This is a genomic window from Streptomyces sp. WAC03905 (assembly GCF_057371075.1).
The window spans coordinates 4,761,190-4,817,225 of the sequence record NZ_JBXYDZ010000003.1 but is presented as its reverse complement, the minus strand read 5'-3'; the positions used below and the strand labels follow the sequence as shown (position 1 = coordinate 4,817,225).

50 protein-coding genes, 1 tRNA gene and 1 riboswitch (2 of these 52 only partly in view) are annotated in these 56,036 nt (G+C 72.1%); of the genes, 17 read left to right on the top strand and 34 right to left on the bottom strand.

Annotation, left to right across the window (positions count from 1 at the left end; translation table 11 throughout):
* Positions 1-393, top strand: partial view of an LCP family protein gene (locus AC2RP6_RS24275; protein WP_486448111.1) — the 3' portion only. It extends 1,317 nt beyond the left edge of the window; 393 of the gene's 1,710 nt are visible here — the last part of the coding sequence; its start codon lies off the left edge, out of view; its stop codon occupies positions 391-393.
* 75 nt (positions 394-468) lie between these two features.
* Here AC2RP6_RS24275 and AC2RP6_RS24270 read toward each other — a convergent pair whose 3' ends face one another.
* A complete protein-coding gene (locus AC2RP6_RS24270) occupies positions 469-1,494 on the bottom strand; it encodes a glycosyltransferase family 2 protein (RefSeq protein WP_486448110.1) in 1,026 nt (341 codons plus the stop codon).
* A gap of 187 nt (positions 1,495-1,681) precedes the next feature.
* Here AC2RP6_RS24270 and AC2RP6_RS24265 point away from each other — a divergent pair, with 187 nt between their 5' ends.
* A complete protein-coding gene (locus AC2RP6_RS24265) occupies positions 1,682-3,175 on the top strand; it encodes an LCP family protein (RefSeq protein WP_486448109.1) in 1,494 nt (497 codons plus the stop codon).
* 62 nt (positions 3,176-3,237) lie between these two features.
* Here the strand turns inward: AC2RP6_RS24265 and AC2RP6_RS24260 are convergent, their stop codons facing one another.
* Positions 3,238-3,774, bottom strand: a complete 537-nt coding sequence (locus AC2RP6_RS24260; protein WP_030659854.1) for an acyl-CoA thioesterase — start codon at positions 3,772-3,774, stop codon at positions 3,238-3,240.
* A gap of 106 nt (positions 3,775-3,880) precedes the next feature.
* Between AC2RP6_RS24260 and AC2RP6_RS24255 the strand changes: the two genes are divergently transcribed.
* Entirely contained in the window at positions 3,881-5,203 is a 1,323-nt protein-coding gene (locus AC2RP6_RS24255; RefSeq protein ID WP_486448108.1) for an LCP family protein, read from the top strand.
* 79 nt (positions 5,204-5,282) lie between these two features.
* On the opposite strand, the gene manB is transcribed toward AC2RP6_RS24255, so the two are convergent.
* The 3 genes from manB to AC2RP6_RS24240 all read right to left on the bottom strand — a co-directional run bounded on the left by manB (position 5,283) and on the right by AC2RP6_RS24240 (position 8,478).
* Positions 5,283-6,365, bottom strand: coding sequence for a mannose-1-phosphate guanylyltransferase (gene manB, locus AC2RP6_RS24250; protein WP_486448107.1), 1,083 nt, complete (start codon positions 6,363-6,365; stop codon positions 5,283-5,285).
* Positions 6,366-6,515: 150 nt separating this feature from the next.
* Positions 6,516-7,157, bottom strand: a complete 642-nt coding sequence (locus AC2RP6_RS24245) for a hypothetical protein (protein ID WP_486448106.1) — start codon at positions 7,155-7,157, stop codon at positions 6,516-6,518.
* Between the two features lie 163 nt (positions 7,158-7,320).
* Complete coding sequence (locus AC2RP6_RS24240) at positions 7,321-8,478, bottom strand: acyl-CoA dehydrogenase family protein (protein ID WP_030659849.1); 1,158 nt, start codon at positions 8,476-8,478, stop codon at positions 7,321-7,323.
* Between the two features lie 214 nt (positions 8,479-8,692).
* Here AC2RP6_RS24240 and AC2RP6_RS24235 point away from each other — a divergent pair, with 214 nt between their 5' ends.
* Positions 8,693-10,036 carry a UDP-glucose dehydrogenase family protein gene (locus tag AC2RP6_RS24235; protein ID WP_486448105.1) on the top strand — a complete coding sequence of 448 codons (1,344 nt, stop codon included), beginning with the start codon at positions 8,693-8,695 and terminating at the stop codon, positions 10,034-10,036.
* 60 nt (positions 10,037-10,096) lie between these two features.
* Here AC2RP6_RS24235 and AC2RP6_RS24230 read toward each other — a convergent pair whose 3' ends face one another.
* From AC2RP6_RS24230 to AC2RP6_RS24215, 4 genes are all read right to left on the bottom strand, one after another.
* Positions 10,097-11,176 carry a membrane dipeptidase gene (locus AC2RP6_RS24230; RefSeq protein ID WP_486448104.1) on the bottom strand — a complete coding sequence of 360 codons (1,080 nt, stop codon included), beginning with the start codon at positions 11,174-11,176 and terminating at the stop codon, positions 10,097-10,099.
* Between the two features lie 139 nt (positions 11,177-11,315).
* Entirely contained in the window at positions 11,316-12,494 is a 1,179-nt protein-coding gene (locus AC2RP6_RS24225) for a dipeptidase (protein WP_486448103.1), read from the bottom strand.
* Positions 12,491-13,027, bottom strand: a complete 537-nt coding sequence (purE, locus tag AC2RP6_RS24220; RefSeq protein WP_486448102.1) for a 5-(carboxyamino)imidazole ribonucleotide mutase — start codon at positions 13,025-13,027, stop codon at positions 12,491-12,493. Before purE ends, AC2RP6_RS24225 begins: the two co-directional genes overlap by 4 nt.
* Positions 13,024-14,286 (bottom strand): 5-(carboxyamino)imidazole ribonucleotide synthase, encoded by a 1,263-nt coding sequence (locus AC2RP6_RS24215; RefSeq protein WP_486448101.1) that lies wholly within the window; start codon positions 14,284-14,286, stop codon positions 13,024-13,026. Before AC2RP6_RS24215 ends, purE begins: the two co-directional genes overlap by 4 nt.
* 66 nt (positions 14,287-14,352) lie before the next feature.
* Between AC2RP6_RS24215 and AC2RP6_RS24210 the strand changes: the two genes are divergently transcribed.
* Positions 14,353-14,904 (top strand): GtrA family protein, encoded by a 552-nt coding sequence (locus AC2RP6_RS24210; protein WP_486448100.1) that lies wholly within the window; start codon positions 14,353-14,355, stop codon positions 14,902-14,904.
* Here the strand turns inward: AC2RP6_RS24210 and AC2RP6_RS24205 are convergent.
* Together AC2RP6_RS24205 and AC2RP6_RS24200 are read right to left on the bottom strand one after the other, a co-directional pair.
* A complete protein-coding gene (locus AC2RP6_RS24205) occupies positions 14,901-16,166 on the bottom strand; it encodes an ATP-binding protein (RefSeq protein WP_486448099.1) in 1,266 nt (421 codons plus the stop codon). The genes AC2RP6_RS24210 and AC2RP6_RS24205 overlap by 4 nt on opposite strands.
* A gap of 9 nt (positions 16,167-16,175) precedes the next feature.
* Positions 16,176-16,853, bottom strand: coding sequence for a response regulator transcription factor (locus AC2RP6_RS24200; protein ID WP_030659823.1), 678 nt, complete (start codon positions 16,851-16,853; stop codon positions 16,176-16,178).
* Positions 16,854-17,353: 500 nt separating this feature from the next.
* Between AC2RP6_RS24200 and AC2RP6_RS24195 the strand changes: the two genes are divergently transcribed.
* Complete coding sequence (locus AC2RP6_RS24195) at positions 17,354-18,874, top strand: peptide MFS transporter (protein WP_486448098.1); 1,521 nt, start codon at positions 17,354-17,356, stop codon at positions 18,872-18,874.
* Positions 18,875-18,938: 64 nt separating this feature from the next.
* Here the strand turns inward: AC2RP6_RS24195 and AC2RP6_RS24190 are convergent, their stop codons facing one another.
* From AC2RP6_RS24190 to hutU, 8 genes are all read right to left on the bottom strand, one after another.
* The gene (locus AC2RP6_RS24190) at positions 18,939-20,222 is read right to left on the bottom strand and encodes a hypothetical protein (protein WP_486448097.1); all 1,284 of its coding nucleotides are present in this window, start codon (positions 20,220-20,222) and stop codon (positions 18,939-18,941) included.
* Positions 20,219-21,445, bottom strand: coding sequence for a hypothetical protein (locus AC2RP6_RS24185; RefSeq protein ID WP_486448096.1), 1,227 nt, complete (start codon positions 21,443-21,445; stop codon positions 20,219-20,221). Before AC2RP6_RS24185 ends, AC2RP6_RS24190 begins: the two co-directional genes overlap by 4 nt.
* Complete coding sequence (locus AC2RP6_RS24180; protein ID WP_486448095.1) at positions 21,442-22,482, bottom strand: COG1470 family protein; 1,041 nt, start codon at positions 22,480-22,482, stop codon at positions 21,442-21,444. The genes AC2RP6_RS24185 and AC2RP6_RS24180 overlap by 4 nt, the downstream gene beginning before the upstream one ends.
* 17 nt (positions 22,483-22,499) lie before the next feature.
* The gene (locus tag AC2RP6_RS24175) at positions 22,500-23,186 is read right to left on the bottom strand and encodes an LPXTG cell wall anchor domain-containing protein (RefSeq protein ID WP_486448094.1); all 687 of its coding nucleotides are present in this window, start codon (positions 23,184-23,186) and stop codon (positions 22,500-22,502) included.
* A 113-nt stretch (positions 23,187-23,299) separates the two neighbouring features.
* Positions 23,300-24,478, bottom strand: coding sequence for an imidazolonepropionase (gene hutI / locus AC2RP6_RS24170; protein WP_486448093.1), 1,179 nt, complete (start codon positions 24,476-24,478; stop codon positions 23,300-23,302).
* A 191-nt stretch (positions 24,479-24,669) separates the two neighbouring features.
* Positions 24,670-26,010 carry a formimidoylglutamate deiminase gene (locus AC2RP6_RS24165; RefSeq protein WP_486448092.1) on the bottom strand — a complete coding sequence of 447 codons (1,341 nt, stop codon included), beginning with the start codon at positions 26,008-26,010 and terminating at the stop codon, positions 24,670-24,672.
* Complete coding sequence (locus AC2RP6_RS24160) at positions 26,001-27,191, bottom strand: allantoate amidohydrolase (RefSeq protein ID WP_486450430.1); 1,191 nt, start codon at positions 27,189-27,191, stop codon at positions 26,001-26,003. The genes AC2RP6_RS24165 and AC2RP6_RS24160 overlap by 10 nt, the downstream gene beginning before the upstream one ends.
* 68 nt (positions 27,192-27,259) lie before the next feature.
* Positions 27,260-28,924: a urocanate hydratase gene (hutU, locus tag AC2RP6_RS24155; protein WP_486448091.1), complete on the bottom strand. Its 1,665-nt coding sequence runs from the start codon at positions 28,922-28,924 to the stop codon at positions 27,260-27,262.
* 105 nt (positions 28,925-29,029) lie between these two features.
* Here hutU and AC2RP6_RS24150 point away from each other — a divergent pair, with 105 nt between their 5' ends.
* A complete protein-coding gene (locus AC2RP6_RS24150) occupies positions 29,030-30,382 on the top strand; it encodes a type III PLP-dependent enzyme domain-containing protein (RefSeq protein WP_486448090.1) in 1,353 nt (450 codons plus the stop codon).
* Positions 30,383-30,409: 27 nt separating this feature from the next.
* Here AC2RP6_RS24150 and AC2RP6_RS24145 read toward each other — a convergent pair whose 3' ends face one another.
* A complete protein-coding gene (locus AC2RP6_RS24145) occupies positions 30,410-31,252 on the bottom strand; it encodes a MurR/RpiR family transcriptional regulator (RefSeq protein WP_486448089.1) in 843 nt (280 codons plus the stop codon).
* 143 nt (positions 31,253-31,395) lie between these two features.
* Here AC2RP6_RS24145 and AC2RP6_RS24140 point away from each other — a divergent pair, with 143 nt between their 5' ends.
* On the top strand, positions 31,396-31,779 hold the full coding sequence (locus AC2RP6_RS24140; protein ID WP_486448088.1) for a hypothetical protein: 384 nt from the start codon (positions 31,396-31,398) through the stop codon (positions 31,777-31,779).
* A 357-nt stretch (positions 31,780-32,136) separates the two neighbouring features.
* Here AC2RP6_RS24140 and AC2RP6_RS24135 read toward each other — a convergent pair whose 3' ends face one another.
* Positions 32,137-33,519, bottom strand: a complete 1,383-nt coding sequence (locus AC2RP6_RS24135) for a cystathionine beta-synthase (protein WP_486450429.1) — start codon at positions 33,517-33,519, stop codon at positions 32,137-32,139.
* Between the two features lie 128 nt (positions 33,520-33,647).
* On the opposite strand from AC2RP6_RS24135, the gene AC2RP6_RS24130 reads away from it, so the two are divergent.
* The 3 genes from AC2RP6_RS24130 (at position 33,648) to AC2RP6_RS24120 (ending at position 37,373) form a co-directional block, all read left to right on the top strand.
* Positions 33,648-34,664 (top strand): SGNH/GDSL hydrolase family protein, encoded by a 1,017-nt coding sequence (locus AC2RP6_RS24130; RefSeq protein WP_486448087.1) that lies wholly within the window; start codon positions 33,648-33,650, stop codon positions 34,662-34,664.
* A gap of 169 nt (positions 34,665-34,833) precedes the next feature.
* Positions 34,834-36,054 carry an acetyl-CoA C-acetyltransferase gene (locus AC2RP6_RS24125; protein ID WP_486448086.1) on the top strand — a complete coding sequence of 407 codons (1,221 nt, stop codon included), beginning with the start codon at positions 34,834-34,836 and terminating at the stop codon, positions 36,052-36,054.
* Between the two features lie 503 nt (positions 36,055-36,557).
* Positions 36,558-37,373: a hypothetical protein gene (locus tag AC2RP6_RS24120; protein ID WP_486450428.1), complete on the top strand. Its 816-nt coding sequence runs from the start codon at positions 36,558-36,560 to the stop codon at positions 37,371-37,373.
* Here AC2RP6_RS24120 and AC2RP6_RS24115 read toward each other — a convergent pair.
* Positions 37,357-37,701, bottom strand: a complete 345-nt coding sequence (locus tag AC2RP6_RS24115; protein WP_486448085.1) for a hypothetical protein — start codon at positions 37,699-37,701, stop codon at positions 37,357-37,359. The genes AC2RP6_RS24120 and AC2RP6_RS24115 overlap by 17 nt on opposite strands.
* A gap of 101 nt (positions 37,702-37,802) precedes the next feature.
* Between AC2RP6_RS24115 and AC2RP6_RS24110 the strand changes: the two genes are divergently transcribed.
* Positions 37,803-38,033 (top strand): DUF4287 domain-containing protein, encoded by a 231-nt coding sequence (locus tag AC2RP6_RS24110; RefSeq protein WP_030036969.1) that lies wholly within the window; start codon positions 37,803-37,805, stop codon positions 38,031-38,033.
* A 121-nt stretch (positions 38,034-38,154) separates the two neighbouring features.
* Here the strand turns inward: AC2RP6_RS24110 and AC2RP6_RS24105 are convergent, their stop codons facing one another.
* Both AC2RP6_RS24105 and AC2RP6_RS24100 read right to left on the bottom strand, forming a co-directional pair.
* Positions 38,155-39,003: a Bax inhibitor-1/YccA family protein gene (locus AC2RP6_RS24105; protein WP_486448084.1), complete on the bottom strand. Its 849-nt coding sequence runs from the start codon at positions 39,001-39,003 to the stop codon at positions 38,155-38,157.
* Between the two features lie 169 nt (positions 39,004-39,172).
* Positions 39,173-39,254 (bottom strand) — tRNA-Leu (locus AC2RP6_RS24100).
* Positions 39,255-39,718: 464 nt separating this feature from the next.
* On the opposite strand from AC2RP6_RS24100, the gene AC2RP6_RS24095 reads away from it, so the two are divergent.
* Both AC2RP6_RS24095 and AC2RP6_RS24090 read left to right on the top strand, forming a co-directional pair.
* Positions 39,719-40,483, top strand: a complete 765-nt coding sequence (locus AC2RP6_RS24095; RefSeq protein WP_486450427.1) for an ABC transporter ATP-binding protein — start codon at positions 39,719-39,721, stop codon at positions 40,481-40,483.
* A gap of 58 nt (positions 40,484-40,541) precedes the next feature.
* Positions 40,542-43,094, top strand: a complete 2,553-nt coding sequence (locus AC2RP6_RS24090; protein WP_486448083.1) for an ABC transporter permease — start codon at positions 40,542-40,544, stop codon at positions 43,092-43,094.
* Positions 43,095-43,179: 85 nt separating this feature from the next.
* Here the strand turns inward: AC2RP6_RS24090 and AC2RP6_RS24085 are convergent, their stop codons facing one another.
* Together AC2RP6_RS24085 and AC2RP6_RS24080 are read right to left on the bottom strand one after the other, a co-directional pair.
* Positions 43,180-44,583 carry a class I SAM-dependent methyltransferase gene (locus AC2RP6_RS24085; RefSeq protein WP_486448082.1) on the bottom strand — a complete coding sequence of 468 codons (1,404 nt, stop codon included), beginning with the start codon at positions 44,581-44,583 and terminating at the stop codon, positions 43,180-43,182.
* 147 nt (positions 44,584-44,730) lie between these two features.
* Positions 44,731-46,116 (bottom strand): NAD(P)/FAD-dependent oxidoreductase, encoded by a 1,386-nt coding sequence (locus AC2RP6_RS24080; RefSeq protein WP_486448081.1) that lies wholly within the window; start codon positions 46,114-46,116, stop codon positions 44,731-44,733.
* A 608-nt stretch (positions 46,117-46,724) separates the two neighbouring features.
* Between AC2RP6_RS24080 and AC2RP6_RS24075 the strand changes: the two genes are divergently transcribed.
* Both AC2RP6_RS24075 and AC2RP6_RS24070 read left to right on the top strand, forming a co-directional pair.
* The gene (locus tag AC2RP6_RS24075; protein ID WP_486448080.1) at positions 46,725-46,997 is read left to right on the top strand and encodes a type II toxin-antitoxin system Phd/YefM family antitoxin; all 273 of its coding nucleotides are present in this window, start codon (positions 46,725-46,727) and stop codon (positions 46,995-46,997) included.
* Complete coding sequence (locus AC2RP6_RS24070; protein WP_486448079.1) at positions 46,994-47,263, top strand: type II toxin-antitoxin system RelE family toxin; 270 nt, start codon at positions 46,994-46,996, stop codon at positions 47,261-47,263. The genes AC2RP6_RS24075 and AC2RP6_RS24070 overlap by 4 nt, the downstream gene beginning before the upstream one ends.
* Before the next feature lie 66 nt (positions 47,264-47,329).
* On the opposite strand, the gene AC2RP6_RS24065 is transcribed toward AC2RP6_RS24070, so the two are convergent.
* The 7 genes from AC2RP6_RS24065 to AC2RP6_RS24035 form a co-directional block, all read right to left on the bottom strand.
* The gene (locus AC2RP6_RS24065; protein WP_486448078.1) at positions 47,330-48,301 is read right to left on the bottom strand and encodes a Ppx/GppA phosphatase family protein; all 972 of its coding nucleotides are present in this window, start codon (positions 48,299-48,301) and stop codon (positions 47,330-47,332) included.
* Positions 48,298-48,840 (bottom strand): DUF501 domain-containing protein, encoded by a 543-nt coding sequence (locus tag AC2RP6_RS24060; protein WP_486448077.1) that lies wholly within the window; start codon positions 48,838-48,840, stop codon positions 48,298-48,300. The genes AC2RP6_RS24065 and AC2RP6_RS24060 overlap by 4 nt, the downstream gene beginning before the upstream one ends.
* 83 nt (positions 48,841-48,923) lie before the next feature.
* Positions 48,924-49,412 (bottom strand): FtsB family cell division protein, encoded by a 489-nt coding sequence (locus AC2RP6_RS24055; protein ID WP_486448076.1) that lies wholly within the window; start codon positions 49,410-49,412, stop codon positions 48,924-48,926.
* 89 nt (positions 49,413-49,501) lie between these two features.
* Positions 49,502-50,782 carry a phosphopyruvate hydratase gene (gene eno, locus AC2RP6_RS24050; RefSeq protein ID WP_150257719.1) on the bottom strand — a complete coding sequence of 427 codons (1,281 nt, stop codon included), beginning with the start codon at positions 50,780-50,782 and terminating at the stop codon, positions 49,502-49,504.
* A 278-nt stretch (positions 50,783-51,060) separates the two neighbouring features.
* Positions 51,061-51,765 (bottom strand): transglycosylase family protein, encoded by a 705-nt coding sequence (locus tag AC2RP6_RS24045; protein WP_486448075.1) that lies wholly within the window; start codon positions 51,763-51,765, stop codon positions 51,061-51,063.
* Positions 51,766-51,768: 3 nt separating this feature from the next.
* A riboswitch (cyclic di-AMP (ydaO/yuaA leader) is annotated at positions 51,769-51,939 on the bottom strand.
* A gap of 280 nt (positions 51,940-52,219) precedes the next feature.
* The gene (locus tag AC2RP6_RS24040) at positions 52,220-53,287 is read right to left on the bottom strand and encodes a transglycosylase family protein (protein ID WP_486448074.1); all 1,068 of its coding nucleotides are present in this window, start codon (positions 53,285-53,287) and stop codon (positions 52,220-52,222) included.
* Between the two features lie 70 nt (positions 53,288-53,357).
* A complete protein-coding gene (locus tag AC2RP6_RS24035) occupies positions 53,358-54,653 on the bottom strand; it encodes a cytochrome P450 family protein (protein ID WP_486448073.1) in 1,296 nt (431 codons plus the stop codon).
* A gap of 180 nt (positions 54,654-54,833) precedes the next feature.
* Here AC2RP6_RS24035 and AC2RP6_RS24030 point away from each other — a divergent pair, with 180 nt between their 5' ends.
* Positions 54,834-56,018 carry a globin domain-containing protein gene (locus tag AC2RP6_RS24030; protein ID WP_486448072.1) on the top strand — a complete coding sequence of 395 codons (1,185 nt, stop codon included), beginning with the start codon at positions 54,834-54,836 and terminating at the stop codon, positions 56,016-56,018.
* Positions 56,019-56,021: 3 nt separating this feature from the next.
* Here AC2RP6_RS24030 and AC2RP6_RS24025 read toward each other — a convergent pair whose 3' ends face one another.
* Positions 56,022-56,036 carry the 3' end of a nucleoside triphosphate pyrophosphohydrolase gene (locus AC2RP6_RS24025; protein WP_486448071.1) on the bottom strand. Its footprint extends 1,053 nt past the window's final position, so only the last 15 of its 1,068 coding nucleotides appear in the window; its start codon lies off the right edge, out of view — the gene reads right to left on this strand; it ends in the stop codon at positions 56,022-56,024.

Below are 56,036 nucleotides of genomic sequence, written 5' to 3'. Positions count from 1 at the left end.
GTCCGCAACTCGACCGGCGGCAAGGACGGCACCGAGGTCAAGGTCAAGGGCCGGGCGAGCGAGGTCGCCGCCCTGCTGACCGGCAAGGGCTTCACCAAGGTCGTCGCCGACACCCAGACGGGCGCGGAGGACACCTCGGTGATCCGCTACGCCACCGACGCCCAGGCGGCCGACGCCGCCGCGGTGGCCACCGCCCTCGGCCTGCCCGCCGCCTCGGTGCAGAAGTCCGACCAGGTCGCCGGGATCGTCGTGTTCGTCGGCAAGGACTGGAGGTCCGGCGGCACGCCGGCCGCACCGGCGCCCGCCCCGACCAAGGCACCGGACTCCGCCCACGCGCTCAACGGCGACAACGACCAGGCCTGCATGCCGATCCAGCCCGGCTTCACCTGGTAGTCCGCGCACGGAAGGGGCCCGGCGCGGGCGCCGCGGACGACCGCAGCTCCCGCGCCGGGCCCCTTCGCCTGCGTCTCAGGCCTGCGGGACGCCGGGCAGCACGGCCGGGCGGCGGCTCGCGATGAGCTTGTCCGCCAGGGCGCGCGGGCTGGTCAGGAAGCCGAAGCCCCAGGACAGGTGCATGGTCGCCAGGGCGACGGGGATCTGCGCCCGGGCCTTGAGCGGCAGCCCCTTGCCCGCGGGCACGGAGCCCACGGCGATCGCGGCGAGGTAGCCCGCCGGGACGGCGAAGCCCAGCGGGCTGACGGTCACGCCCACGACCACGCCCGCGGCGAGCGCGCAGACGAGGGTCGGCGGCGCCAGGTAGCGCATGTTGATGGAGCCCGAGTGGTAGCGGGCCACCACGTGCCGCCACCGGCCGTAGTCCTTGTACTGCTTGGCGAGGGCCTTGGCGGAGCGTCGCGGGCGGTACTGGACGCGCAGCTCGGGCGAGAACCAGATCAGGCCGCCGGCTTCGCGGATGCGGAAGTTCAGCTCCCAGTCCTGGGCGCGGATGAACTCCTCGTTGTAGCCGCCCTGCTGCTCCAGCGCCTCGCGGCGGAAGACGCCGAGGTAGACGGTCTCGGCCGGCCCTGCCTGGCCGCCGGTGTGGAACGGGGCGTTGCCGACGCCGATCTTCGAGGTCATCGCGGCGGCGACGGCCTCTTCCCAGGCGTTCTCGCCTTCGGCGTGCATGATCCCGCCGACGTTCTGCGCACCGGTCTCCTCCAGGAGGCGGACGGCGGTGGCGATGTAGTCCGGGGAGAGCATGCCGTGGCCGTCGACGCGTACCACGATCGGGTGACGCGAGGCCTTGATGGCGGCGTTGAGCGCCGCCGGGGTCCGGCCGGTGGGATTCGGGACGGTGTGGACTCGGGGATCCTCGGCGACGAGTTCGGCGGCGATCTCGTCGGTGCGGTCCGTGGACGGCCCGAGTGCGATCACCACCTCCATCTCGCCCGCATACTCCTGTTCCAGGATGTGGCGGACGGACTCGCGGAGGTAGTGCTCCTCATTGAGCACCGGCATGATCACCGAGACTGCGGGCTGCTGGGCGGGCATGTGGTCCTTCAAGGTCGGGTATCGGTGTCACGTTACCGCGTACGGGGGAACCGGGTGCGCGCCGAGTGATCGGTACGGACAGCTGCTGATCGTATGGGCCTACTGTTCTGTCGAATCAGCGGGCTGAGTGCTCCCGACCCGGCCCGGCCGTGACCGGTATCCCTGCTGCCCCGCGGAGGTGTCAGCCGTGCCCCAGCCGCACCGACCCATCCGTCCCGCCCGGCCGCCCGAGCCGCCGCGCGCACGGCGCGGTGGTGGGGGCGGGCGGGCCCGGCGCCGCGAGGGCCGGCCCCGGTGGGGGGTGCGGCTGGCGGCCGGGCTGTCGGTGGCGGTACTGGGCTCCGGGGCCGTCGGGCACGCCGTGATGACCGGTCTGGACACCGGGATCGAGCGGGTGGACCCCTTCAAGGACATGAAGAACCGCCCCCAGGCGGGCCACGGCCTCAACTTCCTGCTCGTGGGCACCGACGGCCGGGACAGGATCAGCCCCGACGAGAAGCGCGAGTACCGCCTGGGCGGGGCGCCCTGCCACTGCACGGACACGATCATGCTGGTGCACCTGTCCGCGGACAAGGAGCGGGCGAGCGTCGTCAGCCTGCCCCGCGACAGCTACGCCGAGGTGCCCGCGCACCGCGACCAGGTCACCGGCAAGGCGCACAAGGGCCACCCGGTACGGCTGAACGCGGCGTACGCGGAGGGCGGGCCCAACCTCACCGTGCGGACCGTCGAGAACATGACCCGCGTGAAGATCGACCACTACCTGGAGGTCGACTTCACCAGCTTCATGAAGACGGTCGACGCCATGGGCGGGGTGGAGATCTGCACCGCCAAGACCATGCGCGACCCCAACACCGGCCTCGACCTGCTGCCCGGCACCCACCGGCTGACCGGCGGCCAGGCCCTGCAGTACGTACGCTCGCGCCACGTCGACGGCGCCTCCGACCTCGGCCGGATGCAGCGCCAGCAGCGGTTCGTCGCCGCGCTGATCAAACAGGCGACCGGGGGCGGCGTGCTGCTCAACCCCGTCAAGTTCAAGGAACTCAGTTCCACCCTGCTGGGTTCGGTCCGTGCCGACAAGGGCTTCGGTTCGGAGCAGATGCTGGCGCTCGGGCAGGCGATGCGGGACTTCACGCCCTCCTCCTCCGAGTTCGCCTCGGTGCCCATCGGGAGCCCCTCCTTCCGGGTGAAGGGCATCGGGTCCACCGTGAAGTGGGACGAGCCGAAGGCGGCCAAGCTCTTCGAGGCGCTGCGCGAGGACCGGCCGCTGGCCCCCGCCCGGCCGGGGAAGGCCGCCGGCCGGCCCGTGGCGGTGCCGGTGGACGTGCCGCCGCCGCAGGTGCGGGTCCAGGTGGAGAACGGGACGCGGATCGACGGACTGGGCGGACGCGTCGACAGCGCGCTGCGCGCCACCGGCTTCGACACCACGCGGGCCCCGGGCAACGGAGCCAGCCGTGACGTCAAGCGCACGGTGATCACCTACGACCCGCGCTGGGACCGCTCGGCGCGGTCGGTGGCGACCGCGCTGCCCGGCAGCGAGCTGCGCGCGGTCGCGGGCCAGGGCCGGACGGTCACGGTGATCGCGGGCGCCGACTACCGCAAGGTGGTGCCGGTGCGCGCGGAGGACCCGTACCAGGGCACCTTCGGCGTCGTCAGCGGCGACCAGGTGGTCTGCGGGAGCTGAAGAGGAGGCGAGGGCCCGTGCGGGCCCTGACGCGCCGTACGGCGGTCCCGCGCCGGGCCGCGTCAGTCGTCGAAGCCCTGCGCGGCGCGCTCCTCGCGCAGGGCCATGATGGCCTGGCGGCGGGCGAGCCGGTGGGTGCGGCGGATCTGGGCCTCCTGGTAGCGCCGCTCGTCCTGCTCGGTCTCGGGGAGCACCGGCGGGACCTGGCGGGGCTTGCCGTCGGCGTCCACGGCCGCGAAGACGAGGTAGGCGCTGCCGACCTGGGTGGCGGGGGTGGACTCGTTCCACCGCTCGGCGAGGACGCGTACGCCGATCTCCATGGAGGAGCGGCCCGTCCAGTTGCACTGCGCCTTGACGTGAACGAGGTCACCCACGCGCACGGGTGCGAGGAAGGCCATCTCGTCCATGGAGGCGGTGACCGCCGGGCCGCCGGAGTGACGGCCCGCCACGGCGCCGGCGGCGTCGTCGACCAGCTTCATGATGACGCCACCGTGCACCGTGCCCAGGAGGTTGGTGTCGTTGGCGGTCATGATGTGGCTGAGGGTCGTCCGGGAGGCGGCGGTCGGCTTCCCGGGCAGCTCGCCCGGTATCTGTGTCATACGCACACCTTAGTTGGACCGCGCAGGCATCAGCTCTGCAACAGCACAGGTACGGAACCTCCCCCGGGCTGTCGCAGGCGCCGCCCCGGCAGGCATTCTTGGGCGCATGAATGACTGGCCAGAAGGTCGTGACGACGCCTACGGACGCGGCAGCGCGCGTCCGCAGCCCGAAGGTGTGCAGCGGATGCGGCACATCCAGCGGCAGCCCCAGCAGCCGCCGCGGCCCCCGCAGCCCGGGCAGCCGCCGCGACCGCAGCGCCCGGCGGGGCCCGTGCCCACGCCCGGCGTCCCCCCGCAGCAGGCGGGCGGCCACGACACGTACGGCGGTTACGACAGCGGCTACAACACCGGCCAGGTGTACGGCGCGCCCTCGGGCGGTGCCCCGGGCCGGCCGCAGGGTCCCGGCGGGCCGTCGGGCCCCGGCGGCCCCGGGCGGGCGCCCGGCCCCGCCCCGGACTGGCGCAGGCGCATCAAGATCGGCTCGATCGTGCTGGTCTCCGCCCTGCTGGTGACGTCCGTCTCCACCTACTTCTGGGCCGACTCCAAGGTGCGCCGCGAGGTGGACCTCTCCAAGGTCATCGAACGGCCGAAGGAGGGCGACTGCACGACCTACCTGATCGTGGGCTCGGACAGCCGCGAGGGCATGTCGGACGAGGAGAAGAAGAAGCTCCACACGGGTTCGGCCGAGGGCAAGCGGACCGACTCGATGATGATCCTGGCGAAGTGCTCCAGCGGGAACACCATGATCTCGCTGCCGCGCGACTCCGACGTGGAGATCCCCTCCTTCGTCGGCTCGCAGTCCGGCAAGAAGTTCCCCGCGCAGGGCCGGCGGGTCAAGCTCAACGCCGCGTACGCGGAGGACGGCCCCGAGCTGCTGGTGCGCACCGTCGAGCACAACACGGGCCTGCGCATCGACCACTACGCGGAGATCGGCTTCGCCGGCTTCGCGAACATCGTGGACGCGCTGGGGGGTGTCGAGCTCGACATCGAGGAGGGCTTCAAGGACGAGAAGTCCGGCGCCGACTTCAAGGCGGGCAAGCAGACGCTGAACGGCGAGCAGTCGCTCGCCTTCGTACGGACCCGGTACGCCTTCGCCGAGTCGGACCTGCAGCGGACGAAGAACCAGCAGAAGTTCCTGTCGGCGCTGGCCAACCAGGCCGCGACCCCGTCGACGATCCTCAACCCGTTCGCGCTCTACCCGATGCTGGGCGCCGGCCTGGACACCCTCGTCGTGGACAAGGACATGGGCCTGTACGACATGGGCCGGATGTTCTTCGCGATGAAGGGCGTCAACGGGGGTGACGGCGTGTCGATGAACATGCCGATCTCCGGGCAGCGCGGCGGCAACCTCGTCTGGGACAAGGCGAAGGTGCAGCAGCTGGTGAAGCAGATCCAGAACGACGAGAAGGTCACCGTCCGCGGCAACTGAGGCGGGGCCGGGGCCTCCGGGCCCCGGCCGTACGCGCTCCCCGGACCGGGCTCAGGCGTCCGGGCTCAGGTGTCCGGGCTCAGGCGTCCGGGGAGAACCGGATGGCGGCGGCGGGCAGTTCCGCCTCGCACCACACGCGGGCGCCGGACCGCAGTTCGTTGTCGGCGCCCACCGTGGCGCCGTCGCCGACGACGGTGCCGTCCAGCACGGTCCGCGCGCCCACGGCGGCGCGGGCGCCGATGAGGCTGGCGTTGACCTGGGCGTCGGCGCCGATGACGGCGTCGTCGAGCACGATGGAGCCCTGGACCACCGCCCCGGCCCCGATGCGCGCCCCGGCGCCCACGACGGTGCCGCCCGACAGCTTGGCTCCGGCGGCGACCTGCGCGCCGGGCAGGACGAGGGACTCGCCGCGGCGGCCGGGTACGGCCGGGGAGGGGACGACCCCGCGGACGAGGTCGGCGGAGGCCTGGATGATGGACTGGGGCTTGCCGAGGTCCATCCAGTAGGTGTTCTCGGTGACCCCGTGGAGCTTGGCGCCGGAGGCGAGCAGGCCCGGGAAGGTCTCGCGTTCCACGGAGACGGGGCGGCCTGCCGGGATGGAGTCGATGACGCTGCGCCGGAAGACGTAGCAGCCGGCGTTGATCTGGTCGGTGATGATCTCTTCGGGCGTCTGCGGCTTCTCGGTGAAGGCGAGCACCCGGCCGTCGGGGTCGGTCGGCACCAGGCCGAAGGCGCGCGGGTCGTCGACCCGCACCAGGTGCAGGGACACGTCGGCGTCGGCCGCCTCGTGGGCGTCGACGAGGCCGGCGATGTCCAGGCCGGTGAGGATGTCGCCGTTGAAGACGAGGACGGAGGAGTCGGGGCCGCCGGTCAGGCGCTGCCCGGCGTTGCGGATGGCCCCGCCGGTGCCGAGGGGCTCGTCCTCGACCACGTACTCCAGGCTGATGCCGAAGTCGGAACCGTCACCGAAGTAGGGCTCGAAGACCTCGGCGAGGTAGCAGGTGGCCATGACGATGTGCGTCACACCGGCGGCGGCGGCCCTGGCTATCTGGTGGGCGAGGAACGGCACGCCCGCCGTGGGGACCATGGGCTTGGGCGTGTTCACCGTCACGGGACGCAGGCGCGTCCCCTGTCCGCCGACCAGCAGGATCGCTTCCGTCATTGCGTTCTCCCCAACCGATTACGGCGTACGAAGGTCCAAATTTAGCCCATCCGCAGGCGCCCCTGGGCCGGTGCCGGACGGGTCGACCGGCGTGCGCACCGTACGGGCGCACTGCCCGGTCTGTCATGAAATGAATGGGTGTTCGCGCTGTCAGTCGGCGAACGGATTGGTGTGGCCCGGCAGTTGCTGTCCGGGCCGCAGGAAGCCCGGCCGTCCCGAATCGTCCCGCACCGGGACGAACCCGGCGGCGGTGAGCCGGGCGGTGATCTGCCGTCGGCGGATCTCACCGAGCTTGAAGGCGCCGGTCAGGAACGCCGCGAGGACCCCGCCGCCGGCGAGCGCGACGAGCGGCTTCCCGGAGACGAGCAGGACGAGCGCCAGGACCGCGCACATGACGTAGCCGAGCACCTTGCGGGGCGTGTCCGCGGCGTGGGAGGTCAGGACGTCGAACATGATCCGGTCCTTGGCCCGGGCGACCGCGTCCCCCGCCCCGGGCAGGGGTTTCAACGACCCCGTCCGCATTCCGGGCACCGCGCCGCCGTTGCCGGCCGCCGGGTACGCGGCGACGGTGGCGGCCTCGCGGGCCCGGGCCCGGGGGCTCGGGTCGCGGTACATCCGGGTCAGGACGAGCGTCTTCTTGTGCCCGGTCCGGATCGACCGCCCGTACTCGAAGCCGTAGTGCTCCGCCACGTGGACCAGGGCCGCCATGCGTCCCACGGCGGAGCCGGGGCCGATCTCGACGACGTCCCGGCGGGCGATCTGCCGGAGCAGCCCCGATATCTCGCGTTCCACGGACACTTTCCCCGCCCCGAAGCACCAGGCAACGGGCACCGGGGCCACGCGCCGACCACTGATCGGCGCACAGCCTAGTGGTATCCGGACGCCCCCCGGCCGGACGACCCCCGGCCACCGCCGGAGGTCGTCCTGGTGTGCGCGTCGCGGCTGCGCCGAGCGGCTACGGCAGGTTGCGGGCCATGACGATCCGCTGGACCTGGTTCGTGCCCTCGTAGATCTGCGTGATCTTGGCGTCGCGCATCATGCGCTCCACCGGGTAGTCACGGGTGTAGCCGTAGCCACCGAGGAGCTGGACGGCGTCCGTGGTGACCTCCATGGCCACGTCGGAGGCGAAGCACTTGGCCGCGGCACCGAAGAAGGTCAGGTCGCCGTCGACGCGCTCGGACTTGGCCGCGGCCGAGTAGGTCAGCTGGCGGGCGGCCTCGATCTTCATGGCCATGTCCGCGAGCATGAACTGCACGCCCTGGAAGTCGCCGATCGGCTTGCCGAACTGCTTGCGCTCCTGGACGTAGCCCTTGGCGTAGTCCAGGGCGCCCTGGGCGATGCCGAGCGCCTGGGCGGCGATCGTGATGCGGGTGTGGTCGAGGGTCTTCATCGCGGTGGCGAAGCCGGTGCCCTCGGCGCCGATCATGCGGTCGGCGGGGATCCGCACGTTGTCGAGGTAGACCTCGCGGGTCGGGGAGCCCTTGATGCCGAGCTTCTTCTCCGGGGCGCCGAAGGACACGCCCTCGTCACCCTTCTCGACGACGAAGGCGCTGATGCCCTTGGAGCGCTTCTCCGGGTCGGTGACGGCCATGACCGTGTAGTACTCGGAGACGCCCGCGTTGGTGATCCAGCGCTTGACGCCGTTGAGCACCCAGAAGTCCCCGTCGCGCACCGCGCGGGTCTTCATGCCGGCGGCGTCGGAGCCCGCGTCCGGCTCGGAGAGCGCGTAGGAGAACATCGCGTCGCCCTTGGCGAGCGGGCCGAGGTACTTGGCCTTGAGCTCCTCCGAGCCGGAGAGGATCACCGGGAGGGAGCCGAGCTTGTTCACGGCCGGGATCAGGGAGGAGGAGGCGCAGACGCGGGCCACCTCCTCGATCACGATCACGGTGGCGAGGGCGTCCGCGCCGGCACCGCCGTAGGTCTCGGGCACGTGGACGGCGTGCAGGTCGTTGGCGACCAGCGCGTCGAGGGCCTCCTGCGGGAAGCGGGACTCCTCGTCGACGGCGGCTGCGAACGGCAGGATCTTCGCCTCGGCGAGCGAGCGGACCGACTCGCGGAGCATGTCGTGCTCCTCGGCCGGGCGGTACAGGTCGAAGTCGGCAGAACCCGCCAAGATCTCTCACTCCCCAGTGATGACACGCGATACGTGATGCTAACTACCGTTAAGTAACCCAAGCTTAGTGTCCCGGTCACGGATGGCGATATGGACGGGCCACGTGAGCTTGGTGACAGGGGCGGTGCTGCCGGGGCGCTCCTGGGGACCGTCCCCGCCGGTGGGCCCGACTATGCTCAGTGGCCGCAAACGGCCCCGCACCTCTGGAGCACCCATGGCCCCCCTCAGGATCACTGTGATCGGCACCGGTTACCTCGGCGCGACCCACGCCGCGGCGATGGCGGAGCTGGGCTTTGAGGTGCTCGGTCTGGACGTGGTGCCGGAGAAGATCGAGATGCTGGCCGCGGGCCGGGTGCCGATGTACGAGCCGGGGCTGGAGGAGCTGCTGGCCAAGCACGTGGCCGGCCTGCCGGGCTCGACCGGCCGGCTGCGGTTCACCACCTCCTACGAGGAGGTCGGCGCCTTCGGCGACGTCCACTTCGTCTGTGTGAACACCCCGCAGAAGCACGGCGAGTACGCGTGCGACATGTCCTACGTCGACGCCGCGATGGCCTCGCTGGCCCCGCACCTGACGCGGCCGGTGCTGGTCGTCGGCAAGTCCACGGTGCCGGTGGGCTCGGCGCAGCGGCTGGCGGAGAAGCTGGCGGAGCTGGCCCCGGCGGGCCGGGACGTGGAGCTGGCCTGGAACCCGGAGTTCCTGCGGGAGGGCTTCGCCGTGCAGGACACCCTGCACCCCGACCGGATCGTGATCGGCGTCCAGGGCGAGCGCGGCGAGAAGCTGCTGCGCGAGGTGTACGAGACCCCCATGTCCGAAGGATCGCCCCTGGTCGTCACGGACTTTCCGACCTCCGAGCTGGTCAAGACCGCCGCCAACTCCTTCCTCGCCACCAAGATCTCCTTCATCAACGCGATGGCGGAGGTCTGCGAGGCCGCCGGCGGTGACGTGGTCAAGCTGGCCGAGGCCATCGGCTACGACGAGCGGATCGGCGCGAAGTTCCTGCGGGCCGGGATCGGCTTCGGCGGCGGCTGCCTGCCCAAGGACATCCGGGCCTTCATGGCGCGCGCGGGCGAACTGGGCGCGGACCAGGCGCTGACGTTCCTGCGCGAGGTCGACTCCATCAACATGCGGCGGCGCGGTCACATGGTCGAGCTGGCCCGCGAGGCCGTGGGCGGGTCCTTCCTCGGCAAGCGGGTCGCCGTGCTCGGCGCCACCTTCAAGCCGGACTCGGACGACGTCCGCGACTCCCCCGCGCTCAACGTGGCCGGTCAGATCCACCTGCAGGGCGGCCAGGTCACCGTCTACGACCCCAAGGGCATGGCCAACGCCCGTGAGGTCTTCCCGACCCTCGGGTACGCGGACTCCGCGCTGGCGGCGGCCCGCGGCGCGGAGGTGGTCCTGCACCTCACCGAGTGGCGCGAGTTCCGCGACCTCGATCCGGCCGAGCTCGCCTCCGTCGTGACCGACCGGCTGGTGCTGGACGGCCGCAACGCGCTGGACCCGGTGCGGTGGCGGGCCGCCGGCTGGACGTACCGGGCCATGGGGCGGCCCCGCGCCTGACCCCTGCGGGGTTGCTCGGGGGGTTCGAACGAACCGGGGCTCCACCCCGGACCCCGCGCCTCAGACGCCGGCGGGGCCGGACCTGCGGCGGGCGGTGAATTCCACGTCGCGGATCACGCGCTGGGCGTTGCCCCAGGTCAGGAGGGCGAGGTCGGTTTCGGGCCAGCCGCGTTCCAGCAGTTCCGCGATCAGCCGCGGATAGCCCGAGGGGTCGTTCAGGCCGGTCGGGCGCAGGACCGGCGGCTCGGCGCCGAAGGCCGCGCCGAGGCCGACGCCCTCCGGGCCCGCGACCGCCCGTACGTGGTCCAGGTGGTCCGCCACCGCGTGCAGGGAGTCCCCGGTGCGCGCGCTGTCGAAGCTGACCATCACGAGGCCGTTCGCCTCGCGCACCGCGAGGAGCACCTCGTCGGGCACGTTCCCCGGGTACGGGTTCAGCGCTGCGGCCGCCGTGTTCGAGATGATCACCGGGGCCTTGGAGGCCCCCGCGAGCCGGCGGGCGACCGCCGGTTCGCAGCCCGCGAGGTCCAGCAGGACCGCCAGCCGGTTCACCTCCTGCACCACCTCGTGGCCGAAGGCCGTCAGCGTCTCCTGTGCCCACGGCGCTCCCGCGGGCGCGAGGATCCGTACGCCCAGTGCGTGGAAGGCCCGCAGCGCGCCCAGGGAACCGGCCAGCGCGCCGCCCGGCACGGGGCCGAGGAACGAGGCGATCCGGCCGCGGTTGCGGGCGTCGGCCATGTCGTCGGCGCAGAGCGCCAGGCGCAGGCTGTCGGGGTAGCGGCGGACCAGGGTCAGCGCCGCGTCGATCTGCTCCAGGGCGTCGGAGACCGCCCGGTCGCCGGCCCCGTCCTCGCCCGCCCGGCCCTGCGGCGGCACCAGCAGGGACCAGAACTGTGCCCCCACCCCGCCCGCCCGCAGGCGCGGGATGTCGGTGTCGACGCCCGCGTCGGGGGTTTCGATGTCGTGGTACGGGCTCTGGCGCAGGGTCCAGACCAGGGTGTTGCACCCGTCGGCGACGGGGTGGACGGACAGCAGCGCGGCGGCCCTGTCGAGGGCGCTCGCCTTCGTCTCGGGTCCGGCGGGGGCCGGGAGGGGCTCGGCCCCGATGCCCACGGAGGTGGGTTCATCCTGCAGGTCGGCCATGGCGTTCGCTCCGGTCTCGGCGGCAGCAGGGAGGTGCAGCCACCGTGCCACGCGCGACGGCGCGGACGCCCGGCGGGTGCGGCGATCGGGTGACCCACGGGTCACTCCCGGTCACCACGCCCGCCGGGGCGGACCCTTCCTAGATCACCGCGTTCGACGGGCCCCGGGAGGCCGACAGCTCGCGGGCCACCGCTTCCGCGTCGCGCAGCGCCCGGACCGCGTTGGACCAGGTGAGCTTGGCCAGGTCGGCCCGGGACCAGCCGCGTGCCAGGAGTTCCGCGACCAGGTTCGGGTAGCCCGCGACGTCGTCCAGGCCGGACGGCGTGAAGGCCGTGCCGTCGTAGTCCCCGCCGATGCCGATGTGGTCGACCCCGGCCACCTCCCGCATGTGGTCCAGGTGGTCGGCGACCGTGGCGGCGGTGGCCACCGGCCGGGGGCGCGCCTCCTCGAACGCCCGGTGCAGTGCCATCGCCTCGGGGGTGGTGTCGAGGTGGTGGAAGCCGTGGGACCGCAGGTTCTCGTCCGCGGCCAGGGTCCACTCGACGGCCGCCGGGAGGATGAACTTCGGAACGAAGGTCGCCATCGCCACGCCGCCGTTGTCCGGCAGCAGCGCCAGCACGTCGTCGGGGATGTTGCGCGGATGGTCGCAGACCGCCCGCGCGGAGGAGTGCGAGAAGACCACCGGGGCGGCCGACACCTCGATCGCGTCCCGCATCGTCGTCGCGGCGACGTGCGAGAGGTCCACCAGCATGCCGACGCGGTTCATCTCGCGGACGACCTCGCGGCCGAAGCCGGTCAGCCCGCCGTGCCGGGGCTCGTCGGTCGCCGAGTCCGCCCAGTCGATGGTGTCGTTGTGCGTGAGCGTCATGTACCGCACGCCCAGCCGGTGCAGGGCGCGCAGCGTGGCGAGCGAGTTGTTGATGGAGTGGCCGCCCTCGGCGCCCATGAGCGAGGCGATCCGGCCGGCGGCCCGGGCCTCCTCCATGTCGTCCGCCGTCAGCGCCCGCACGAGGTCGCCCGGGTAGCGGTCGATCAGCTGCCCGACGGCGTCGATCTGCTCCAGGGTGGCGCTGACCGCCTCGTCGCCGGCGTAGTCCGAGCGCACGTACACGGACCAGAACTGCGCCCCGACACCCCCGGCGCGCAGCCGGGGGATGTCGGTGTGCAGGTGTGCGGACTGGTCGCCCGCGATGTCCCGCCGCTCCAGGTCGTAGCGGACCTGCTGGCGCAGCGCCCAGGGCAGGTCGTTGTGACCGTCCACGACGGGGTGCTCGGCCAGCAGCTCGCGCGCCTCCGCCAGACGCTGCGCCGCGCTCACTTGCCGAACCCGAAGGACTCCGCGTTCGCGACCTTGGTGCGCAGCCGCTTGCCCTTCTCGGTGGCCTGGTCGTTCAGCTCCTGCTGGAAGTCACGCATCCGGGCCAGCAGCTCGGGGTCGTGGGCGGCCAGCATCCGGACGGCCAGCAGGCCGGCGTTGCGCGCCCCGGCCACCGAGACGGTGGCGACGGGGACCCCGGCCGGCATCTGCACGATCGACAGCAGGGAGTCCATGCCGTCGAGGTACTTCAGCGGCACGGGCACGCCGATGACCGGCAGCGGCGTCACCGAGGCGAGCATGCCGGGCAGGTGGGCGGCCCCGCCCGCGCCCGCGATGACCGCCTTCAGGCCGCGGCCGGCGGCGCGCTCCCCGTACTCGATCATCTCGCGCGGCATCCGGTGGGCGGACACGACGTCGACCTCGTAGGGGATCTCGAACTCGTCCAGGGCCTGGGCGGCCGCCTCCATGACGGGCCAGTCCGAGTCGGAGCCCATGACGATGCCGATGACGGGGCCTGTGGAGGTGGTGCTCATTCGGTGATCGTTCCCCTGAGGTAGCCGGCTGCGTGGCGTGCGCGTTCGAGCACATCGTCCAGGTCGTCGCCGTAGGTGTTGACGTGGCCGACCTTGCGGCCGTGTTTCACGTCCTTGCCGTACATGTGGATCTTCAGCTGGGGGTCGTGGGCCATGCAGTGCAGGTAGGCCGCGTACATGTCGGGGTAGTCACCGCCCAGCACGTTCGCCATGACGGTCCACGGGGCGCGGGGGCGCGGGTCGCCCAGCGGGAGGTCCAGGACCGCGCGCACGTGGTTGGCGAACTGGGAGGTCACGGCCCCGTCCTGGGTCCAGTGGCCGCTGTTGTGCGGACGCATCGCCAGCTCGTTGACCAGGATCCGGCCGTCGGGGGTCTCGAACAGTTCGACGGCCAGGTGGCCGGTCACGCCGAGTTCCTGCGCGATGCGCAGGGCGAGGGCCTGGGCCTCGCCGGCCAGCTCCTCGGAGAGGTTCGGGGCGGGCGCGATCACCGTGTCGCAGACCCCGTCCACCTGGACGGACTCGACGACGGGATAGGCGACGGCCTGCCCGTGCGGGGAGCGGACGATGTTCGCCGCGAGTTCGCGGACGAAGTCCACCTTCTCCTCGGCGAGCACCGGGACACCCGCCTTGAACGGGGCCCCGGCGTCCTGCGGGGTGCGGACGAACCACACCCCCTTGCCGTCGTAGCCGCCGCGCACGGTCTTGAGGATGACGGGGAACCCGCCGACCTCGTCCGCGAAGGCGACCACGTCGTCCGGATCGCTCACGATCCGGTGGCGGGGGCTGGGCGCGCCGATCTCGTCGAGCTTGGCGCGCATCACCCCCTTGTCCTGGGCGTGTACCAACGCGTCGGGCCCCGGGCGGACGGGGATGCCGTCCGCTTCCAGGGCCCGCAGGTGCTCGGTGGGTACATGCTCGTGGTCGAAGGTGATCACGTCACAGCCGCGCGCGAAGGCGCGCAACGTCTCCAGGTCGCGATAGTCGCCGATGACGACATCGCTCACGACCTGGGCCGCCGAGTCCTGTGGTGTGTCACTGAGGAGCTTGAATCTGATGCCGAGGGGGATACCCGCCTCGTGGGTCATGCGGGCGAGCTGACCGCCGCCGACCATGCCGACTACCGGGAACGTCACTCCTCCAGGGTATCCGCCGGTTTTCCGCCATCCGGACCTGGCCCCGGGGGGTGTCTCTCCGGTGTGCCGTGCGTCGCAGGGTGCCGGAAGGCACAGACGGAGCACCGGGGGGAGACTTAGCATGGGTGGGTTGACGGAGAACACCGGACGCCCCGTGAGGGGGCGGTGACCGACAGGACTGGCCTACTGATGACCACGCAGGGCGGATCTGTCCTCGAACGCGTACGCGGCCTCGTACGAGAGGTCGCCAAGTTCGGGGCGGTCGGCGGCCTGGGGGTCCTGGTCAACCTGGGGGTCTTCAACCTGATCCGGCACACCACCGATCTCCAGGTGGTCCGCGCGAGCGTGATAGCGACGGTCGTGGCCATCGCCACGAACTACCTCGGCTTCCGCTACTTCGCCTACCGGGACCGCGCCCAGAGCGGCCGCACCCGCGAGATGGCCCTCTTCGCCGCCTTCAGTGCGATCGGCCTGGTCATCGAGAACGGCGTCCTCTACACCGCGACCTACGGCTTCGGCTGGGACGGGCCGCTGGCCAGCAACGTCTTCAAGTTCATCGGCATCGGCACGGCCACCGTCTTCCGCTTCTGGTCGTACCGCACCTGGGTCTTCAAGGCCCTGCCCCCGGTCGCCGCGCCCGCGACGCCGCCGGCCGCCGAGCCGCTGCCGGAGCCGGCGCCGCTGCCGAGGCCGGAGCGCCGGCCGGAGCCCCGGCCGGAGCCGGAGCCCGCGAACAACTAGCGGACCGTCTTCTCGGGCTCGGCCGGCTGGGGGGCGGTACGGCTGAGGAACAGCGCGAACACCGGCGGCTGCGTCTGGAGCAGCTCCAGGCGGCCTCCGTCCGCCTCCGCCAGGTCCCGGGCGACCGCGAGGCCGATCCCGGTGGAGTTCCGGCCGCTGATGGCCCGCTCGAAGATCCGGTTGCCGAGGTCCGGCGGGACGCCGGGTCCCTCGTCCGTGACCTCCAGCACCGCCTGGTTGCCGATCACCCTGGTGCGCAGGGCGACCGTGCCGCCGCCGTGCATCAGCGCGTTCTCCACGAGGGTGGCCAGCACCTGGGAGACCGCGCCGGGGGTACCGACGGCCCGTACGCCCTGCTTGCCGGACCGCACGATGGCCCGGCCGGCGCTGCGGTAGGCCGGCCGCCACTCCTCCACCTGCTGCTTGACGACCTCGTCGAGGTCGAAGGGGACCGCGGAGCCGGTCCGCGGGTCCCGCGAGTTGGTGAGCAGCCGCTGCACGACGTCCGTGAGCCGCTCCACCTGGGTCAAGGCGATCGTCGCCTCCTCCCGCACGGTGTCCAGGTCGTCGGTGACCGTGATCTCCTCCAGGCGCATCGACAGCGCCGTGAGCGGGGTGCGCAGCTGGTGGGAGGCGTCGGCGGCGAGGCGCCGCTCGGCGGTGAGCATCCTGCCGATCCGTTCGGCGCTGGAGTCCAGCACGTCGGCGACCCGGTCCAGCTCGGGGACCCCGTACCGCTTGTGCCGGGGCCGCGGGTCGCCGGAGCCGAGCCGCTCGGCCGTTTCGGCGAGGTCGGTGAGCGGGGAGGCCAGCCGGTTCGCCTGCCGTACGGCGAGCAGTACGGCCGCCACCACCGCCAGCAGGGCCACCGCCCCGACCACGGCCAGGGTCCGCACGACCTCCCTGGTCACGGTGGAGCGGGCCTCCTCCACGACGACGACCTCGCCCTGCTCGCCGCGCGCGGTGCCGCGGACGACGCTGTCGGGGATCGACGCGCCGACCTCGACGGCCGGCTGCCCGGGGATCGTGATCCGGGCGTAGTGGCCGGGGTCGAGCTGCTCGGAGAGGGAACCGGGGTCGGTCGGCTTCTTCTCCAGGACGTTCGCCTCGACGACGCTCACCAGCCGCAGCGCCTCGGACTCGACCCGGTCCTGGGCGCTGCTGGTGATGGTCCGGGTCTCCACGATGACCAGGGAGACCCCGAAGACGGCGATCACCACGAGCACCACGGCGAGCGTGGACTGGATGAGGCGGCGGCGCATCTGCGGGGATCAGCTCTTTTCGAAGCGGAAGCCGACGCCTCGGACGGTGGCGATGTAGCGGGGGTTGGCGGCGTCGTCGCCCAGCTTCTTGCGCAGCCAGGAGATGTGCATGTCGAGGGTCTTGGTGGAGGACCACCAGGTGGTGTCCCAGACCTCGCGCATGAGCTGGTCGCGGGTGACGACGCGGCCCGCGTCACGCACCAGGACGCGCAGCAGGTCGAACTCCTTGGCGGTGAGCTGCAGCTCCTCCTCCCCCATCCAGGCGCGGTGCGACTCGACGTCGATGCGGACGCCGTGGGTGGCGGGGGGCTGGGCGGCCTCGTTGGCGCCGCGCCGGAGCAGGGCCCGGACCCGGGCCAGGAGTTCGGCCAGGCGGAAGGGCTTGGTCACGTAGTCGTCGGCGCCGGCGTCGAGTCCGACGACGGTGTCGACCTCGTCCGCGCGGGCGGTGAGGACCAGGATCGGGAAGCCGTGGCCTTCGGCGCGCAGCCGGCGGGCCACTTCGAGTCCGTCCATGCCCGGCAGGCCCAGGTCCAGGACGACGAGGTCGACGCCGCCCTGAAGTCCCGCGTCCAGGGCGGTGGGGCCGTCCTCCCGGACCTCGACCTCGTACCCCTCCCGGCGCAGGGCGCGGGCCAGGGGCTCCGAGATGGATGCGTCGTCCTCGGCGAGCAGTACACGCGTCATGTGGGTGATGGTAGTCCGCGGCGACTGGATCGAGAGGCCTGCCCGCAGACCCCTTCCGATCTGGCTTTATGGACTACTAAGCGCCTTCGAATATGGTCGAACGGTTCCCGACTCGCCTTGTGATCCATCTCTCAAGTCCTTTCATATGCCGCAGTGTCGTGTCGTATGGTGGCGAGACGCCTGATGCAATACCTCAGGGACCTTTGTGCCGAAAAACAGCGCATAGGTCTCTATTTCTGTCCGGAACCGGACGGGCAGTCTTATCGAGGACTGACCCGGCCGGCCTTGACGACAGTGAATGACCTGTTGGCCGGGCCCCTCGCGCGATGCTGCGCGGGTGGGCGTGGATCCCGGTTACGGACGTCCCTTCACCCCCCGATACGACGGGGGCGAGACCCCCGGGCGTGGGGTGGGAAGTCCGTCCACCGGTGCCGGCCACCCCCCACCGGGCGCGGATGAGCTCACGAAGCCGAAGCGTCCCGAGCAAGCAAGGATCGACCATGGCTTCCAGCCTGACGACGGCCTCACCGAGCCCCGCTCACGAGAAGACCGTCCTCGGCCACCCGATCGGCCTGGCCACGCTGTTCATGACCGAGATGTGGGAGCGCTTCTCCTACTACGGCATGCGTGCGCTCCTCGTCCTGTACCTGGTCTCCGGCGGCGTCGACGCCGCGACCGGCAGCCAGGGCGGTGGCCTCGGCTTCACCGCGGCGACGGCCACGGCGATCTACTCCGTCTACGTGGCCATGGTCTACCTCATGGCCATGCCCGGCGGCTGGTTCGGCGACCGCGTCTGGGGCGCCCGCAAGACGGTCGCCATCGCCAGCTTCGTCATCATGGCGGGTCACGTGGCGCTGGCCGTCCCCGGCCAGCTCGCGTTCTTCGTCGGTCTGCTGCTGGTGGCCGTCGGCTCCGGTCTGCTGAAGGCCAACATCTCCACGATGGTCGGCCACCTGTACAAGGACGCGGACGACCCGCGCCGTGACAGTGGCTTCACGATCTTCTACATCGGCATCAACGTCGGTGCCCTGCTCGCCCCGGTCGGCATCGGCATGGTCGGCGAGCTCGTGAACTGGCACCTGGGCTTCGCGCTCGCCGCCGTCGGCATGGGCATCGGCCTGGCGATCTTCCTGCTCGCAGGCCGCACGCTGAGCCCGAGGAGCAGCCTGGTCCCGAACCCGCTGAGCGCCGCCGAGCGCAAGGCCGTGATCACCAAGGCCCTCGCCGTCCTGGCAGTCGTCGCCGTCTTCTACGGCGCCGTCGTCGCCGCGGACATGTTCACCATCAAGTGGGCGCTGTACCCGATCACCATCGCCGGTCTGATCATCCCGGTCGCCGTCCTCACCCGCATCAAGCGGGACAAGGACCTGTCGTCCGTCGAGCAGACCCGGATGAGCGCCTACATCTGGTTCTTCGTGGCCGCGGCCGTCTTCTGGATGATCTACGACCAGGGCGGTTCGACGCTCTCGCTGTTCGGTGACAAGAACTCCGAGCGCGCCCTGTTCGGCTGGGAGGTCCCGACCACGATCTTCCAGTCGCTGAACCCGCTCTTCGTGGTGGCCCTGGCCCCGATCTTCGCCGCCATGTGGGTGGCCCTGGCCCGCCGCAACCGCGAGCCCAGCACCATCGTGAAGTTCTCGGTGGCCCTGGTCATCGTCGGTGCCTCGTTCTTCGTCTTCGCCATCCCGCTGAGCCAGACCGCCGGCAACGACACCAAGGTCACCATGTGGTGGCTGGTGCTCATCTTCCTGATGCACACCGTCGCCGAGCTGTGCCTGTCGCCGGTCGGCCTGTCGGTCACCACCAAGATGGCGCCGCAGAAGTACGCCTCCCAGATGATGGGCGTCTGGTTCCTGGCCGTCACCGCCGGTGACTGCATCACCGGTCTGCTCGGTCTGGCCGAGGTCCAGCTCAACGGCGTCGGCGTGATCCTCTTCCAGGCGTTCGCCGCAGTCGCCGCCGGTGTCGCGATCTTCATGTACCGCAAGAAGGTCAACGCGCTGATGGGCGACATGAACTGATCCGTCCCGCACGGTCGCGGCGAACGGCCCGGCACACCTTCCGGTGTGCCGGGCCGTTCCCGTGTCAGCGGGTGCCGCGCAGGCGGCGCCACGGGGTGAAGGTGAACACCGCGCCCCCGAGCAGGATCACCGTGCCGGCGACGAGGGCGAGGGCCTTGATGCCGCCCTCGTCCTCCGCGCCGGTCTCGGCGAGGCCGCCCGAGGTGGTGCTGCCGGAGGTGGTGGTCGAGGAGCCGGAGCCGCCCGGCTGGGCGGCGGTGTCCAGTTCCAGGGAGACGCCGCTGCTCGTCGCCTTGCAGGGGACGTTGATCGGCGTGGAGCCGGGCGCCATCGTGACGTCGATCGTCAGCTGGTCGGGGCTGAGCGTCACCTTGCCGGACTTGCCCGGCTTGTAGGTGCCGGTCATGTCGCTGAGGCTGACGGGGGCCTTGTCCGGGATCGGCTCGGCGTTGGCCGGGCCGGAGACCTTGACCGTGCCGCTGTCGGCGCCGCCGAGCCTGACGTCCATCGAGGGCTTGAGGGCTCCCGCGGGCAGGGCCATGGGCGCCGCCATCGCGCCCTTGGCGGTCTTGACGGTGAGGTCGTAGCTGCCGCCGTTCTTCTTGGCGTTGATGGTGACCGGGGTCTTGATGCCTCCCGGGACGACCGCGCCGCAGTCGAAGGACACCTCGACCGCCTTGCCCGGGAAGTCGGTCTGGCCGCCCCCGCCGCCGCTGCCGCCCGAGGCCGTGGAACCGCCCGTCGTCGTGCCGCCCGTCGTCGTGCCGCCGGTGGTCGTGCCGCCCGTCGTCGTGCCGCCGGTGGAGCCGCCCGACACCTCGATGACGGCCCCGCCCTTGACCTCGCCGACCGGCGCGCACTTGGTGACGAAGGTGCCGAAGGGGAAGGAGACGGCGACGTCGTACTTGCCGGGGGTCAGGCTGATCTTTCCGGCCTTGGTGAGCTTGAGCTTGCCCTTCATCGTGGACATCTGCATGGGGGCCTTCTTGGGGATCGGCGGGTTCTTCTTCTCCCCGACGACCTTCAGCTCCCCGCCCCCGCCGCCGACCGTGATCCAGCCCGTGGGCTGGACGGAGTCCTGGGGGATGTCCATCAGGTCCGTGTTGTTCGAGGCCGGCTTGACCGTCTCCCACGACACGTCGACCTCGTCGCCGACCTTGGCCGTGGCGGGCGCGGTGACCTTGGCGGTGGTCTCCCCCTCCACCGGGGAGCCGCCGCCGGCCGGCGGCACGCACTTGACCTTGAACGTGGCCTCGGCGGCCTGGGCGGTAGGAGCCGTGATGGCGAGGCCCGCGCCGCCGAGCAGCAGCGCGACCAGGGCCGCGCTCACCCTCCGTCGGTTCTTCACGATGGTCCCTTCGTCGTCGAACGGTTCTCAGACGGTGCGGACGTCTGCGGTGCTGTCTCCGGCGCGCTGTCCGGGGTGAACCACGGCAGGACCGCCGTGGTGGTCTCGGGGGGCTGCGCCGGCCGCTCGGTGCGGGCCCGCGCCGCCGGGCGCGCGGTGGGCAGCCGGGGCAGCCGGGCCGTCACCGCGGCCGCGGCCTCGGCGGGCCGCACGCCGCGGTGACGGCCGGCGCCGTGTCCGGTGCGCGGCCGGACCCTGTCGACGACGGCCATGCCGGCACGGAAGAGGGCGGCGGGGACCACCAGCAGGAGCAGGCCCCAGAACAGCAGGACCCCGTACGGGCGGGCCACGCCCCAGGGCTGGGTGGCCACGACGGTCTCGCCGTACTTGAGGGAGATCGTGTAGTCGCCGTGGGCGCCCGCGGGGAGGGTGACGTCGAGCGCGACCTCCGCCTTGCCGCCGGGCGGGACGGTCCCCTTCCAGCGGGCCTCCTCCCACAGGGGGGCGAACACGCCGTGGGCGGTGCCGAGCTGGAAGACGGGGTCCTTGACGGGGGCGGTGCCGAGGTTGCCGACGGTGACCTTGAACTTCCGGCCGGGCGGGGCGCCGAACCAGGTCAGCACCCCGTCGTCACCCTCCAGCCGGACGCCGGTGAGCATCGCGAGGCGGCCGGTGCCTGATTCGGCGGGCAGTTCGGCCACCGGGTGGTCGGTGATCTTCAGGGGGACCGCGACGGTGGACCGGTCACCGTTGACGGAGGTGACGTTGACGACGCAGGGGCAGGGCTTGGGCGGTGCGACCACCGGCAGCTGGGCATTGAAGCGTCCGTCCTCGGCGACGGAGACGGCCGCCCCGTCGGCGTTGGCGCAGCTGTTGGTGCCGCCGATCATGTTCTGCCCGCACACCAGCAGCATCACCAGGGTCCTGGGCCGCCAGCCGGTGCCCGTGACGGTGAGCCCGGTGCCCTTGGCGGCCTCCTGGAGGGAGAGCGCGGCGGCGGGCTTGCCCTCGTCCGCGGCCGACGGGACGGCGGGCAGGAGGACGAGGGCGCATGCCGCCAGCGCCGCCAGCGCCGCCAGGAGGGCCCTGACGGGGCCGCCGCCCCTGCCGTCGGACCCGGGGCCGGGCCTGCCGCCCGAACCGCCGCCGGACCCGCGGCCGGACCCGCGGCCGGACCCGTCGTCGGACCTGCCACCGATCTTGCCGCCGACCATGGCGCTCACCTGGAGGCTCCCGTCAGTTCGTGTTCCGGTGCTGGGGTCGTCGCTCCGGGCGGCCCGGAGGGTCCGCCCGGTGCCCCGCCCGCCGGCCGGCGCCACGGCCGGCGCCACGGCCGGCGGCCGCGTACCGAGCACAGCGCGGCCAGTGCCGTCCCGCCGAGGCCGAGCAGGCCGAGGCCCGTCCAGCCGGCGGCCCGCCACGGCACGAACCAGGCGGAGGCGGCGGCGGTGGCCCGGGCCCCGCCGGGGGCGGTCACGGTGACGGTCACGCGGACCCGGTCGAGGACCGGGGCGCCCGGCCAGGGCTCGGTCAGCTCGACCCGCTGGCCGGGGAGCAGTTCGACGGGCACGGCGCGCGGGCCGCGGCCCGGGACCTCGCCGAGGAAGCCGTCGGCGCGGATTCCCAGCTCGGGCGCGAGGGCGACGTTGCCGCGGTTGACCAGGGTGTAGGCGACCACCGCCGCCCCGCCCCGGCCCCGTACGGCGACGTCCTCGACGGTGAGCGCGGCCAGGGTGGGGCCGCTGACCCGCAGGTGGACCCGTACGCCCACCTGCCGGCCGGCTTCGGCGGCGATCACGGCGGCGGGGTGGTCGCCGGGCGGGGACGCGGGCGGCACGGTGACGGTGAAGGGGACCACCGCGCGGGTGCGGGGCGGGATCCTCACGGTGGATCCGCCGCCGAAGCTGAACCACGCACCGGCGCCGCCCGGGGCACCGGACGCGGCCGGGCGGATCGCCAGGGCCCCGTCGGCGGTGTTGTAGGCGTCGGCCCCGCGCAGCGTGACGGTGCGCTCCTGATCGGTGGTGTTGGTCAGGGCGAGGCGGTCCTCCAGCACGGCGGCGGGGGCGCCCTCCAGGAAGAAGTACGGGCGGGCGCCACCGGGCGGCCGGGCGGCGGCCGTTCCGGCGGCGGGCTCGGCGGTCCAGCCCGGTTCGTCGGCGGCCGCGGGGGGCGCGGGGGCGGTGTGCAGCGCGGCCGCCGCCAGCAGGACCAGGAGGACGCGGCGGGCGTCGCGCCGGAGCGTGTGGAGCACGGGCATGGCCGGGGGCGCTCCGTTCAGGACCGGGCCCGTCGGCCGCGCCGGGTCAGCCAGAGCACTCCGGCCGCGCCGGTGAGCATCACGGTGCCGCCGAGGGTACCGAGGGCGAGGGCGGAGTCGTCGGGTCCGGTCTGCGGGAGGGTCTCGGGCGGTGCGTCGCCGCCGGACGGGGTGCCGGACCCTCCGGAACCGCCGGCCGCGGTGACGTCCAGTTCCAGCGAGGGCCCCGGGTTGTTGCCGGGGGTGCAGGTGGTCGTCGTGCCCATCGCCTTGATGGTGAGCACGCCGGCGGTGAAGGTGACCTTGCCGCTCTTCCTGGGCGTGTAGGTGCCCGAGAGATCGGTGATCTTGATGGGGGTGTCGGGCGGTACGGCCTCGGAGTTGGACGGGCCGGAGACGGGCACGGAAGCCTTCTCGGCGCCGCCGACGACGATGACGGCGCCGGGGCTCATCGCGCCCTTGCCGAGCTCGATGGGGCTGGAGGAGACGCCCTTCTGGAAGGACATCGTCAGCTTGTAGCCGTCGCCCTGCTTGACGGCCTTGATGTCGATGGGCGACACGGCCGACTTGTCCCCGATCGGGGTCTTGCAGTCGTAGGCCACGTCGACGACCGCGGCGTGGGCCGCGGGGGCGGCGAGCAGTACCGCCGATCCGGCCAGCGCGGAGGCCAGCGCGAGCGCGGTGGAGCGTTTGCGGTCGGACACCTTCGTCTTCCCCTCGGGCCACAAATAACTGACGACACATCAGATGGGTGGCTCAAGGTACGCCCGGGGCCTTGCGGAGGGAAGACAAAGGACGGGCCCGAATTGACCGTTCGTCAGTAGGCGCGGACGCCCTTGCGCCACACCGCGGAGACGAGCGGCACGCCGGGCCGATAGGCCAGGTGGACGTGGCTGGGGGCGTCCAGCAGGGCCAGGTCGGCGCGGGCCCCCGGGGCCACGACGCCGATGTCCGTACGGCGCAGGGCGCGGGCACCGCCGGCGGTGGCCGCCCAGAGGGCTTCGTCGGGGGTCATCCGCATGTCCCGGACGGCGAGCGCGATGCAGAACGGCATGGAGCTCGTGTAGGAGGAGCCCGGGTTGCAGTCGGTGGACAGCGCGACGGTGGCGCCCGCGTCGATCAGGCGCCGGGCGTCGGGCCACTGGGCGCGGGTGGAGAACTCGGCGCCGGGCAGCAGGGTGGCGACCGTGGTGTCCGCCGCCTGCACGAGGGCGTCGACGTCGGCGTCGGTGAGGTGGGTGCAGTGGTCGGCGGAGGCGGCCTCCAGCTCGACGGCGAGCTGTACGCCGGGGCCGTGGGAGAGCTGGTTGGCGTGGACGCGGGGGATCAGCCCGGCGGCCGCGCCCGCGGTGAGGATGGCACGCGCCTGGTCGCCGTCGAAGGCGCCCTTCTCGCAGAAGACGTCGACCCAGCGGGCGTACGGGGCGCAGGCGGTCAGCATCTCGCCGGTGACGAGGTCGACGTAGCCGGCCGGGTCCTCGGCGTAGTCCGGGGAGACGATGTGCGCGCCGAGGTAGGTGACCTCGTCGGTGTGCGCGGCGGCGATGCGCAGGGCGCGGGCCTCGTCGGCGACGGTGAGGCCGTAGCCGGACTTGGTCTCGAAGGTGGTGGTGCCCTGGCGGAGGGCCTCGGCGAGGTGGCGGACGAGGTTCGCCTCCAGGTCGGCGTCGGAGGCGGCGCGGGTGGCGGCGACCGTGGTGCGGATGCCGCCGGCGGAGTAGGCGCGGCCGGACATCCGGGCGTTGAACTCCTGCGTGCGGTCGCCGGCGAAGACGAGGTGGCTGTGGCTGTCGACGAAGCCGGGGATCAGGGCACGGCCCTGCGCGTCGAAGGCCTGGTCGGCGGCCGGCGCCCTGTCCGCGGGGCCGACCCAGGCGATCTTGTCGCCGTCGATGACGACGGTGGCATTCGCGATCAGGCCCAGGGGGGAACCGTCCCCGACGGAGGGGTCGTTGGTGACGAGGCTGCCGATATGGGTGATGGCGGTGGTGGTCATGGGGGTTCCTCTCAGAGGGTTCGTTCCCTCACCCCGCCCCTTCGCCGTTTCCTGGGGCTCCGCCCCAGACCTCGCGCCCCGAACGCCGGCGGGCTGATTTCAGCCCGTCCGGCGTTGGAGGACCGGGTCCGGGCAGAGCCCGGTTTCGGGAAGGGTCGGGGTGGGGGACAGGCCCGCCGCAGGCGCCGCGGTCAGGCTCGCAGGGCTGCGATGGACTCGGACAGGGCCGTCGGGACGTCCCCGACCAGGGTGTGGGCGCCGTCGCGGACGACGTGCCGGCCGGCGACCACCGTGTGGCGGACGTCCGCCGCCGTGGCGGCGAAAACGGCCGTCTCGGCGCCGAGCCGCGGCAGGGGGCCGGCCGTGCGGACGGAGTCCAGGGCGACCGTGGTGAAGTCGGCGTGCGCGCCCGCCTCCAGGCGCCCCGCGTCGGCCAGGCCCAGCGCCGCGTGCCCGTCCCCGGTGGCGGCGGTGAGCAGCGCGTTCGCCGTCCAGTGGCCGCGCGTACGGCTGCGCAGCCGCTCGTTCAGCTCCATCGCGCGGGCCTCTTCGAGCAGGTCGATGACGGCGTGGCTGTCGCTGCCCAGCGACAGCGGGCTGCCCGCCTGCTGCAGCCGGGTGGCCGGGCCGATGCCGTCGGCGAGGTCGCGTTCGGTGGTGGGGCACATGCAGGTGCCGGTGCCGGTGCCGCCGAGCAGGGCGATGTCCGTGTCCGTGAGGTGCGTGTTGTGGACTCCGGTGGTGCGCGGGCCGAGCACCCCGTGGTCGGCGAGCAGCTGCGTCGGGGTGCGGCCGTGGGCGGCCTGGCAGGCGTCGTTCTCGGCGGTCTGCTCGGACAGGTGCACGTGCAGCGGCGCGCGGCGCTCCTCGGCCCAGCGGGCGACGGTGGCCAGCTGGTCGGCGGGCACGGCCCGCACGGAGTGGACGGCCGCGCCGATCAGGGCGTGCCCGCGGGGCTTGAGGGCGCTGACGCGCTCGGCCCAGGCGTCGGCGCTGCCGTCGGAGAAGCGCTGCTGGTGGGCGTTGGGCGCCTCGCCGAAGCCGGAGGAGAGGTAGGCGGTGTCCAGGAGGGTGATCCGGATGCCGGCCGCGGCGGCCGCCTCGATGAGGGCCTCGCCCATGGCGTTGGGGTCGGCGTACGGGGTGCCACCGGGCGCGTGGTGGACGTAGTGGAACTCGCCGACGTTCGTGATGCCGGCCAGGGCCATCTCGGCGTACACCGCGCGGGCGAGCGCGAAGTAGCTGTCGGGCGTGAGGTTCTGGGCGGCCCGGTACATCAGCTCGCGCCAGGTCCAGAAGGTGCCGGAGCCGACCTGGACGGAGCCGCGCAGCGCGCGGTGGAAGGCGTGGCTGTGCGCGTTGGCGAGGCCCGGGAGGGTCAGGCCGCGCAGGACCTCCGCGCCGGGCGGCGGGGTGTCGGCGCCGGTGCGCAGGGCGGCGATCCGCCCCTCGGCGGACACCTCCAGGGTCACGCCCGGCTCGACATGGGTGGCGAGCCAGGCGTGCTCCAGCCAGTACGTCGTCAGCGACATGCCAGGCCTTCCAGTACGTCGGCGAGGGCGAGGACGCCGGCCACGCAGTCGTCCTCGGCGGCGAACTCGCGCGGGGAGTGGGAGACGCCCGTCGGGTTGCGCACGAACAGCATGGCGGTCGGGACGGCGGCGGAGAGGATCCCGGCGTCGTGTCCCGCGCCGGTTCCGAGGACGGGGACGGACCCGCCCAGGATCCGGTTCATCTCGTCACGCAGGGCGTGCTCGAACTCGACGACCGGAGTGAAGGACTCCCGGACGATGTCGAGGTCGATGCCGTCCTGGTCGGCGCGCTCGCGGGCGGCCTTCTCGATGGCGGTGACGACCGTGTCGAGGGTGGTCTGGTCGGCGGCGCGGGAGTCGAGCCAGCCGCGCACGAGCGAGGGGATGGCGTTGACCCCGTTGGGCTCGACGGAGATCTTCCCGAAGGTGGCGACGGCCCCGGCGAGGGCCGCCTCCGTGCGGGCGGCCAGCACGGTCGCCGCGTAGGTGAGCATCGGGTCGCGGCGGTCGACCAGCCGGGTGGTGCCGGCGTGGTTGGCCTCGCCGCGGAAGTCGAACCGCCACCGGCCGTGCGGCCAGATCGCGGAGGCGATGCCGACCCGGTCGCCGGAGAGGTCCAGGGCGCGGCCCTGTTCCACGTGCAGCTCGACGAAGGCGCCGATGCGGCCGAGCCGATCGGGGTCGGCCCCGATGGCGTCGGGGTCGTATCCGGCGGCCTCCATGGCCCGGGGCAGGGAGATGCCCTCGGCGTCGCGCAGCTCGTACGCCTTCTCCTTGGTCAGCTGCCCCGCGGTGAGCCGGGAGCCGACGCAGGCGAGCCCGAAGCGGGCGCCTTCCTCGTCACCGAAGTTGGTGATGGCCAGCGGCCTGGAGAACTCCGCGCCCCTCCTGCGCAGTTCGTCCAGGGCCGCGAAGGAGGAGACCACGCCGAGGGGGCCGTCGAAGGCTCCGCCGTCGGGGACGGAGTCCAGGTGCGAGCCGGTGACCACGGCGTCACCGGCGAGGGGGTCGCCGAGCCAGGCCCACTGGTTGCCGTTGCGGTCGGTCTCGTAGGTGAGGCCGCGCGCCTCGGCCTGCTCCTGGAACCAGGTGCGGCAGTCGGCGTCGGCCCCGCTCCAGGCGTAGCGGCGGTAGCCGCCGGTGTCGGCGTGGCGGCCGACGGGCGCCAGCTCGGCCCACATCTCGTGGAACGACGGCGCCCCGCCGGAGCCCGCGGCCGGGGTGGCCGCGGGGGTGAACTCGGCCTCGCTCACGCGTCGTCGCCCTCGCGCATCGGGACGCGGACGCCGCGCTCGTCGGCGACCGTCTCGGCGATGTCGTAGCCGGCGTCGACGTGGCGGATGACGCCCATGCCCGGGTCGTTGGTGAGGACCCGGCGGATCTTCTCGTCGGCCAGCGCGGTGCCGTCGGCGACGGTGACCTGGCCGGCGTGGATGGAGCGGCCCATGCCGACGCCGCCACCGTGGTGGATGGAGACCCAGGAGGCGCCGGAGGCGACATTGACCATGGCGTTCAGCAGCGGCCAGTCGGCGATGGCGTCGGAGCCGTCGAGCATGGCCTCGGTCTCGCGGTACGGGGAGGCCACCGAGCCGCAGTCGAGGTGGTCGCGGCCGATGGCGAGCGGGGCGGCGAGGGTGCCGTCGGCCACCATCTCGTTGAAGCGCTCGCCGGCCTTGTCGCGCTCGCCGTAGCCGAGCCAGCAGATGCGCGCGGGCAGGCCCTGGAAGTGGACGCGCTCGCCGGCCATCTTGATCCAGCGGTGCAGGGACTCGTTCTCCGGGAAGAGTTCGAGCATGGCCTTGTCGGTCTTGTGGATGTCCGAGGCCTCGCCGGACAGGGCCGCCCAGCGGAAGGGGCCCTTGCCCTCGCAGAAGAGCGGGCGGATGTAGGCCGGGACGAAGCCGGGGAAGGCGAAGGCACGGTCGTAGCCGGCCAGCTGGGCCTCGCCGCGGATGGAGTTGCCGTAGTCGAAGACCTCGGCGCCGGCGTCCATGAAGCCGACCATGGCCTCGACGTGCTTGGCCATGGACTCGCGGGCGCGGGCGGTGAAGCCGGCCGGGTCCTTGGCGGCGTAGGAGGCCATGTCGTCGAAGTCGACGCCGACGGGCAGGTACGCCAGCGGGTCGTGCGCCGAGGTCTGGTCGGTGACGATGTCGATCGGGGCGCCCTCGGCGAGCATCTGCGGGAGCAGCTCGGCGGCGTTGCCGAGGAGGCCGATGGAGAGCGGCTTGCGGGCGTCACGGGCCTCGACCGCCAGCTGGATGGCGTGGCGCAGGTTGTCGGCCTTGACGTCCAGGTACCGGTGCTCGATGCGGCGCTCGATGGCGCGCGGGTCGACGTCGATGCAGAGGGCGACGCCGTCGTTCATGGTGACGGCCAGCGGCTGGGCGCCGCCCATGCCGCCGAGGCCGGCGGTGAGGGTGATGGTGCCGGCGAGGGTGCCGCCGAACTTCTTGGCCGCGACGGCCGCGAAGGTCTCGTAGGTGCCCTGGAGGATGCCCTGCGTGCCGATGTAGATCCACGAACCGGCCGTCATCTGGCCGTACATGGTCAGGCCCAGGTGCTCCAAGCGGCGGAACTCCTCCCAATTGGCCCAGTCGCCGACCAGGTTGGAGTTGGCGAGCAGCACGCGCGGCGCCCACTCGTGGGTCTGCATCACGCCGACCGGGCGGCCGGACTGCACCAGCATCGTCTCGTCCTGCTTGAGGGTCCGCAGGGTGCGGACCATCGCGTCGTACGAGCGCCAGTCACGGGCGGCCTTGCCGGTGCCGCCGTAGACGACGAGCTTGTCGGGGTGCTCCGCGACCTCGGGGTCGAGGTTGTTCTGGAGCATCCGCAGCGCGGCCTCCTGCTGCCATCCCAGGGCGCTGAGCTCGGTGCCGCGCGCGGCGCGTACGGGGCGGGGTCCTGACATGGCGGGTGCCTCCTCCGATGTTGGTGTTTCCATTCACATCCTCGCGTCCTGAATAGATTCAGTCAACAGCTGCGGGGTGCCCCTTCGGGTGATGGGATGGCGGACATGGCCGCACACACGGAGGGCGAGGGCGCCGCCGCGCGCCGGGACCGGGTCGTACGGGCCGCCGTCGAGCAGGGACTGGTGGGCGGGACGGAAGGCGCGGAGCCCCTGGTCTGCCTGCTGGACACGGACGGGATCCGGGCCTCCGCGGCCGCCCTGACGGCCGCCTTCGCGGACGCCCTGGCTCCGGGCACACCCGTCCTGCACGCCTTCGCCGTGAAGGCCGCCCCGCTCGTCCCGGTGCTGCGGCTGCTGGCGGACGCCGGGCTCGGCTGCGAGGTCGCGAGCCCGGGTGAGCTGGCCCTGGCCCGGGTGGCGGGCGTGCCCGCGGTCCGGACGGTCCTGGACTCCCCCGCCAAGACGACGGCCGAGCTGCGCGAGGCGCTGGCCCTGGGGATCGCCCTCAACGCCGACAACCGGCAGGAGCTGGAGCGCCTCGACGCGCTCGTCGCCGCGGCGCCGACCACGTCCCCGGTCGGCGTCCGGATCAATCCGCAGACCGGCGCGGGCGCCATCGACGCACTGTCCACGGCGACGTCCACCTCGAAGTTCGGCGTCGCCCTGCGCGACCCCGGGGCCCGCGAGTGGCTCGTACGGGCCTTCCTGGACCGGCCGTGGCTGACCCGCCTGCACGTCCACTCGGGCTCGCAGGGCGTCCCCCTGGAGCTGATCGCCCAGGGCGTGCGGGACCTGCACGCCCTGGCCGAGGAGATCAACGCGGCGGCCGGGCAGCGCCGGGTCGACACCCTCGACATCGGCGGCGGCCTGCCCGTCGACTTCACCTCCGACTCCACCGCCCCGACGTACGCCCGGTACGTGACCGCCCTGCGCGCGGCCGTCCCGGCGCTCTTCGACGGCTCGTACGGCCTGGTCACCGAGTTCGGCCGGTCCCTGCTGGCCAAGCACGGGCTGGTGCTGGCCCGGGTCGAGTACACCAAGCACAGCGGCTCCCGGCCGATCGCCCTCACGCACGCCGGCGTGCAACTGGCGACCCGCACCGCCTACGCCCCGGCCGCCTGGCCGGTGCGGATCCTGCCCTACGACGCGAAGGGCACCCCGAGGACCGGCGCCCCGGTGGCCCAGGACGTCGCGGGACCGGCCTGCTTCGCGGGGGACCTGCTCGCCGCCGCCCGCGAGCTGCCGCCGCTCTCCCCCGGCGACCTGATCGCGGTCCCGGACACCGGCGCGTACTTCTTCACGGCCCACTACGGCTACAACAGCCTGCCGCGCCCGGCGGTCCACGGCTTCTCGCTGACCCCGCGCGGCGAGGTCCGCTTCCGCCTCGCCCGGCCCGCGCAGACCCTCACGGACATCGTGGCGGAGGCGGGCGGCGCCCTCGGCGACGCCCTGCTCTAGCGAGGGTCCTGCCGGATCGGCAAGGGCTCATTCCACGAACAGGCCGCGGGAGGCGGCGCGGGTGTCGAAGGCCTCCAGGCGGGCCTGGGCGTCCGGGAGGGCGTCGGCCATGGCCTCCAGCAGTACCCGGCCCAGCAGCATCGGAGCGCACGCCGTGTCGAAGGCCAGCCCGGTGCCGACCGGGGCGGGGATCAGCAGGTCGGAGTGGCGGGCCACCGGGGCGAAGGCCGAATCGGCGACGGTCACCACGGTCAGGCCGGCCCCGCGCGCCCGTTCCAGGGTGTCGACGACCTCGCGGGGGTGCCGGGGCAGCGCGAAGCAGAGCAGCGCCGTGGCGCCCTCGTAGCGGGCCGCGTCGATGCGGTCCTCCATCATCGAGCCGCCCTCGTCGAGGAGCCGCACGTCCGGATGCACCTTGGACGCGAAGTACGCGAATCCGCGCGCCTGCGAGGACGCGGCCCGCAGTCCGAGCACGGGCAGCGGCGTCGAGGCGGCGAGCAGCCGTCCGGCCTCCTCCACCGGCGCGGGGTCGGCCAGCATCTGGGCGAGCTGCCGCAGGTTCTCGATCTCGCCGAGCACGGCCTGCTGGTACTCGTTGTACGAGTCCTCCCGCACGGCGGCGGCCCGCTCGACCGGAGCCACCTCACGCAGGTGCCGGCGCAGTGCGGGATAGCCGTCGAAGCCGAGCGCCACGGCGAACCGGGTCACCGACGGCTGGCTCACCCCGGCCAGGTCGGCGAGCTCGACGCTCGACAGGAACGGCACTTCCGCCGCCCCGCGCACCATGCAGTGCGCGATCCGCCGCTGGGTCGGCGTCAGCCGGTGCCCTTCGAACAGCGCCTGGAGCCGCGCCGCCGGGCTGTCGCTCATGGCCGTCCCCCTCCGTCCCGGTGGTCCATTCAGTCACGGAGCACTCTGCATGCGGTTATGCAGCGGGGCAAGCCGGTGCCCGCGATGCGGATAGGGGGGATAGCCCCAGTGCCGGGGCCCGCGGCGCTTCCTACGGTGAGGGCATGGACGCCCACGCCCAAGAGCTGAAGAAGGAACTCGACGCGACGCTGAAGGCCCGGCGGGAGCTGGGCCCGGAGTACGAGGCCGCCCTCGTGGACTCGTTCGTCGAGAAGGTCGACACGCAGGTGCGGCGCAGGCTGGCCGAGGAACGGCTGGCCGCGGCGCGCGGCGAGAGCCCGTACGCGGCCGCCGGCCCGGCGGAGGGGAACTTCGGCGAACGCTTCGGCTTCGCGATCATCACCCTGGTCCTGGCGGTGCCGCTGTCGGCCATCGGCGCCGTGCAGACCGGCTTCAAGGGGCTGGTGGTGACCTGGGTGGGGGTGCTGGGGGTGAACTTCATCCACGCCGCCCGCCTGCGGCGCCCCCGGCCGGACCCCTCGGACTGACCGCCGCCGCCCGCCTGCGGCACCGCCACCCGGCGACGAGCCGGCATCCGGCGCCCCTGAGGCGAACCGAGCCCAAAAAGAGGGGTGTGCGCGGGGACCGCCGCACCCTCGCGGTGCGAGGGGCGGGACGACGGCGGTCCCCGCGCAGGACACGGCCGGGTCAGGGCCGTCCGCGTCCGTGGTGTCCGCGTGTCCGGGAGCCGCTCCGGGGGGTGCGCGAACACCGTCGGTGGTGCCGGCCGGGTCCGGTATCCCGGTTCCCTGCCGACGACCACCACTGTGCCGGAGCCGTGTTAAGGCCGTGCTGCTGTCACGTGTCCGGCCCGTACCGTTTGTGCGACGGCCGGAACACGCCGGTTACTTCGGGGCCTTCGCCAGGAAGGCGAGGAGGTCCTGGCGGCTCACCACGCCGGTCGGCTTGCCCTCGACCAGCACGATCGCCGCGTCGGCCTCACCGAGGACCGCCATCAGCTCGGACACCGGCTCGCCGGAGCCGACCTGCGGCAGCGGCGAGCTCATGTGCTTCTCCAGCGGGTCGCTGAGCGAGGCGCGCTGCGCGAACAGTGCCGCGAGCAGCTCCTTCTCCACCACGGAGCCGATGACCTCGGCGGCCATCACGTCGGGGTGGCCGGCGCCCGGCTTGACGATCGGCATCTGGGAGACGCCGTACTCCCGCAGGACCTCGATGGCCTCGCCGACGGTCTCCTCGGGGTGCATGTGGACGAGGGAGGGGATGCCGCCCTCCTTGTCGTTGAGCACGTCACCGATGCGCGCGGCGGGACCGGCCTCCTCCAGGAAGCCGTGGCCCGCCATCCACTCGTCGCTGAAGATCTTGCTGAGGTAGCCGCGGCCGCTGTCCGGCAGCAGGACGACGACGACGTCGTCCGGGCCGAGGCCCTCGGCGGCCTTCAGCGCGGCCACGACGGCCATGCCGCAGGAGCCGCCGACGAGGAGGCCCTCCTCCTTGGCGAGGCGGCGGGTCATCTGGAAGGAGTCCTTGTCGGACACCGCGATGATCTCGTCCGTCACGTTCGGGTCGTAGGCGGTCGGCCAGAAGTCCTCGCCGACGCCCTCGACCAGGTACGGACGGCCGGATCCGCCGGAGTAGACCGAGCCCTCGGGGTCGGCGCCGATGACCTTGACCTTCCCGCCGCTGACCTCCTTGAGGTAGTTGCCGGTACCGGAGATCGTGCCGCCCGTGCCGACGCCGGCGACGAAGTGGGTGATCTTCCCCTCCGTCTGCTCCCACAGCTCGGGGCCGGTGGTCTCGTAGTGCGAACGGGGGTTGTTCGGGTTGCTGTACTGGTCGGGCTTCCAGGCGCCGGGCTCGCGCGCGAGGCGGTCGGACACGTTGTAGTACGAATCCGGGTGCTCGGGGTCGACGGCGGTCGGGCAGACCACGACCTCCGCGCCGTACGCGCGCATCACGTTGATCTTGTCCATGGACACCTTGTCAGGGCAGACGAAGATGCACTTGTAGCCCTTCTGCTGGGCCACGATGGCGAGTCCTACACCCGTGTTGCCGCTGGTCGGCTCCACGATGGTGCCACCGGGCTTGAGGGCTCCGCTCTGCTCGGCGGCCTCGATCATCCGTACGGCGATCCGGTCCTTCACGGATCCGCCGGGATTGAAGTACTCGACCTTCGCAAGGACGGTGGCCTGCAGGCCTTCGGTCACACGGTTGAGCTTCACCAGCGGGGTGTTGCCGACGAGGCTGATCATCGAGTCGTGGAATTGCACCATGTTCTCCAAGGAGGGGACTCCACGGGTTCTCCGGGAGGCACCGCCAGGGTATGCCGAAAGGGATTGGCCGACCGTGTGTACGGGGCAGGTAGGGGTCAATGAGGACCGAGGAGGTGGCCTGAAAGGTGTCCAGGGCGAGAACAGCCCGCCGTATCGCGGCGGGGGCGGCGTACGGCGGTGGCGGCATCGGACTCGTGGGGGCCGCCGCGGTCGGGCTGGTACTGGCGGAGGTGCAGTTCGCCAAGCGCACCGTGGGCTCCGGGCTGCCGGACCCGCCGCGGGCGGACGGGCTGTACGGCAGTGAGTTCGGCGGCCCGGAGCAGAGCCCGGGCCCGCTGCGGCTGGGCATGCTGGGTGATTCCACGGCGGCCGGGCTCGGCGTGCGGCGGGCCCGGCAGACTCCGGCCGCGCTGCTGGCGTCGGGGCTCGCGGCGGTCGCGGAGCGGCCGGTGGAGCTGCGCAACGTGGCCCTGTCGGGTGCCATGTCGGACGATCTGGACCGGCAGGTGGGACTGCTGCTGGACGGGGACGCGCCGCCGCCGGACGTCTGCGTGATCATGATCGGTGCGAACGACGTGACGCGCCGGATGCCGCCGACCCATTCGGTGCGGCTGCTCACCTCGGCGGTGCGCCGGCTGCGCCTGGCGGGCTCCGAGGTGGTCGTGGGCACCTGCCCCGACCTGGGCACGATCGAGCCGGTGTACCAGCCGCTGCGCTGGCTGGCGCGCCGGGTGTCGCGGCAGCTGGCGGCCGCGCAGACCATAGGGGTGGTCGCGCTGGGCGCCCGTACGGTCTCGATGGGGGACCTGCTGGGCCCGGAGTTCGCCGCGAACCCGCGCGAGATGTTCGGCCCGGACTCCTACCACCCGTCGGCGGAGGGGTACGCGACGGCCGCGATGGCCGTGCTGCCGACCCTGTGCGCGGCGCTCGCGCTGTGGCCGGAGTCGGACCGGCTGGACGTGTCGCGGGACGAGGACATGCTGCCGGTGGCGAAGGCCGCGTCGGCGGCCGCGGGCCAGGCGGGTACGGAGGTCACGGCGGCCCGCGGTCCGTGGGTGCTGCTCAAGCACCGCCGCCGGCGGCGGGTACCGGGCGAGGACCCGGCTCCCGCGGCTCCGGACGCGGCGGGGCTCGCCCCGTAGCCGCCCGCGGGCCCGTGGCCGGCCGGGGTGGCGCACCCTTGGGGGTGCGGGCCGCGGCCGGCCGGGCCCGTGGGAGCGACCGGCATCACACCCCCGGGCCGGTGACCCCGACCGTACGGGGCGGTAACTTCGCATGCGGTCCCGCAACGACGCACCCCTTGGAGTCCCGATGCCCGAAGCCGTCATCGTTTCCACCGCCCGCTCTCCCATCGGGCGCGCCTTCAAGGGGTCCCTCAAGGACGTCCGGCCGGACGACCTGACCGCGACGATCGTGCAGGCCGCGCTGGCGAAGGTCCCCGAGCTGGACCCGCGTGACATCGACGACCTGATGCTCGGCTGCGGCCTGCCGGGCGGCGAGCAGGGTCACAACCTCGCGCGCATCGTGGCCGTGCAGATGGGCATGGACTTCCTGCCGGGCGCCACGATCACCCGGTACTGCTCCTCGTCGCTGCAGACCTCCCGCATGGCCCTGCACGCCATCAAGGCGGGCGAGGGCGACGTCTTCATCTCCGCGGGCGTGGAGATGGTCTCGCGGTCCGTGAAGGGCTCCTCGGACGGGCTGCCGGACACCCACAACCCGCTCTTCGGCGATGCGGAGAGCCGCACGGCGGCCGTCGCGCAGAGCGAGGGCTCGTCCTGGCACGACCCGCGCGAGGACGGCCTGCTCCCGGACGCGTACATCGCGATGGGCCAGACCGCGGAGAACCTGGCCCGCCTCAAGGGCGTGACCCGCCAGGACATGGACGAGTTCGGCGTCCGCTCCCAGAACCTGGCCGAGGAGGCCATCAAGAACGGCTTCTGGGCCCGCGAGATCACCCCGGTCACCACCCCGGACGGCACGGTCGTCTCCACCGACGACGGCCCGCGCGCGGGCGTGACCCTGGAGGGCGTGCAGGGCCTGAAGCCGGTCTTCCGCCCCGACGGCCTGGTGACGGCGGGCAACTGCTGTCCGCTGAACGACGGTGCCGCCGCGCTGGTCATCATGAGCGACACCAAGGCCCGCGAGCTGGGCCTGACCCCGCTGGCCCGGATCGTCTCCACCGGTGTCACGGGCCTCTCCCCCGAGATCATGGGCCTGGGCCCGGTCGAGGCGTCGAAGCAGGCCCTGAAGCGGGCCGGTCTGACGGTCGGCGACATCGATCTGTTCGAGATCAACGAGGCCTTCGCGGCCCAGGTGATCCCGTCGTACCGGGACCTGGAGATCCCGCTCGACAAGCTGAACGTCAACGGCGGGGCCATCGCCGTGGGTCACCCCTTCGGGATGACCGGCGCCCGCCTGACCGGCACGCTGATCAACAGCCTGCAGTTCCACGACAAGCAGTTCGGTCTGGAGACCATGTGCGTGGGCGGCGGCCAGGGCATGGCGATGGTGATCGAGCGGCTGAGCTGAGCCGTAGCGGAGGGTAGGGGTCGCGTGAGGAACGAGCGCGGCACCTGCCCGCAGCGCAGGCGAAGCACAGCGCGACCAACAGAACGAGCGGCTGAGCCGAGCCGCAGCGGAGGGTAGGGGTCGCGTGAGGAACGAGCGCGGCACCTGCCCGCAGCGCAGGCGAAGCACAGCGCGAGCCGCGGAGCCGGGCCGGGTCGTGGCCCACCGTGAGGGCCCGGCTACTGGATCAAGGATGGGGCCAGGCGCCCCATGGACCCGCGGCCCGTACTGACGCCGGTTCTAATCCCGTCGCGGCCGACCTGTGACCGAATCTCCCCCAGGATGTGACCAATGTCCTGGGGGATCGGTGTTTATGCAGGTCAGGCGCTGCGCAAGGGTCCAGGGTGTGACGAAAGCCCTGTCCATTTCGTGACGTAATGCACTGCACGCCATTCCCAGGCCGGGACACTCTGATGTAGGAAGTCGGGGGATCGAATCACCTCAGGAGTTAGTCAGTGAGCGCCATGTCTCTTGCCCTGCTGCTGACCACGGCCGCTGCCACGGCCGTGGGCGCTGCTGCTCTGCACGCCGTCCATGGTCTGCGCAAGCAGGTCACCGCCCTGCGCAGTGAGCTGGCGGTGCCGGTCCACGCCCGGGCCACGACCGTCCCGCACGCCCGCAACGCCGCCGAGTCGCCCGCCGCGGAGATACGAGCCGCCGTGGCCGAGGCCCTGGCCGAGGAGCGCGAGCGCGAGCTGGCCGAGGCGCGTGCCTTCTGGGCCGCGCAGGAGGCCCGTGACGCCGCCGACGCGCCGTCGCTGCTGGGCGGCCTGTCCGGGCTCGGTGAGGACAACCCGGTCTTCCTGCCCCGCCAGGCCGACCTGGTGGGGCTGGAGCCGGTCCTGGGCGAGGAGGCCCTCGACGAGCTGCCGGGCTACCCGGAGGATTCGGCCGAGCTGGCCGCCGCCCGCCGGCGCCACCCCTCGCACCCCGACTTCGTACCGGTCCAGGCCGCGCACCCCGGCGCCGACCACGAGCGCACCGTGAGCCGTCTGGAGGAGCTCGCGGAGGCCCGTACGGCCCTCGCGGACGTCCGCCCCGGCCCGCTGGGCACGCTGGACGTGTACGTCTTCACGGACGGCACGACGCTGTGCATGACCCCGGGCCACCGGGAGACCGCGGAGCGGCTCGCCGAGGCACTGCGCTCGGGCACCGCACCGGTCCTGCTGGGCGGCTCGGGCATCTCGGGCGCCTACGCGCTGACCTTCTCCTGCGGTGACTCCGAGGACCCCGACAGCAACGTCTACATCCTCGCGGACCGCGTCATCGCATCGCTCTGATCTCCGCCTGCTCCACCAGCGACACGGCCTCGTCCAGCATCTCGGACGGGGCCTTCGCCGTGTCCGGGGCGCCCGCCCCGCCGCGCAGGGCCTCGGCGAGGTCCCGCCCGGCCACCGCCACCTGGTCGCCGACGACGAAGAGGCCCGCGTCGGGCATCTCCCGCGGCGGCCGCCCGGGGGTCTCCAGCCGCTGCGCGCGTACGGAGAGCTCGCGGGCCAGGTCCAGTGCGGCGGCGGCGGCGCCCTGCTGCAGCCGGCTCTGCGGGGCGGCCCGCAGCCGGTCGGCGAAACGTTCCACGGCGGCGCTCAGGGGCGAAGTGTCAAGCACCCGGCCGACCTTACGCGCCGCCCGGGCACCATTGCCAACGGGCGAACTCTCCGGCACGGTGGCGTGAAGAGAACAGCACGGCAAAACCTCCGGAGGCGCCCATGTCCGTAGAGTTCTCCGAGCAGACCCACCGCAACATGATCGACAGAATCCCCCTGACCACCGGTCGTGAAGTGTCCGACTGGCTCCGCACCGTCGACGAAGGCCCCTCCCTCGTCCGGTTCGAGGAGAAGGTCAGCTGGCTGCGCGGCGCGCACGAGCTGTCGTACGGCCAGGCCAAGGCGATCATCCACGAGTACGACCTGCGCCGGGCCGCACGCCGGTTCGGCTGACCACCCCTCCCCCGACTGCCGTCGTCCCCTCTACGCGCGGAAGGCCCCGCGAGCGGTGTGCTCGCGGGGCCTTTCCCGTGCTGCCTGCGGGCCGGGCGGGCCGGGAGGCCCGCCGGTCCTGCTAGTCGTCGCCCGAGAGGATCTGGAAGATGCGCAGCATCTCGATGTAGATCCACACCAGGGTCATGGTGAGGCCGAAGGCCGCCAGCCAGGCCTCTTCGCGCGGGGCGCCGTACGTCACGCCGTCCTCGACCTGCTTGAAGTCGAGGGCGAGGAAGCAGGCGCCGAGGATGACGCCGATGGCGCCGAACAGCAGGCCGAGGCCGCCGCTGCGGAAGCCGAGGCCGTCACCGCCGCCGAAGACCGCGAACAGCGTGTTCGCGAGCATGAGGAGGATGAAGCCGAGGGCCGCGGCCATCACGAAGCCGTAGAAGCGGCGGGTGACGCGGATCCAGCCCATCTTGTACGAGAAGAGCACGGCGGCGAAGACGCACATCGTGCCCATCACGGCCTGGATGACCACGCCGGCACCGAAGTAGGTGCTGGTGGCCGCGCTGATCACGCCGAGGAACACGCCCTCGAACGCCGCGTAGGCCAGGATCAGACCCGGGGCGGCCTTCTGCTTGAACGACTGGATCATCGCGAAGACGAACGCCACCAGGGCGGCGCCGATGCCGATCGCGTACGACTTGTTCAGGTTGGCCGGGTCGACGGGCAGCAGCACCCAGGACAGGGTGGCCGTCACGATGAGCGTGCCGAGCGTCATGGCCGTACGGCTCACGACGTCGTCCATGGTCATCGCGTTGGTGCGCGCCGGCGCCTGCGGCATACCCGTGGTCGGGTCGGTCGCGTACGGGTTCGTCGCGTACGGGTTGGTCCCGGCCTGCTGGTGCTGCGCGTCAAAGCCCGCGTAGCCACCGTTGTCGCGGCTGAACCCCCGTCGCGAGAAGACCGGGTTACTGCTCCTCATCTCACTCCTCCGTGGCCACCGAGCGCGGCCTTGCAACAAGAGTAATGCGCTCGCAAAGAAAGCACCCTACTGCTGGAGGAGGATCTTAGGAGAAGGCATGGCGAAGCGCAGGGGATAAACGAGGGAGCCTCGCCGCCGCCGCGAGGACGACCTCGCCAGAGCTGCGGAGTGCCCGGAGCCGGACTTGAACCGGCACGGCCCGAAGGCCAGCGAGGTTTAAGCTCGCCGTGTCTGCATTCCACCATCCGGGCAGGGCGTGGCGGCCCCCGTGGAAAAAGCCTTGAACGCTGTGCCGAGCCTATCCGCAAGAGACTCGCCGCCGATCGGCCGCCTATCCGATGTTGTCTGATTTTATTGGCGCTTGAGGGTCCGTCAGGCCCCAGAATGCACGGTCGGCCCGTTCTGGACGTCGATCACCACGTGTACGGGAATGACGGGATTTCGATGGCCCGCGCCACCCCTCGCGCCACCCTCCGCGCCACCCCCGGCCACCCCCGGCCGCACCCGGTGCCCCCTCGCGCCACCGCCCGCCGACCAGGGCGCACGTCATCTCCGGCCGGAGATCCTGTCATACCAGAGGAGGAGGCGCGCCCGCCCGCCGTCAGTCTCGAGTGGGCCCGGGAACAGGCACGGCGGCTGATCCGCGGCGGGTAAGGGCGCGGTGAAGATGGAGGAGTCCCCGCACAACAGACCGAGGAGCCGTCCCGTGACCACCATGAACTACGCCCCGCACACCGCCCAGGCCGTGGCCGCCCGCGCCACCGGCCTCTCCAAGGTGTACGGCCAGGGCGAGACCCAGGTGGTCGCCCTGGACAACGTCTCCGTGGACTTCGGCCAGGGACAGTTCACCGCGATCATGGGCCCCTCGGGCTCCGGCAAGTCCACCCTGATGCACTGCGTCGCCGGCCTCGACACCTTCTCCGCGGGCTCGGTCCGCATCGGTGACACCGAGCTGGGCTCCCTGAAGGACAAGCAGCTCACGCAGCTGCGCCGGGACAAGATCGGCTTCATCTTCCAGGCCTTCAACCTGCTGCCCACGCTGACGGCCCTGGAGAACATCACGCTCCCCATGGACATCGCGGGCCGCAAGCCCGACAAGCAGTGGCTCGACACCGTCGTGGACATGGTCGGCCTCTCCGGCCGCCTCGGCCACCGGCCCACGCAGCTCTCCGGCGGCCAGCAGCAGCGCGTGGCGGTCGCCCGTGCCCTGGCCTCCCGCCCCGAGATCATCTTCGGTGACGAGCCGACCGGAAACCTGGACTCCCGCTCGGGCGCCGAGGTCCTCGGCTTCCTGCGCAACTCCGTCCGCGAGCTCGGCCAGACCGTGGTGATGGTCACCCACGACCCCGTCGCCGCCTCCTACGCGGACCGCGTCATCTTCCTCGCCGACGGCCGGATCGTCGACGAGATGCTCAGCCCCACCGCCGACGGCGTGCTGGACCGCATGAAGGCCTTCGACGCCAAGGGCCGCACCAGCTGATCCCGGGTCCCGCCCCGGCCCTTCCTCCAGACTTCCAGCCCCAGGACTGAGATCCCCCATGTTCCGTACCGCCCTGCGCAACGTCCTCGCGCACAAGGCCCGGCTGCTGATGACGGTGCTCGCCGTCACCCTCGGCGTCGCCTTCGTATCCGGCACCCTCGTCTTCACCGACACCCTCAAGAAGTCCCTCTCCGGCCAGTCCGCCAAGAGCTACGACGGCGTCGCCGTCTCGATCACCTCCTACGGCCAGGGCCGCAACGACGAGGGCGAGAAGGAGGGCGACCCCGGCCTCGGCCAGCAGACCGTCGACAGGATCAAGGCGCTCCCGGGCGTCGACTCCGTCTCCGGCCGCGTCTCCGGCTTCGCCGGCGTCGGCGACGAGAACGGCAAGCTGATCGGCTCCGGCTGGTCGAACCAGGGCGCCAACTTCACGCCCGTCAAGGACGGCAAGGACGCGCGCTACGCCTTCGTCCAGGGCGCGGGCCCGGCCAAGGCCGACGAGGTCGCCCTCGACAGGGCCACCGCCGACAAGGGCGGTTACAAGGTCGGCGACAAGGTCCGCGTCGCCACCAACGGCCCGGTCAAGGAGTACTCCCTCGCCGGCGTCTTCACCACCGAGGACGGCGCCGTCCAGGCCGGCGGCAGCCTGGTGCTGTTCGAGACCAAGGTCGCCCAGGAGCTCTACCTCAAGCCCGGCTACTTCCAGGAGCTCTCGGTCGCCGCGAAGAGCGGCACCTCCCCCGAGAAGCTGCTCGCCGACATCAAGCCGCTGCTCGACAGCAAGATGACCAAGGCGCAGACCGGCGCGGCGCTCGCCGCGGAGCAGGCCAAGCAGATCGAGAAAGGCCTCGGCAACCTCAGCACGATGCTGCTCGTCTTCGCCGGCATCTCGCTCTTCGTCGGCATCTTCCTGATCTACAACACCTTCACGATGCTGGTCACCCAGCGCACGAAGGAGCTGGCCCTGCTGCGCGCCGTCGGCGCCAACCGCGGCCAGGTCATGCGCTCCGTGCTCACCGAGGCCCTCGTCGTCGGCTTCCTGTCGGCCGCCGCCGGCCTGCTCGGCGGCATCGGCCTGGCGATCGGGATCCGCTCCGTCATCGGCTCCCTCGGCGCCAAGCTCCCGGGCGGCGCTCCGGTGATCGCCCCGGGCACCGTCATCGCCGCGCTCGTCATCGGTGTCGTCGTCACCACGGTCGCCGCCCTGCTGCCGGCCTGGCGCACCGGCCGGATCGCCCCGGTCGCCGCCATGGGCAGCGCCCACCTGCCGGCCACCTCGAAGTCGCTGCTCATCCGCAACGTCCTCGGCTCGGTCATCAGCCTCGGCGGCATCGGTCTGGTCTTCCTGGGCGTGTCCCAGGGCGGCGACACGGGTCGCATGACCATGGGCGGCGGCGCCTTCTTCATGCTGATCGGCATGATCGTGCTGCTGCCGCTGCTCTCGCAGCCGGTCATCGGCGCCGTCCGCCCGCTGCTGCAGAAGCTGTTCGGCGTCCCCGGCAAGCTGGCCGCCCAGAACGCCGTCCGCAACCCGCGGCGCACCGCCGTCACGGCCGCCTCCCTGGCGATCGGCCTGACCCTCGTCACCACGCTGTCCGTGCTCGGCATCACCGTCGGCAAGGTCGTCGACCGCATGAGCACCGAGAAGCTCAAGGCCGACTACCGGGTCTCCATGTCCTCCGACGCGGGCAGCCTCGACAAGTCCGTGGCCGAGACGCTCGCCACGGCCCCCGGCATCAAGGCCGTCTCCCCGCAGTCGGCCGGCTACTTCCTGGTGGACGGGGACTTCCGGGCCGCGTCGGGCGTCAACCCGGCCACCATCGGCCAGCTCCTCAACATCGAGGTGCTGAGCGGCTCGCTCGACAGCCTCGCCCAGGGCGACGTCGCGGTCGCCGAGAAGACCGCCACGAAGCAGAAGTTCACCGTCGGCACCACGCTCAAGCTGAAGTACGACGACGGCAAGGAAGCGTCGGTGAAGATCGGCGCGATCTACAAGGACATGGAGGGGCTGCTCTCCCCCTACGTCATCGACGACAAGATCCTCACCGCCCACAGCGAGGACCTGTACATCCCCGAGGTGTACGTCAACGTCGACGGCGGGGACTCCAAGGCGGCCCAGCAGAAGGTCGTCGACGCCCTCGGCAAGAACCCCGCCATCAACGTCGCCACCCAGCAGGACATGCGCAACGAGATGGGCGGCATGATCAACACGATGCTGAACATCATGTACGGCCTGCTCGGCATGGCGCTGGTCATCTCGGTGCTCGGCGTGGTCAACACCCTGGCCATGTCCGTCTTCGAGCGGACGCAGGAGATCGGCATGCTGCGGGCCATCGGCCTCGACCGCAGCCGGGTCAAGAACATGATCCGCCTCGAAGCCGTGGTCATCTCCCTCTTCGGGGCCGTCCTGGGTGTCGCCATCGGCATCTTCCTCGCCTGGGCCGTCGGCTCCACCCTGGCGAAGTCCATGCCCAGCTACGAGCTGATCCTCCCGTGGGACCGGATCGGGATCTTCCTCCTGCTGGCCGCCGTGGTCGGCGTCCTGGCCGCCATGTGGCCGGCCCGCAGCGCCGCCCGCCTGAACATGCTGACCGCCATCAAGACCGAGTAGGAACCGCACGCGGAACGGCGGCGGACACGGAAGGGCCCCGGGGCGACATGCCCCGGGGCCCTTCCCGTCGTGCGCGCAGGAACGATTAGGCGGGCGTCCCCCGGTCCGGCTGCCCGCCCCACGTGCGCAGCCGCAGGGGCAGCCCCGAGTCCCCGCGGCCCGCGGAGCGCACCGCGAGCACCTGGTTGACCCCGAGGCGCCCCCGTTCGAAGCCGAGGGCGGAGGCGGCCATGTAGAGCTGCCAGACCCGGACGCGGCCGGGCGAGGTGAGGGCCACGGCCTCGTGCCAGTGCGCCTCCAGGCGGGCCACCCAGGCCCGCAGGGTCAGGGCGTAGTGCTCGCGCAGCGCCTCCACGTCGCGGACCTCGAAACCGGCCCGTTCCAGTTCGCCGACCGTGGTGCCGACCGGCGAGAGCTCGCCGTCGGGGAAGACGTACGCGTCGATGAACGCGTCCACCCGGTAGGCCGTTTCGTCGGCCTCCGGCGGCCGGGCGATCTGGTGGTTGAGCAGCAGGCCGCCGGGGCGCAGCAGGGAGTGCAGGGTGCGGGCGTAGTCGCGGTAGCGGTCGGCCCCGACGTGTTCGGCCATCCCGATGGAGGAAATGGCGTCGTAGGGGCCGTCCTTGACGTCCCGGTAGTCCTGGACGCGGATCTCGACCAGATCGGCCAGCCCCTCGTCCGCGGCCTTCTTGCGGGCGTACACGGCCTGTTCGCGCGAGAGCGTGACGCCGGTGACGCGGGCGCCGTACTCGCGGGCCGCGTGCAGGGCCATGGAACCCCAGCCGCAGCCGACGTCGAGGAGCCGGTCCCCGGGCTTCAGGGCGAGCTTGCGGCAGACCAGGTCGAGCTTGTCGTACTGGGCCTGCTCCAGGGTCGCGCCCGGGGTCCAGTAGGCGCAGGAGTACACCATCGACGGGCCGAGGACCCGCTCGTAGAAGTCGTTGCCGACGTCGTAGTGGTGGCTGATGGCCTGCCGGTCGCGGCCCCTGGTGTGCCGCGGGCCGCCGCGCCGGGCCGCCTCCTCCGCGGGCGGCGGTGGCGCCGGCAGGGGGCGGGCCAGGGTGAGGAGGTCCCGTACGGCGCTCCGCGCGTCGGCGTCGCGCAGCAGCGCGGCGGTGCCGGCGGCGGCGTCCGCGGCGGTCGCGGCGCGTCGGGGCAGGAGCGTGCGCAGGGCGGCCCGGCGGGGCGAGAGGGGGGTGGGAGCGGGGCCGGGCGCCCGGTCCCGCTCCCAGAGCAGACCGGAGATCCGGTCCAGCAGGTCGAAGAGGTCGCCGTCGACGGTGAGGTCACCGGCCACCCAGGCCCGGGCCAGGCCCAGTTCGCCGGGCTTCCACAGGATCCGGCGCAGGGCGCGGCGGCCCCGGACGACGAGGACGGGGCCGTCGGGCGGCCCGGCCTCGCTCCCGTCCCATGCGCGGATGCGCACGGGCAGGGGGCCGCCCAGCAGGGTCTCGGCAAGAGCGGCCAGCCGCGGAGCGGCGTCGGTCATGGCGCACCTCCACAAAGTTCCGACCCCTCCGTCTACCCATCCGGGGCCCCGGGTACGCCGAAGGGGCCGCCCGCACCACGGATGGCGGGCGGCCCCTTCGGGGTCGTACCTTCTACCGGCCCAAGGGGCCTGGTTCCCGACGCAGGGTCAGGAGGCCTTGGCCTTCTCGGCCGGGGCGGCGGCGACGGCCGGGGCCGGCGCCGGCTTGGCGGCCTCGTAGAACTCCTCGCGCGGGGTCTCCAGCGCACCGAGGGAGACGACCTCACGCTTGAGGAACATCGCGAGGGTCCAGTCGGCGAAGACGCGGATCTTGCGGTTCCAGGTCGGCATGGCCATGCCGTGGTAGCCACGGTGCATGTACCAGGCGAGCCGGCCCTTGAGCTTGATCTTCGTCTTGCCCATGACGATCATCGCGACGCCCTTGTGGAGGCCGAGGCCCGCCACCGCACCCTTGTTGGAGTGCGAGTACTCGGCCTGCGGGAAGCCCCGCATGCCCGAGATGACGTTGTCGCCGAGTACCTTGGCCTGGCGCAGCGCGTGCTGGGCGTTCGGCGGGCACCAGGCGTTCTCGACGCCGGCCTTGCGGGCGGCCACGTCCGGGACCTGGGCGTTGTCGCCGGCGGTCCAGATGTAGTCCGTGCCCGTGACCTGGAGGGTCGGCTGGGCGTCCACGTGGCCGCGGGGGCCCAGCGGCAGGCCGTAGCGGGCCAGGACCGGGTTGGGCTTGACGCCGGCGGTCCAGACGATGGTGTTGGAGTCGACCTCGAGGCCGTTCTTCAGCACCACGTGGCCGTCCACGCAGGAGTCCATGGAGGTGCTGAGGTAGATCTCGATGCCGCGGGACTCGAGGTGCTCCTTGCCCCAGGTGCCGAGCTTGGGCCCGACCTCGGGGAGGATCTTGTCGGCCGCGTCGACCAGGATGAAGCGCATGTCCTCGCGCTTGATCGTGGAGTAGTACTTCGCGGCGTCGCGGGCCATGTCCTCGACCTCGCCGATCGTCTCGGCACCGGCGAAGCCGCCGCCGACGAAGACGAAGGTGAGGGCCTTGCGGCGGACGTTCTCGTCCGTCGTGGACTCGGCCTTGTCGAGCTGCTCGAGGACGTGGTTGCGCAGGCCGATGCCCTCCTCGACACCCTTCATACCGATGCCCTGTTCGGCGAGGCCGGGGATCGGGAAGGTGCGGGAGACGGCGCCGAGCGCGATCACCAGGTAGTCGAAGGGCAGCTCGTACGCCTCGCCGACCAGCGGCGTGACGAGGGCGACCTTGCGGTCCTGGTCGATGCTGGTGACCCGGCCGGTGAGAACCTCAGCCTTGGGCAGCACGCGTCGCAGCGGGACGACGACGTGCCGAGGCGAGATGCTGCCTGCGGCCACTTCGGGGAGGAAGGGCTGGTAGGTCATGTACGAGCGCGGGTCGACGACCGTGACGGTCGCCTCGCCGTAGCGCATCTTCTTCATGATGCGCTTGGCTGCGTACAGGCCTACGTACCCACCTCCTACAACGAGGATCCTGGGACGCTCCGTGGTGCTCATGAGAACGAGTATCCAGCACCCAATGGGGTGTTGCTCGTGAGCCCCTTCACAAGGAGTCGGGAGGCCTCTGCTACACTCCGCCGCCCACGTGACGGACGTCATGACGCGCGCCGGGAACCAAGGGGTGGCGGGAGTCGTTGTTCACCCGTCCTGAACTGGCCTCCAAGGCCGAAACCGGAGTAGACCACCGGGTTCGTGGATACCTACCGACCCCAGTCGCCGGCCTCCGCGAATCGCACGAACACCCCGCGCGGTAGCCCCGGTGCACCCCTGGCACGGCCCGATGCGGGCCTCCGGTGCGCCATCAGGCAACTTTTCCTTGTGAAGAACTTCACGAACCTGGTCGGCGGCGCGGGGTCCAAGGCCCCCTCACGGGCCCTCCGAAGGTACCGAAACGGGCACGGCACCCCACCGTTCATCCGTCCCGGGCGTGCTGCGTGTGCGATCCACCGGGTCGGACCCCGCGATGACCTTTCATCCCGTGGCCAGGACGGCGAGCGCGTCATCCTCGTCGTCAAGGGGGGCGATGCCGTCCAGCATTCTCCCTTGAACCCATACCGGGTCGGCGCGGCATCACACGTGTACACAGACGCGCGTACACTTGATTCATGAGTGCGAACGCTGTGACCGTGCGCGAAGCCCGCGCCCACCTTGCGGACCACATCAACCGGGCCGAACAGGGCGCCCCGACGATCATCACCCGCAACGGTGCCCCAGTGGCCGCCCTTGTTCCGATCGCCGATTTCAACGCGCTGGAAGACGCGGCCGACGAAATGCTGGCGCGCGAGGCAGAGGCCGTGCTCGCCGAGGGCGGACCGACCGTGACCATGGCCGAGCTCCTCGCCGACCTGTTCAGCGAACGAGGTGACGGCGCGGCGTGAAGTACGCGTTCCGGTTCACCACCGCTGCGCAACGGCAGCTCCGGGCGCTCGACAAACCGGCCGCCATGCGGATCCTCGCCGCCCTGACCGCGCTGGGAGAGGACCCCTTCCGCGAGGACGCCGACATCAAGAAGCTCACCGGCCCCTCCGGCCTCTACAGGCTCCGGGTCGGTGGCTACCGGATCGCCTACCAGGTGCTGGACGGCGAGCTCGTCATCCTCGTCGTCAAGGTCGGGGACCGCCGCGACGTCTACCGCACCATCTGAAAGCCGAACACGGCAGCGGCGCTCCGGTGAACTCACCGGAGCGCCACCGTTCAGCCGTGCAGCGGCTCAAGACCGCTGCTTGTCCGTCTCGACCTCTTCTGCGGTCTTCCAGGCGATGCCGTCGAGGATGTCGTGCTCGGACACGACGACCTCCTGGGCGCCGGTGCGCTCCATGATGGCCAGCAGGACCAGCGCGCCCGCGCCGATCACGTCCACCCGGCCGGGGTGCATGACGGGGATCGCCGCGCGCTCGGCGTGCGTGGCCGTCAGCATCCGCTCGGTGATCGCGCGGACCTGCTCGTAGGAGATCCGGGAGTGGTGGATCTCCGCCGACCGGTACTCGGGCAGCCCGAGGGCGATCCCGGCGATGGTGGTCACCGAGCCCGCCAGGCCGACCAGGGTGCGGGCCTCGGCCAGCGGGACCGTCTCGGCCGCCAGGTCCAGCGCGGCCTCGATGTCGGCGCGGACGGCGGCGACCTGCTCCTCGGTCGGCGGGTCGGTGACGACGCCGTCCACCACCAGGTGGCGCTCGGTCATCCGGACGCAGCCCACGTCCACGGAGCGGGCGGCCCGTACGCGGTCGTCGCCGACCACGAACTCGGTGGAACCGCCGCCGATGTCCACGACCAGGAACGGCCGCTCCAGGTGCTCGTGCGCGGTCAGCTCCTTGGTGGCTCCGGTGAAGGAGAACTCCGCCTCCTGGTCGCCGGAGATGACCTCGGGCTCGACGCCCAGGATCTCCACGACGCCGCGGACGAAGTCCTCGCGGTTCTCGGCGTCGCGGGAGGCGGACGTCGCCACGAAGCGCACCCGCTCGGCGCCGAACTCCTCGATGACCGCCGCGTACTCGCGGCAGGCGGCGAAGGTGCGCTCCAGCGCCTCCGGGGCCAGGCGCCCGGTCTTGTCGACGCCCTGGCCGAGCCGGACGACGATCATCCGCCGGTCCAGTTCGGTCAGCTCGCCCGTGGCGGGGTCGCAGTCCGCCACGAGCAGCCGGATGGAGTTCGTACCGCAGTCGATGCCCGCGACCCGGGTCACGCGGACTCCTCCGCCTTCTTCTCGCCGCACGGGGTGACGCAGGCACCCTTGGCCCACCACTCGGGCAGCATCGCGAGGGCCTCGTCACCGAACGGGTTCACGCCGGGGCCGGCGGCCAGGGAGTGGCCGACGAGCACGTGCAGGCACTTGACCCGGTCCGGCATGCCACCGGCGCTCGGGAAGCCCTGGAGCACTTCGATGGCGTCGCGGCGGCGGATGTAGTCCTCGTGCGCGGCCCGGTAGGCGGCGGCGAGTTCCGGGTCCTCGGCGAGCCGGGCCTGCATCTCCTTCATCACGCCGTTGGCCTCCAGCGTGCCGATGGCGGAGGCCGCGCGCGGGCACGTCAGGTAGTACAGCGTCGGGAAGGGGGTGCCGTCGGGGAGCCGCGGCGCGGTCTCCACCACGTCGGGCTGCCCGCAGGGGCAGCGGTGCGCGATGGCGCGCAGCCCGCGCGGCGGGCGGCCGAGCTGCTGCTCGAACGCCTCGATGTCCGCGTCGGTCGGCTCGGTCCGGTCGGTCTGGGGCGGGGGCGTCTGCATGCCTGGAGGAAGTCTCTTCGTTCTCGTGGATGGGTGCTGCGGTACTGCGGTACCGGATGCCCGGGGCTCCGGTGCCGGCGTGCTCAGTCGCCGGGGCGGTCGGCCTTGTCGACGCCGTCCCAGACGTTGGAGTACCAGGGGCGGTCCGAGCCGGCCTGGCCGGTCCGGTGCGGCTCCGGGGGCCGGGCCCCGGGGTCGCTCATGATGTAGCCGACCTCCCCCGGGCGCAGGAAGTGCAGGTGCTTGCGCGCCTGCTGTTCCGCGTAGGCGTCGTCCTGCCAGCGGGCCTTCTCGTCGCGGAGCCGCTCCAGGCGCTCCCGCGCCGTCGCGGCGGCCCGCTGCTGCTCCGCGATCTCCGAGCGCTGGGACACGTACTGGCGCATCGGATACGCGAGGGCGACCACCAGCGTACAGAGGACGAGCACCAGGAGCGCGGCCCTGCCGGTGAGGCGGCTGCGGCGCACCTGCCGGCGCGACTGCGAGCGGTAGACGTGGGCCGCGGTCCGCTCACCGAGCTGCTTGAGCCGCGTGGCCGTGGAGAAGGTGGAGAACCGATCCCGGTTCCCGGCCATTGGTCCGCCTCCCCTAGGTACGCACTACGCAATACGTCCCCGCACACGGTACGGGACCGAGTGCGGGGACGTACGGAGGCAGAGCGTGATTAGCCCTTGAAGCGCGGGAAGGCGCTGCGGCCCGCGTACACCGCGGCGTCGTCGAGGATCTCCTCGATGCGCAGCAGCTGGTTGTACTTGGCGACGCGGTCCGAGCGGGCCGGGGCGCCGGTCTTGATCTGACCGCAGTTCACGGCGACGGCGAGGTCGGCGATGGTGACGTCCTCGGTCTCGCCGGAGCGGTGCGACATCATGCACTTGAAGCCGTTGCGCTGGGCCATCTCGACGGCGTCGAGGGTCTCGGTCAGCGAACCGATCTGGTTCACCTTCACGAGCAGGGCGTTCGCGGAGCCCTCCTCGATGCCGCGGGCCAGGCGCTCCGGGTTGGTGACGAACAGGTCGTCACCGACGATCTGGACCTTGGAGCCGAGGCGGTCGGTGATGGTCTTCCAGCCGTCCCAGTCGTCCTCGAACAGCGGGTCCTCGATGGAGACCAGCGGGTACGCCTCGACGAGCTCGGCGTAGTAGTCCGTCATCTCGGCGGCCGAGCGGGACTTGCCCTCGAACTCGTACTGGCCGTCCTTGTAGAACTCGGACGCGGCGACGTCGAGCGCGAGCGCGATGTCCGTGCCCGGGGTGTAGCCGGCCTGCTTGATGGCCTCGATGATGAGGTCGAGCGCGGCGCGGTTGGACTCCAGGTTCGGGGCGAAGCCGCCCTCGTCACCGAGACCGGTGGACAGGCCCTTGGTGTGCAGGACCTTCTTGAGGGTGTGGTAGACCTCGGCACCCCAGCGCAGCGCCTCGGAGAAGGACTCCGCGCCGATCGGGGCGATCATGAACTCCTGGATGTCGACGTTGGAGTCGGCGTGCGACCCACCGTTGAGGATGTTCATCATCGGAACGGGCAGCAGGTGCGCGTTCGGACCGCCGAGGTAGCGGAAGAGGGGGAGGTCGGAGGCCTCGGACGCGGCGTGCGCAACGGCGAGGGAGACGCCGAGGATGGCGTTGGCGCCGAGCGAGCCCTTGTTGTCGGTGGCGTCCAGGTCGAACATGGCCTGGTCGATCAGGCGCTGCTCGGTGGCGTCGTAGCCGACGAGCTCCGGGCCGATCTGCTCGATGACGGCGAGGACGGCCTTCTCGACACCCTTGCCCATGTAACGGTTGGGGTCACCGTCACGGAGCTCGATGGCCTCGAAGGCACCGGTGGAGGCGCCGGACGGAACGGCAGCACGGCCGGTGCTGCCGTCGTCGAGGCCCACCTCGACCTCGACCGTGGGGTTGCCTCGGGAGTCCAGGATTTCCCGGGCTACGACGACGTCGATGGACGGCACGAGCATCTCCTTCTGGGATGTGACGCTGGGTGTGCGGTGGCGTCAGGCCGTGGGATGGCCTGGCCGACTAGAGCCTAACCGGATCCGGGCACTCGCCCTGCCGACCGCCCGGGTCCTGGGACGAAAAAGGGCCCGAATACCCCTCTTCCCGGACATAGGACCCCGGGTGACGGGGGTTCCGCTGCCGCACACACCGCCGCCCGGCGCGTGGGGGGAAGGGCGCCGGGCGGTGGGAATTCTGCGCGTTGCGTACGCTTTTGCGGCTATTGCCGCAGCGGTCAGCTGAGCTTCAGCTTCTGACCCGGGAAGATCAGGTCGGCGTCCGAGACGATGTCCTTGTTCAGCTCGAACAGCTGCTGCCAGCCGCCCTTGACGCCGTTGGCCTCGGCGATGGTGCCCAGGGTGTCGCCGGCCTTCACCTCGTACGAGCCGTTGCCGGTCTTCGGCGCGGCCGGGGCCTCGGTGCGCTCGGAGCGGGTGACCGGGGCCTCGGCGCGCTTGGTCTCCTTCTTCGGCGCGGCCTTGGTCTCGGTCTTCTTGGTCTCGGTCTTCTTCGGCTCGGCCTTCGGCTTCGTGGAAGCCGGGGTCTCGGAGGAGCCGCCGGTGTACGAGGAGTTCGACAGGCCCTTGCCGCAGTGCGGCCAGGCGCCCTTGCCCTGCTTCTTCAGGACCTTCTCGGCCACGGCTATCTGCTGCGCCTTCGAGGCCTGGTTGGCCTGCGCGGCGTACGACTTGCCGCCGAACGACGCCCACGTGGAGGACGAGAACTGCAGGCCGCCGTAGTAGCCGTTGCCCGTGTTGATGGCCCAGTTGCCACCGGACTCGCACTGCGCGACCTTGTCCCACTCGGACGCGGTGGCGGCACTGGCGGCGCCCGCGGTCATCAGGGGGGCGGCGACGGCCACACCGGCGACACCTGCGAGCGTGACGATGCGGACGGCCTTGGAGCCGCGACGGTGCTTGCCCTTGCCGGAAAGCAGCATGAGGTTTCTCCTCACCGACGCCTACGAGGTGAGCTGTCGGGTTCGGGCCCGTGAGTGCCCGGCGGTGCGACCTAGCGCACCGCTTAACCCCAAGCCGCTGCACGACCGTCTCTCAACGGCCGCTCGCGGCACCTACCTTGGGTCCCCCGCTCCTGCCTTCGGCGCTTTACGCGACGACTGTTCCCCCCGTCCGCCGGCAGGACTCGGCGATGCGGTCGAAGGAGCTCGCGGTGGCGAGCGATTCAGAAGGTAGACACAGCTCTCCCCGATGTTCAACGAGGAACATCGGGGAGAAAGGGCCCCTACTTGCGCTCTCCGCAGGGGTGTTTGCGCAGGTGAGACCGGGGTTTGCGGAAGCCCCCGGGCGGGACACGCCAGTTGACCGGAAGAGACACATGTCTCACTTGCCGAAAACAGACAATCAAGGTCTTTCCGGGCGAACCAACTGTCCTTATTACGTGGTTAGATCCAGGTTCTGCCCGGGCTTGATCAGGTCGGCGTCCTCACCGATGACCTGCTCGTTGGCCGCATAGAGGCCGCTCCAGCCGCCCTTCACGCCCTTGGCAACCGCGATGGTCGCCAGGCTGTCGCCCGCCTGCACCGTGTAGACGGGGTCCGACACGGCGTCAGACGGGGCGCTCTCCTCGGGGGAGGGCGCACCGCGGTGCTTGCCGTTGCCCTCGACGGGTGTGGCGCCCGGGGCCTCCGGGGTCTCCGGGGTCGCCGGGGTCGTCGGTGCCACGGGGGCGGTCGGGTCGGACGGGGACGGGCTCGGGGTGACCGGCGGGGTCGTGGGCGTCGTCGGAGCCGTCGGGTCGGCCGGGTCCGACGGGAGGACCGGGGCCGTCGGGTCGGTGGGGCCGACCGGCGGGGTCGTCGGGTCGGTCGGGACGACCGGGGTGCCCGGGTCGGCCGGAGGCGTCGTCGGGACGTCGGGCGCGGGCATGACGGGCAGCCCGAGGGACGGCGCGTCGGGGATCAGGAAGGGGGTGCCCGAGGGGCTCGGGGTCTCCTCGGTCGACAGCCCGAAGTCGGTCGCCGGCTTGCCGCCCTTGGTGGACGGAACCGCGTCGTCCGGCCGGGACGGGGCGGGGCCCACCGCGGTGGGGCTGCCGGGCAGACCGGGGTCGACGACCGCGGCCGGACCCTGCTGGTCGAGCCCGGCGGAGGCCGCGCACAGCGGCCAGGCCTGCGGCCCCTGCGAGGCCAGCACGCGCTCGGCCACCGCTATCTGCTGCGAGCGGCTCGCGAGGTCGGCCCGCTCCGCGAAGTCCAGACCGCCGGCGTTCTGCCACTGCTCCTGGGTGAACTGGAGGCCGCCGTAGGCGCCACTGCCGAAGTTGGCGCTCCACGAGCCGCCGCTCTCGCACTCGGCCACCTTGTCCCAGGTGGTGGTTTCGGCAGCGGTGGCGCTGGTGGCGGCGAGCAGCGGCATGGCCAGCGCAGAGCCAGTGACTCCGGCTGTGACGACCAGCGCGGGGACCTGGCGGGGGCGTCTGTGACGGCCGTTCCCGGAGAGCATGAGGGATCACCTTTCGCATAACAGCGGGGTAACGGCAGAACCTAGCGGCCTTCGAACGATTGTCACAAGTTCAAGCAGGATCTGACTTTTCATCAGATCCCGCGCAAGTGTTTTGAACCGTGAAGCGAACGGGAAGAGTACGAAGCCCTCGCATGATCAACCCCCCACGCCAGCGCAGCTCTTGGGGCGGAACGGCGAGTTCCAGGTCAGGCAGGCGCGTCAGCAGGGTCGCGAGCGCGGTCTGTCCTTCGAGCCGGGCCAGCGGTGCGCCCAGGCAGTAGTGGATGCCGTGCCCGTATCCGAGGTGCTGGTTGTCGGTCCTGGAGAGGTCGAGGGTGTCCGGGTCGGCGAACCGCTCGGGGTCCCGGTCGGCGGCCGCGAGGACGACCAGGACCGGGTCGCCGGTCTCGACGCGCTCGCCGCCGAGGGTCAGCGGCTCGGTGGCGAACCGCCACGTCGCCAGCTCCACGGGGCCGTCGTAGCGCAGGAGTTCCTCGACACCGGTGGACAGCAGCTCGTTCTCCCCCGCGGCCAGGGAGGCCTGCAGGCGCTCGCGCTGGACGGGGTTCATGAAGAGGGAGTGGACGCCGTTGCCGATGAGGTTGACGGTCGTCTCGAAGCCGGCGAAGAGCAGGATGAAGGCCATCGCGGTGGCCTCGCCCTCCGTCAGATGGTCGCCGTGGTCGCTCGCGCGGATCAGGTCGGAGATCAGGTCGTCGCCCAGATCATCCCTTTTGCGATGGATGAGCTCACCGAGGTAGGTGCGCATCTGCTTCACCGACCGGGCGACCCCGCCCCGCGGACCGCCGCCGTGGCGGATCATCATCCCGGCCCAGTCGCGGAAGTCGTCCTGGTCCTCACGCGGTACGCCGAGCATCTCGCAGATGGCGTAGATGGGGAGCGGGAACGCGAACTCGTGGATGAGGTCCGCCTCCCCCCTCCCCGCGAAGGCGTCGATCAGGTGGTCGGTGAGCGCCTGCACCCGCGGGGTGAACTCCGCGACCCTGCGCGGGGTGAACGCCTTCGACACCAGGCGCCGCAGCCGGGTGTGGTCCGGCGGGTCGATGTTCAGCAGGTGGGTCATCAGCTCCGCCTTGCGCTCCCCCGGGATGCCGGTCTTGCCCTTGGCGTGCGCGGGCTCCGCGTGGTGCGCCGGATTCTTGCTGAGCCGCTGGTCGGCGAGGGCCTGACGGGCGTCCGCGTAACGGGTGACGAGCCAGGCCTCGACGCCGCTCGGGAGCTTCGTGCGGTGCACCGGGGAGTGCTCCCGCAGCCATGCGTAGGCCGGGTAGGGGTCGGTCGCGAACTCCCACGTGAAGAGTTCGGGCGCCGCGCCGCCGGAGGGAGTGGACGACTGATCGTGCATGCCGACGACAGTAGCCGCCGCGCACCGGCGGCCCGGTACGGGCCGCGGCCCGCCGGCCCGTCATCCCATATGACTGCTTCGTCGAGGCTGTCCGCAGATCGGACGACGCTTGACCTCGCCCCGTCCGGCACTCCTACTTTCGGTCGTGTGGATGTGAGGATCTTGAAAAGCAGTTTCGCGGTGGTCGAGCGACGGGCCGAGCACGCCGTCAAGTTCTTCTACTCGCACCTGTTCTGGCACAACCCCGGCATCCGCGACCTCTTCCCGGGCTCCGCCGAGGACATGGAACGCCAGCGGGACCGGCTCTTCGCCGCGCTCACCCACCTCGTCTCCCGTCTCGACGACGAGACCCTCGGCCCCTATCTGCGCGACCTGGGGCGCGACCACCGCAAGTTCCTGGTCCGTCCCGAGCACTACGCCGTCGTCGGCTCCAGCCTGCTCGCCGCGCTCGCCGCCACCTCCGGCGAAGCCTGGACCCCGCAGGTCGAGAAGGCCTGGACGGAGGCGTACCAGGTGATCGCCGACGCCATGCTCGCCGGGGCCGACGCGAGCGAGGACCCGCCGTGGTGGGACGCGGAGGTCGTCCGGCACCTGCAGTACGGTCAGGACATCGGCGTGCTCACCCTGCGGCCGCACGCCCCCTTCCCCTATCTCCCCGGCCAGTACACGAGTGTGAGCAGCGACCGCGTCCCGCGGATCTGGCGCACCTACTCCATCGGCAACGCCCCCCGCCCCGACGGCACCCTCGACCTGCACGTCAGCCGGATCGACCGGGGGCGGCTCAGCACCGCCCTCGTCGTCGACACCCGGCCCGGCGACGTCCTGCGCCTCGGCGCCGCCGGCGGGCAGCTGACCCTCCGCCGCTCCGACCGCCCGGTCAGCCTGATCGCCGCCGGCACCGGCTGGGCACCGATCCGGGCCATGCTGGAGGACCTCGCGGACCGGCCACCCGATCAGGACGTACGGCTCTTCGTGGTGGCCCGGGACTGCGCGCACCTGTACGACCGGCCGCTCATCGACGCCTTCGGCAGCTCCTGCGGCTGGCTCGACGTCACCTACATCACGCCCGCCCCGGGGCGGCCCCGCAACGAGGCCACCGAGCGGCTCGCGACCGCGCTGAGCAACCGGGGGCTGTGGCCCGACCAGGACGTCTACCTCAGCGGGCCGGCGCCGTTCATCGACGAGACGGCGCTGCTCCTGGCCGAGCTCGGCGCCCGCCCGGGGCACCTCTTCCACGACTCCGTACCCGTCCCGGCCGCCGGCCACGGGCCGGGCGGCCGCCCGCTGGGCTTCGCCGAGTGGCTGCTGAACCGCCCGGCCCCGCACTGGCACGACCCCTCGGCCCGAGCCCCGAGGGAGTACTGACGGCTACTCCGGGACCGC

Coding starts and splice junctions, on each gene's coding strand:
- AC2RP6_RS24270 (WP_486448110.1), bottom strand. CDS start 1,494: ATGCCCGCCCAGCAGCCCGCAGTCTCGGTGATCATGCCGGTGCTCAAT.
- AC2RP6_RS24260 (WP_030659854.1), bottom strand. CDS start 3,774: ATGACACAGATACCGGGCGAGCTGCCCGGGAAGCCGACCGCCGCCTCC.
- AC2RP6_RS24255 (WP_486448108.1), top strand. CDS start 3,881: ATGAATGACTGGCCAGAAGGTCGTGACGACGCCTACGGACGCGGCAGC.
- manB (WP_486448107.1), bottom strand. CDS start 6,365: ATGACGGAAGCGATCCTGCTGGTCGGCGGACAGGGGACGCGCCTGCGT.
- AC2RP6_RS24235 (WP_486448105.1), top strand. CDS start 8,693: ATGGCCCCCCTCAGGATCACTGTGATCGGCACCGGTTACCTCGGCGCG.
- AC2RP6_RS24230 (WP_486448104.1), bottom strand. CDS start 11,176: ATGGCCGACCTGCAGGATGAACCCACCTCCGTGGGCATCGGGGCCGAG.
- purE (WP_486448102.1), bottom strand. CDS start 13,027: ATGAGCACCACCTCCACAGGCCCCGTCATCGGCATCGTCATGGGCTCC.
- AC2RP6_RS24215 (WP_486448101.1), bottom strand. CDS start 14,286: ATGCTAAGTCTCCCCCCGGTGCTCCGTCTGTGCCTTCCGGCACCCTGC.
- AC2RP6_RS24210 (WP_486448100.1), top strand. CDS start 14,353: ATGACCACGCAGGGCGGATCTGTCCTCGAACGCGTACGCGGCCTCGTA.
- AC2RP6_RS24205 (WP_486448099.1), bottom strand. CDS start 16,166: ATGCGCCGCCGCCTCATCCAGTCCACGCTCGCCGTGGTGCTCGTGGTG.
- AC2RP6_RS24200 (WP_030659823.1), bottom strand. CDS start 16,853: ATGACGCGTGTACTGCTCGCCGAGGACGACGCATCCATCTCGGAGCCC.
- AC2RP6_RS24195 (WP_486448098.1), top strand. CDS start 17,354: ATGGCTTCCAGCCTGACGACGGCCTCACCGAGCCCCGCTCACGAGAAG.
- AC2RP6_RS24180 (WP_486448095.1), bottom strand. CDS start 22,482: ATGCCCGTGCTCCACACGCTCCGGCGCGACGCCCGCCGCGTCCTCCTG.
- hutI (WP_486448093.1), bottom strand. CDS start 24,478: ATGACCACCACCGCCATCACCCATATCGGCAGCCTCGTCACCAACGAC.
- AC2RP6_RS24165 (WP_486448092.1), bottom strand. CDS start 26,010: ATGTCGCTGACGACGTACTGGCTGGAGCACGCCTGGCTCGCCACCCAT.
- AC2RP6_RS24160 (WP_486450430.1), bottom strand. CDS start 27,191: ATGTGGGCCGAGCTGGCGCCCGTCGGCCGCCACGCCGACACCGGCGGC.
- hutU (WP_486448091.1), bottom strand. CDS start 28,924: ATGTCAGGACCCCGCCCCGTACGCGCCGCGCGCGGCACCGAGCTCAGC.
- AC2RP6_RS24150 (WP_486448090.1), top strand. CDS start 29,030: ATGGCCGCACACACGGAGGGCGAGGGCGCCGCCGCGCGCCGGGACCGG.
- AC2RP6_RS24145 (WP_486448089.1), bottom strand. CDS start 31,252: ATGAGCGACAGCCCGGCGGCGCGGCTCCAGGCGCTGTTCGAAGGGCAC.
- AC2RP6_RS24140 (WP_486448088.1), top strand. CDS start 31,396: ATGGACGCCCACGCCCAAGAGCTGAAGAAGGAACTCGACGCGACGCTG.
- AC2RP6_RS24125 (WP_486448086.1), top strand. CDS start 34,834: ATGCCCGAAGCCGTCATCGTTTCCACCGCCCGCTCTCCCATCGGGCGC.
- AC2RP6_RS24120 (WP_486450428.1), top strand. CDS start 36,558: ATGTCTCTTGCCCTGCTGCTGACCACGGCCGCTGCCACGGCCGTGGGC.
- AC2RP6_RS24110 (WP_030036969.1), top strand. CDS start 37,803: ATGTCCGTAGAGTTCTCCGAGCAGACCCACCGCAACATGATCGACAGA.
- AC2RP6_RS24105 (WP_486448084.1), bottom strand. CDS start 39,003: ATGAGGAGCAGTAACCCGGTCTTCTCGCGACGGGGGTTCAGCCGCGAC.
- AC2RP6_RS24095 (WP_486450427.1), top strand. CDS start 39,719: ATGAACTACGCCCCGCACACCGCCCAGGCCGTGGCCGCCCGCGCCACC.
- AC2RP6_RS24090 (WP_486448083.1), top strand. CDS start 40,542: ATGTTCCGTACCGCCCTGCGCAACGTCCTCGCGCACAAGGCCCGGCTG.
- AC2RP6_RS24085 (WP_486448082.1), bottom strand. CDS start 44,583: ATGACCGACGCCGCTCCGCGGCTGGCCGCTCTTGCCGAGACCCTGCTG.
- AC2RP6_RS24080 (WP_486448081.1), bottom strand. CDS start 46,116: ATGAGCACCACGGAGCGTCCCAGGATCCTCGTTGTAGGAGGTGGGTAC.
- AC2RP6_RS24075 (WP_486448080.1), top strand. CDS start 46,725: ATGAGTGCGAACGCTGTGACCGTGCGCGAAGCCCGCGCCCACCTTGCG.
- AC2RP6_RS24060 (WP_486448077.1), bottom strand. CDS start 48,840: ATGCAGACGCCCCCGCCCCAGACCGACCGGACCGAGCCGACCGACGCG.
- AC2RP6_RS24055 (WP_486448076.1), bottom strand. CDS start 49,412: ATGGCCGGGAACCGGGATCGGTTCTCCACCTTCTCCACGGCCACGCGG.
- AC2RP6_RS24045 (WP_486448075.1), bottom strand. CDS start 51,765: ATGCTGCTTTCCGGCAAGGGCAAGCACCGTCGCGGCTCCAAGGCCGTC.
- AC2RP6_RS24040 (WP_486448074.1), bottom strand. CDS start 53,287: ATGCTCTCCGGGAACGGCCGTCACAGACGCCCCCGCCAGGTCCCCGCG.
- AC2RP6_RS24035 (WP_486448073.1), bottom strand. CDS start 54,653: ATGCACGATCAGTCGTCCACTCCCTCCGGCGGCGCGGCGCCCGAACTC.